At 44.5% G+C, this 57671-nt stretch carries 45 protein-coding genes, 1 tRNA gene, 1 pseudogene and 1 riboswitch (2 of these 48 cut by a window edge); of the genes and pseudogenes, 31 read left to right on the top strand and 16 right to left on the bottom strand.

What is annotated here, in order from left to right:
- From ISX59_RS06135 to ISX59_RS06115, 5 genes and pseudogenes are all read left to right on the top strand, one after another.
- Positions 1-2514, top strand: the 3' portion of a protein-coding gene (locus ISX59_RS06135) for a TonB-dependent receptor (protein ID WP_032540288.1). It extends 900 nt beyond the left edge of the window; only the last 2514 of its 3414 coding nucleotides appear in the window; the start codon falls outside the window, past its left edge; the stop codon is at positions 2512-2514.
- Positions 2515-2536: 22 nt separating this feature from the next.
- Positions 2537-4024 (top strand): RagB/SusD family nutrient uptake outer membrane protein, encoded by a 1488-nt coding sequence (locus tag ISX59_RS06130; RefSeq protein ID WP_032531734.1) that lies wholly within the window; start codon positions 2537-2539, stop codon positions 4022-4024.
- Between the two features lie 123 nt (positions 4025-4147).
- Complete coding sequence (locus ISX59_RS06125; RefSeq protein ID WP_032540287.1) at positions 4148-6541, top strand: hypothetical protein; 2394 nt, start codon at positions 4148-4150, stop codon at positions 6539-6541.
- A 156-nt stretch (positions 6542-6697) separates the two neighbouring features.
- Positions 6698-6778 (top strand): annotated as a pseudogene (locus ISX59_RS21365) (hypothetical protein); the annotation flags it as partial.
- Positions 6779-6882: 104 nt separating this feature from the next.
- Complete coding sequence (locus tag ISX59_RS06115; RefSeq protein ID WP_005810665.1) at positions 6883-7638, top strand: NigD-like protein; 756 nt, start codon at positions 6883-6885, stop codon at positions 7636-7638.
- An 894-nt stretch (positions 7639-8532) separates the two neighbouring features.
- Here ISX59_RS06115 and ISX59_RS06110 read toward each other — a convergent pair.
- Positions 8533-8898, bottom strand: a complete 366-nt coding sequence (locus ISX59_RS06110; protein WP_220575742.1) for a type II toxin-antitoxin system HigA family antitoxin — start codon at positions 8896-8898, stop codon at positions 8533-8535.
- Between the two features lie 4 nt (positions 8899-8902).
- On the bottom strand, positions 8903-9196 hold the full coding sequence (locus tag ISX59_RS06105) for a type II toxin-antitoxin system HigB family toxin (RefSeq protein WP_220575741.1): 294 nt from the start codon (positions 9194-9196) through the stop codon (positions 8903-8905).
- Positions 9197-9428: 232 nt separating this feature from the next.
- On the opposite strand from ISX59_RS06105, the gene ISX59_RS06100 reads away from it, so the two are divergent.
- The 4 genes from ISX59_RS06100 (at position 9429) to ISX59_RS06085 (ending at position 13719) form a co-directional block, all read left to right on the top strand.
- Entirely contained in the window at positions 9429-10649 is a 1221-nt protein-coding gene (locus ISX59_RS06100) for a site-specific integrase (RefSeq protein WP_220575740.1), read from the top strand.
- 228 nt (positions 10650-10877) lie between these two features.
- Positions 10878-11384 carry a hypothetical protein gene (locus tag ISX59_RS06095; RefSeq protein ID WP_220575739.1) on the top strand — a complete coding sequence of 169 codons (507 nt, stop codon included), beginning with the start codon at positions 10878-10880 and terminating at the stop codon, positions 11382-11384.
- A 355-nt stretch (positions 11385-11739) separates the two neighbouring features.
- The gene (locus tag ISX59_RS06090) at positions 11740-12993 is read left to right on the top strand and encodes a hypothetical protein (RefSeq protein WP_220575738.1); all 1254 of its coding nucleotides are present in this window, start codon (positions 11740-11742) and stop codon (positions 12991-12993) included.
- Positions 12994-13065: 72 nt separating this feature from the next.
- Positions 13066-13719, top strand: coding sequence for a hypothetical protein (locus ISX59_RS06085; RefSeq protein WP_220575737.1), 654 nt, complete (start codon positions 13066-13068; stop codon positions 13717-13719).
- Between the two features lie 277 nt (positions 13720-13996).
- Here the strand turns inward: ISX59_RS06085 and ISX59_RS06080 are convergent, their stop codons facing one another.
- Positions 13997-14743 carry a hypothetical protein gene (locus ISX59_RS06080; protein ID WP_220575736.1) on the bottom strand — a complete coding sequence of 249 codons (747 nt, stop codon included), beginning with the start codon at positions 14741-14743 and terminating at the stop codon, positions 13997-13999.
- A gap of 138 nt (positions 14744-14881) precedes the next feature.
- On the opposite strand from ISX59_RS06080, the gene ISX59_RS06075 reads away from it, so the two are divergent.
- Genes ISX59_RS06075 through ISX59_RS06060 form a run of 4 tightly spaced genes read left to right on the top strand, consistent with a single transcriptional unit; the run spans position 14882 to position 18430 of the window.
- The gene (locus ISX59_RS06075) at positions 14882-15241 is read left to right on the top strand and encodes a helix-turn-helix domain-containing protein (RefSeq protein WP_220575735.1); all 360 of its coding nucleotides are present in this window, start codon (positions 14882-14884) and stop codon (positions 15239-15241) included.
- Positions 15242-15261: 20 nt separating this feature from the next.
- A complete protein-coding gene (locus ISX59_RS06070; RefSeq protein WP_220575734.1) occupies positions 15262-16944 on the top strand; it encodes a phage/plasmid primase, P4 family in 1683 nt (560 codons plus the stop codon).
- A complete protein-coding gene (locus ISX59_RS06065; RefSeq protein WP_220575733.1) occupies positions 16937-17911 on the top strand; it encodes a BT4734/BF3469 family protein in 975 nt (324 codons plus the stop codon). The genes ISX59_RS06070 and ISX59_RS06065 overlap by 8 nt, the downstream gene beginning before the upstream one ends.
- Before the next feature lie 60 nt (positions 17912-17971).
- Positions 17972-18430, top strand: a complete 459-nt coding sequence (locus tag ISX59_RS06060) for a hypothetical protein (RefSeq protein WP_220575732.1) — start codon at positions 17972-17974, stop codon at positions 18428-18430.
- Between the two features lie 361 nt (positions 18431-18791).
- Here ISX59_RS06060 and ISX59_RS06055 read toward each other — a convergent pair.
- Positions 18792-18865, bottom strand: a tRNA-Met gene (locus ISX59_RS06055).
- Between the two features lie 220 nt (positions 18866-19085).
- On the opposite strand from ISX59_RS06055, the gene ISX59_RS06050 reads away from it, so the two are divergent.
- The 4 genes from ISX59_RS06050 (at position 19086) to ISX59_RS06035 (ending at position 23955) form a co-directional block, all read left to right on the top strand.
- Complete coding sequence (locus ISX59_RS06050; RefSeq protein ID WP_005778656.1) at positions 19086-19472, top strand: START-like domain-containing protein; 387 nt, start codon at positions 19086-19088, stop codon at positions 19470-19472.
- A gap of 76 nt (positions 19473-19548) precedes the next feature.
- On the top strand, positions 19549-21453 hold the full coding sequence (locus tag ISX59_RS06045) for an LptF/LptG family permease (RefSeq protein WP_032540286.1): 1905 nt from the start codon (positions 19549-19551) through the stop codon (positions 21451-21453).
- Between the two features lie 11 nt (positions 21454-21464).
- Positions 21465-22679: a bifunctional 3,4-dihydroxy-2-butanone-4-phosphate synthase/GTP cyclohydrolase II gene (locus tag ISX59_RS06040; RefSeq protein ID WP_005778652.1), complete on the top strand. Its 1215-nt coding sequence runs from the start codon at positions 21465-21467 to the stop codon at positions 22677-22679.
- An 82-nt stretch (positions 22680-22761) separates the two neighbouring features.
- Entirely contained in the window at positions 22762-23955 is a 1194-nt protein-coding gene (locus tag ISX59_RS06035) for a pyridoxal phosphate-dependent aminotransferase (protein WP_005823072.1), read from the top strand.
- A 160-nt stretch (positions 23956-24115) separates the two neighbouring features.
- Here ISX59_RS06035 and ISX59_RS06030 read toward each other — a convergent pair whose 3' ends face one another.
- On the bottom strand, positions 24116-24286 hold the full coding sequence (locus ISX59_RS06030; RefSeq protein ID WP_005810660.1) for a DUF362 domain-containing protein: 171 nt from the start codon (positions 24284-24286) through the stop codon (positions 24116-24118).
- Between the two features lie 159 nt (positions 24287-24445).
- On the opposite strand from ISX59_RS06030, the gene metA reads away from it, so the two are divergent.
- The 3 genes from metA to ISX59_RS06015 are packed head-to-tail and all read left to right on the top strand — an operon-like array spanning position 24446 to position 28157.
- On the top strand, positions 24446-25363 hold the full coding sequence (gene metA, locus ISX59_RS06025; protein ID WP_005778646.1) for a homoserine O-succinyltransferase: 918 nt from the start codon (positions 24446-24448) through the stop codon (positions 25361-25363).
- Positions 25360-27186 (top strand): U32 family peptidase, encoded by a 1827-nt coding sequence (locus tag ISX59_RS06020; RefSeq protein ID WP_032536845.1) that lies wholly within the window; start codon positions 25360-25362, stop codon positions 27184-27186. Before metA ends, ISX59_RS06020 begins: the two co-directional genes overlap by 4 nt.
- On the top strand, positions 27183-28157 hold the full coding sequence (locus tag ISX59_RS06015) for a zinc ribbon domain-containing protein (RefSeq protein ID WP_005810656.1): 975 nt from the start codon (positions 27183-27185) through the stop codon (positions 28155-28157). Before ISX59_RS06020 ends, ISX59_RS06015 begins: the two co-directional genes overlap by 4 nt.
- A 221-nt stretch (positions 28158-28378) precedes the next feature.
- Here the strand turns inward: ISX59_RS06015 and ISX59_RS06010 are convergent, their stop codons facing one another.
- From ISX59_RS06010 to radA, 5 genes are all read right to left on the bottom strand, one after another.
- Complete coding sequence (locus ISX59_RS06010; protein WP_220575731.1) at positions 28379-30781, bottom strand: TonB-dependent receptor; 2403 nt, start codon at positions 30779-30781, stop codon at positions 28379-28381.
- A 257-nt stretch (positions 30782-31038) separates the two neighbouring features.
- The gene (locus ISX59_RS06005; protein ID WP_032531771.1) at positions 31039-31638 is read right to left on the bottom strand and encodes a response regulator transcription factor; all 600 of its coding nucleotides are present in this window, start codon (positions 31636-31638) and stop codon (positions 31039-31041) included.
- A gap of 8 nt (positions 31639-31646) precedes the next feature.
- A complete protein-coding gene (locus tag ISX59_RS06000) occupies positions 31647-33236 on the bottom strand; it encodes an NAD(P)/FAD-dependent oxidoreductase (protein WP_032538157.1) in 1590 nt (529 codons plus the stop codon).
- 41 nt (positions 33237-33277) lie between these two features.
- The gene (locus ISX59_RS05995) at positions 33278-33652 is read right to left on the bottom strand and encodes a GxxExxY protein (RefSeq protein ID WP_032540283.1); all 375 of its coding nucleotides are present in this window, start codon (positions 33650-33652) and stop codon (positions 33278-33280) included.
- Between the two features lie 39 nt (positions 33653-33691).
- Positions 33692-35059: a DNA repair protein RadA gene (gene radA, locus ISX59_RS05990; RefSeq protein WP_005810649.1), complete on the bottom strand. Its 1368-nt coding sequence runs from the start codon at positions 35057-35059 to the stop codon at positions 33692-33694.
- A 468-nt stretch (positions 35060-35527) separates the two neighbouring features.
- Between radA and ISX59_RS05985 the strand changes: the two genes are divergently transcribed.
- Together ISX59_RS05985 and ISX59_RS05980 are read left to right on the top strand one after the other, a co-directional pair.
- Positions 35528-35665, top strand: coding sequence for a hypothetical protein (locus ISX59_RS05985; RefSeq protein WP_175413940.1), 138 nt, complete (start codon positions 35528-35530; stop codon positions 35663-35665).
- Between the two features lie 217 nt (positions 35666-35882).
- The gene (locus ISX59_RS05980; RefSeq protein WP_005778632.1) at positions 35883-36290 is read left to right on the top strand and encodes a BT0820 family HAD-type phosphatase; all 408 of its coding nucleotides are present in this window, start codon (positions 35883-35885) and stop codon (positions 36288-36290) included.
- Positions 36291-36384: 94 nt separating this feature from the next.
- Here ISX59_RS05980 and ISX59_RS05975 read toward each other — a convergent pair whose 3' ends face one another.
- Both ISX59_RS05975 and ISX59_RS05970 read right to left on the bottom strand, forming a co-directional pair.
- Positions 36385-38679, bottom strand: coding sequence for a tyrosine-protein kinase (locus tag ISX59_RS05975; RefSeq protein ID WP_220575730.1), 2295 nt, complete (start codon positions 38677-38679; stop codon positions 36385-36387).
- Positions 38680-38697: 18 nt separating this feature from the next.
- The gene (locus ISX59_RS05970; protein ID WP_220575729.1) at positions 38698-39651 is read right to left on the bottom strand and encodes a polysaccharide biosynthesis/export family protein; all 954 of its coding nucleotides are present in this window, start codon (positions 39649-39651) and stop codon (positions 38698-38700) included.
- 666 nt (positions 39652-40317) lie between these two features.
- On the opposite strand from ISX59_RS05970, the gene thrA reads away from it, so the two are divergent.
- The 4 genes from thrA (at position 40318) to ISX59_RS05950 (ending at position 46703) form a co-directional block, all read left to right on the top strand.
- A complete protein-coding gene (gene thrA / locus ISX59_RS05965) occupies positions 40318-42753 on the top strand; it encodes a bifunctional aspartate kinase/homoserine dehydrogenase I (protein WP_005823094.1) in 2436 nt (811 codons plus the stop codon).
- Between the two features lie 11 nt (positions 42754-42764).
- Positions 42765-43976 carry a cofactor-independent phosphoglycerate mutase gene (locus ISX59_RS05960; protein ID WP_032540281.1) on the top strand — a complete coding sequence of 404 codons (1212 nt, stop codon included), beginning with the start codon at positions 42765-42767 and terminating at the stop codon, positions 43974-43976.
- Between the two features lie 149 nt (positions 43977-44125).
- Positions 44126-45427, top strand: a complete 1302-nt coding sequence (thrC, locus tag ISX59_RS05955; protein WP_032540279.1) for a threonine synthase — start codon at positions 44126-44128, stop codon at positions 45425-45427.
- Positions 45428-45755: 328 nt separating this feature from the next.
- Positions 45756-46703 (top strand): DMT family transporter, encoded by a 948-nt coding sequence (locus ISX59_RS05950; RefSeq protein WP_032531769.1) that lies wholly within the window; start codon positions 45756-45758, stop codon positions 46701-46703.
- On the opposite strand, the gene ISX59_RS05945 is transcribed toward ISX59_RS05950, so the two are convergent.
- The 3 genes from ISX59_RS05945 to ISX59_RS05935 all read right to left on the bottom strand — a co-directional run bounded on the left by ISX59_RS05945 (position 46657) and on the right by ISX59_RS05935 (position 50062).
- Positions 46657-47280, bottom strand: a complete 624-nt coding sequence (locus ISX59_RS05945) for a thiamine diphosphokinase (protein ID WP_005810634.1) — start codon at positions 47278-47280, stop codon at positions 46657-46659. The two genes, ISX59_RS05950 and ISX59_RS05945, sit on opposite strands and share 47 nt — an antisense overlap.
- Positions 47267-47839: a nicotinamide riboside transporter PnuC gene (gene pnuC, locus ISX59_RS05940; RefSeq protein WP_005778616.1), complete on the bottom strand. Its 573-nt coding sequence runs from the start codon at positions 47837-47839 to the stop codon at positions 47267-47269. The genes ISX59_RS05945 and pnuC overlap by 14 nt, the downstream gene beginning before the upstream one ends.
- Before the next feature lie 3 nt (positions 47840-47842).
- On the bottom strand, positions 47843-50062 hold the full coding sequence (locus ISX59_RS05935; RefSeq protein WP_032536851.1) for a TonB-dependent receptor: 2220 nt from the start codon (positions 50060-50062) through the stop codon (positions 47843-47845).
- Positions 50061-50157, bottom strand: a riboswitch (TPP riboswitch). Its footprint overlaps the gene before it by 2 nt.
- A 117-nt stretch (positions 50158-50274) precedes the next feature.
- On the opposite strand from ISX59_RS05935, the gene ISX59_RS05930 reads away from it, so the two are divergent.
- The gene (locus tag ISX59_RS05930; RefSeq protein WP_032536852.1) at positions 50275-51183 is read left to right on the top strand and encodes a mechanosensitive ion channel family protein; all 909 of its coding nucleotides are present in this window, start codon (positions 50275-50277) and stop codon (positions 51181-51183) included.
- Positions 51184-51253: 70 nt separating this feature from the next.
- On the opposite strand, the gene ISX59_RS05925 is transcribed toward ISX59_RS05930, so the two are convergent.
- Entirely contained in the window at positions 51254-51493 is a 240-nt protein-coding gene (locus ISX59_RS05925; RefSeq protein ID WP_005778611.1) for a hypothetical protein, read from the bottom strand.
- Between the two features lie 125 nt (positions 51494-51618).
- Here ISX59_RS05925 and ISX59_RS05920 point away from each other — a divergent pair, with 125 nt between their 5' ends.
- From ISX59_RS05920 to ISX59_RS05905, 4 genes are all read left to right on the top strand, one after another.
- A complete protein-coding gene (locus ISX59_RS05920) occupies positions 51619-52206 on the top strand; it encodes an RNA polymerase sigma-70 factor (protein WP_005778610.1) in 588 nt (195 codons plus the stop codon).
- A 61-nt stretch (positions 52207-52267) separates the two neighbouring features.
- Positions 52268-53266, top strand: a complete 999-nt coding sequence (locus ISX59_RS05915) for a FecR family protein (RefSeq protein ID WP_005778608.1) — start codon at positions 52268-52270, stop codon at positions 53264-53266.
- Between the two features lie 208 nt (positions 53267-53474).
- Positions 53475-55877, top strand: coding sequence for a glycoside hydrolase N-terminal domain-containing protein (locus ISX59_RS05910; protein WP_032540276.1), 2403 nt, complete (start codon positions 53475-53477; stop codon positions 55875-55877).
- A 95-nt stretch (positions 55878-55972) separates the two neighbouring features.
- Positions 55973-57671 carry the 5' portion of a TonB-dependent receptor gene (locus ISX59_RS05905; protein ID WP_032540275.1) on the top strand. 1583 nt of this gene lie beyond the right edge of the window, so only the first 1699 of its 3282 coding nucleotides appear in the window; it begins with the start codon at positions 55973-55975; its stop codon lies beyond the right edge, outside the window.

Raw genomic sequence — 57671 nt, 5'->3', positions numbered from 1 at the left:
GATATAGAATCAATTGAAGTATTGAAAGATGCCAGTTCTACTGCCATCTATGGTGCGCGCGCAGGCAGTGGTGTTATCATTATTACGACTAAACGGGGAAAAGAGGGGAAACCCAAAGTTACCTATTCAGGATCGGCTACTGTACAGACCATGGCTACCCAATATGAAATGTTGGATGCACAGGATTTTATGATTCAGTCTAACCGCTGGTTCAAGGAAAAATGGATGTATGACAATAAAGTTGGTATTTATGGCGGTAAGAGTGAATCGGATGTCGCCAGTGCATATAGTCCAAAATATTCGGATGCGGAGATTGCGAATCCGGTGAACGATACGGATTGGTTTGATCACATTACGCGTACCGGTTTTCAGACACAGCATAATATTTCTATCAATGGAGGTACAGAATATACCAAATATCTGATTTCGGGTAACTTTTTTAATCAGAAGGGTATTGTGAAGAATAATGGTATGTCGCGTTATACCGGACGTGTTAATTTGGATCAGAAACTTAGTAAATATGCAAAAGTCGGTATCAACCTGACTGTGAGCCGTAATACATTGGACAATGTTCCGTTGGGAGCGGGGCAAAATGAATATGCCAGTATTTTAGTGTCGGCAGCTCAGTTTAGTCCTCTACTTTCGGTCAAAGATGAAAATGGTGATTACAGTTTGAATCAACAAGCTGCTTATATTCCAAACCCTGTTTCATTACTTGAGATTAGTGACCAAACGACTAAAGAACGTTTGTTGGCTACTCCGTTTGTTGAAATTAAACCTATTAATGAACTCACATTAAAAGCGAGCTTCGGCATTGACCGCAACTACCAGCGTCGTGAAGTCTATATGCCCAAAACAACTCTTTATGGAGAAAAGGCAGATGGACGTGCAGATATCGGGCAATATGACAGATCTGATTATTTGCTGGAACTGACAGCCAATTATGCAAAGCGTTTTGGTAACCATAATTTGAATGCTTTGGTCGGGTATTCTTTCCAGCGTTTCACCAGCAAATATCTGAATGCCGGTAACCAGGGGTTTTTGACGGATGCTTTTCTGTTTAATAATCTGGGTGCAGGTACTTATGAGAAACCATGGGTTGGTTCTTCCGCTTCTAAAAGCGAAATGGCTTCTTTCTTCGGTCGTGTAAATTATACCTATAAAGATCGTTATTTGCTGACTGCCACTCTTCGTGCTGATGGTGCCTCTAACTTTGCAAAAAATAACCGCTGGGGATATTTCCCTTCTGTCGCTTTGGGTTGGAGATTTACGGAGGAAAATTTTGCCCGGTCTTTGAATTTGGATAAAGTGCTATCTAACGGTAAGTTAAGGTTAAGTTACGGACAAACAGGTAACTCGAATATTGGAGATAAATCAGTCACTTATTATGGTACTGGATATAATAAAGTTTTCGGTAATAAAGAATATACAGGAGTTTATGTCAGTCAGATCGGTAATCCGGATTTAAAATGGGAGACGACGACCGAGTGGAATGTAGGATTGGATCTGGGCTTCTTAAACAACCGTTTTAATGTAACGGCAGAATACTTTCATAAGGTAGTTTCTGATTTGCTTAGTTCCCGCAGTGTGCTTTCATATAATGAAGTAGGTTCAATTGCGGCCAATATTGGTAAAACACAAAGCCAAGGATTTGAACTGACAGTCAATACAAAGAACTTTGATACAAAAGATTTTAGCTGGAATACCGATTTCACCTTCTCATTCTATCGTGATAAATGGAAAGAACGTGACGAGAGCTGGAGCCCGAACCCATACGATATGTATAATGCTCCGTTGAGGGGATACTATATGTATCTGTCTGACGGGTTGATTCAGCCGGGAGAGGAAGTATCCTGGATGCCGGGAGCCCTACCGGGACAGGTGAAATTAAAAGATATTGATGGATATGCATACAATGCAGACGGAACTTATAAAACCGATAAACATGGCATTCCATTGAGGACTGGAAAGCCGGATGGAAAGATCGATTATGCGGATGCTGTATTTAAAGGTTGCAGTGATCCGGGGTATTTGTTGGGATTGAATAATACTTTCCGTTATAAGAATTTCGATCTGAATGTTTACTTCTATGGGCAGCTGGATTTATTAAAGAGTGGTTCTTATAAAGATTATTGGATTGTTGGTTCAGGTACAATGACTGGAGTGAATAACTTATATCGTGGCTATAACATGCCGACTTCGGCTAAAGATGTGTGGTCACATGATAATACATCGGGTAAGATGCCGGGTTATTTTCAATATATGAGTAATTATGGATATGGAGACTATTTTCTGGAAAAGAGCTGGTTTATTCGCTGCCGTAATATTACATTGGGATATACATTGCCTGTTAAATCGGCAAAGAAGCTGATTTCCAATGTACGTATCTACGCTGATGTAAACAACTTGTTTACTATTACTCCGTATGATGGTTTGGATGTGGAAACGGATGATTCTTATTGGGCATATCCTAATGTGCGCAGTTTTAGTATTGGTCTGGATATTACTTTCTAAGCAATAAAAAATAAAGAATGATATGAAAAAGATAATTTATATATTTTCCCTGTTTATCGCAGTGATTGGTTTATTGGATTCTTGCATTAATCTGGAATCCGAATCATACGACTCTATTAATACAACTATATTTCCAACTAATGCAGATGATGCAGATGCACTGGTTATTGCAGCAGCTTATGGTCCGTTCCGTGCAGATGGATATGGCGGATTATTTCAATGCGCTAAAGGTGGTCTGGCCTCCAATACAGATATGTCTACCGACCTATTGGACTGTAAATGGGGAGATTCATGGTGGCCGGCTGTATTACAGTTGAATTTCACTGCTACCTCTGATATCCCTACTTCTTTTTATGGTACGTGGGCGAATCATATCGGAAAGATGACATTGACATTAGACCGTATTTCTGGTATTGATATGAAAGAAGAGGAAAAAACACGTTTAGTTGCCGAAACACGTTGTGGACGTGGCTGGTTAGCATATATTCTTTACGACTTGTATGGCCCTATTCAGATTCCTTCATTAGAAGTTTTACAGAATCCTACCCAGAAGGTCATTGTACCTCGTTCTTCAAAAGAGGAAACAGTGAAGCTGATTGAAGATGATTTGAAAGCGGCAGCTGAAGTACTTCCTGCTAAATATAGCAAGTCTGATGAGAACTTCGGACGATTTACCAAAGGACTGGCATATACAGTGTTGATGAAACTTTATATGCATGAAAAAGAATGGGGCAAAGCTGTGGAATGTGGAAGAGAAGTTATGAAATGTGGGTATTCGTTGGTTGCTAATTATAAGGACATCTTTACTTTAGATAATGAAGGCAATGATGAAATGATCTTTTCATGTATTGAAACCAGAGGGGTAAATGAGCAAATGTGGCATGCACATGTGTTGCCAAGTAATTATCCTACAACTAATCCCAATATCCAAAAATGGAATGGCTATCGTATGCCATGGCAGTTTTACCACAGTTTCGATCCTAAGGACAAGCGTCTGGAAGTTATTTGTAGTGAATATGTAGGAACAGATGGGGTGACATACAATGAAACTAATCCGGGCGAGTATCTGGATAAAGGTGCATTGCCCATCAAGTATGGAGAAGATCCGACACAAACCAGTGAAAGCAGTGAAGTAGATGTTGTTGTTTACCGTTATGCCGATGTATTGACTCTGATGGCTGAGGCATTGGCACGTAGTAATAATGCGGTTACTCAGGAAGCTGTGGACCGTCTGAATGATGTACATACACGTGCAGGATTGACTGCTTATCAGTTGAGTGATTTTACCTCACTGGACGATTTTCTTGGAGCTGTTCTTAAAGAACGTGGGCATGAATTATGGGGTGAGGGCTGCCGTCGTAGTGATCTGATTCGTTATGGATTGTATATTGATTATGCTATCAAGTATAAGGGATCTACTACTGCAAAAGAGTATATGAACCTGATGCCGTTGCCGCAGAGTGTCATTACCGAAAGTAGTGGACAGGTTATTCAGAATGAGGGGTACTAATGCTTATTAAGAGATTATTATAAATTTATTCAAAACGGATTCCGCAATTTGTCATGGGGCATCTTATGATTCTTTAAATTGCCGGGATCCGTTTTTTCACAATTAGAATAGAAAAAACAGATTATGCTTTTTAAAGGAATACGTTTAGCCGTTTTATTATCCGGAATGTTGATTTTCAGTCCAATGACTCCGGCACAAATTGTTTTGAAACACCCTGGTTGGGAATGGAGAATTTCTGAAACCGGATGTGCGGAACAACTAATATTTAAAAATAAACAACGAAATGATACAGTACCTTTTTTCCGTAAGGGCGATCATGCCGGCCCCTCTTTCTATGCTAAACGCGAGGGAAAAGAGATACGTGCGCTTTGGATTCCGGATGGATATGCTTCCTATCGCAGCGAAATAGACGGGGTGCTTTGCTGCATTTCCTATACAAAAGTTCATGGGCAACCTGCATTGAAGGTAAAGTTGACTAACGAGTCATCAGTTCCTTTTCAACCTCAGAAGGCAGGGCTTAAGTTAGGTATCGATACATATATGGATAAATATCCGGATTGGTTCGGTAAATATTTTCCAACTTTGATGAGAAATGAAAAGACTCATTTTTACGGGTATCTGCAGACTCCTTCCGGACATACATTGGGACTTGTGTCACAACAGCCTGTAGCATCTTGGAGTGTGGACTATAATTTGGGATATCAGGATCCGGCACCGTTTTGGTTCATGGGGCATCGCATTGAATCGCTAAATCTTGACTTGTTGAATGCTTTACCTTTACCGTCTCGTCATCCGCAAGATTTGTATGAGTTGAAACAAGGCGAAAGTAAAGAGTGGACCTTCCTGTTCATCAATGTGGGGAAGCTGGATAATTTGGAATATGCTATAACACAAGCTGCAGATATTCCTTTGATTGATATTCGTCAGACCTCTTATGCTGCGCATGAGGAAGCGTCATTCATGTTTACAGCGGATACTCCAGAGGTAAAAGTAACTAATGATGCGGGGGCAGAGTTACCTGTTGTGCTGACTAAAGCGGAGGGTAAACGTTGGATAGGAAAGGTTAAACTGGAAGATGCAGGACTTTATACTCTTTCCGTCCGTTCGGGCAATAAGGTTGCCGAAGCGGTATGGACGGTGCATCATCCTTGGCAGTGGGTGATGAAAAAGGCACGTGAGAATGTAGCCCGTTATCATCAGAAACCCACATCACATGCCGAAAGTTGGTATGGGTTCTATTCGGCCTTTCTGGCCGCCCGTTATTTTCCGGATAAAACATTGGATAAACAATTGAGTGATTATTTTGATCAGCTCTACAATAAATTGCATGATCCGGAAAAAGTGGAGCCATTGTATTTTAAAACTCGTATTCAAAATACTTCCACTACAATTGGGATGTTGGCAGATAAGTATGAGGCACAGGGAAATTTGGAGGATCTGAAGAAAGCATCGAAATTGGCTGACTGGATGATTCGGACTTCTCAGCGTGATGACGGAGCCTATTATAATCACGGAACAGTCTATACCAGTGTTATTTATATTGCTAAAAGTGTTTTAGAACTTGCCGTTCTTGAACGTAAACAGGGTGAGCAAGATCCGTTTTGGAAAGATTGTGCCGAACGTCATTTTTTATCTGCCAAAAAGGCAATCGACCAATTGGTTGCATCACAAGGTGATTTCCAGACAGAGGGAGAGTTGACATTTGAGGATGGAATGATTTCTTGTTCGGCTTTGCAGATCGGTATGATGGGGGTTCTTGAAAAAGATGCTGAAACACGTAAATATTATACTGATGCAATGCTGAAGATTCTTAATAGTCACGATTGTCTGACTCAGCTTCGTGTTCCTGATGGACGTCGCCGGCAAGGTACTATGCGTTATTGGGAAGCGCAATACGATGTGCAAATGTTACCGAATATGTTTAATTCGCCACATGGTTGGAGCGGATGGCGTGCATATGCTACCTATTATGCCTATTTGTTGACAGGTGACGAAAAATGGTTGGAACAGACATTTAATGCAATGGGGGCTTTTGCTAATTTGATTGATTATAAGACTGGACAGTTGCGTTGGGCTTTTGTTGTTGATCCACACCTTGAAGTAGAGCAGGCATGCAGTGCTGATACAAAATTGAACTTTTCAGATCTTAGTTTTGGCAATCCGCATCCCAAATTATATGATACCCGTAAGTTTGTTATTGGCGAACAATATGTAAACATGATCAGCGATTGGCAGACAGTCAATACTCAGGATAATGATGTGCACGAACTGTTTAAGTGTATTGGTGAGACGGTACTGACTAATGCTTTTGTGATAGAACGTCCAAATGGTGAGGTGGTTGGATATAATTGTCGTGTATCCGGAAAAGGTAATACACTGACAGTAAAGGCAGACGAAAAACAAATCGTGAATCTGCATTGTAACTTAAAACAACCGTTCTCTGTGACTTTTGGTGGCAAATCCCGCTCTTTACCCAAAGGATACTGTGATTGGGCCTTTGGGCAATCCGGTTATTAATTATTCGATAACTTTCATTGATCCCCTGTATTCATAAAACGAGATGTGTGATATGTTTCGTTTTATGAATATAGGGGATGTTTTTTGAAGAAACTGTTTTTATGAGAAACTTTGGCTTACCCATAGGAATACTTATCTTAATGATGTAAGTGATGAACTTGTCATCAAAAAATAGTAATTGATATGGGCGGTCTCAAAAGATCATATTTGGGACCTGAAAGTACTCTTTGCCGTTGATATTATTTTTAATTAACATTCTTGGATGCAGGCTTTTCGGAATTGTTTTATTTCTATAAATAGAGAGAACCTATTTTGAATGTCTAATGAAAATGAAATCTATTATGAAAGTCTGTTCATTCTTGAATAAAGGAGTTATAATTGCGATGGCGGTTGTTTGTTCTGCCGGTTTACAGTCTTGTCTGGATGACAATGATAAGTACTATTATGTAGGAGGATTTCCTAATGCTCTTGTAACAGTGAAAAACGCGACTGATGGTTCATGCTTTTTACAGTTGAATGATAGCACGACATTGTTGCCTACTAATATGACCTCTTCTCCTTTTGGCGAGAAAGAAGTAAGGGCATTGGTGAATTATGATGAATTGGATGAATCAGGTGGAAAATATGATAAGGCCATACAGGTGAACTGGATAGATAGTATTCTGACCAAATCGATTGCACCTGATCTGGGGACGGAAAATGATGTTGTATATGGCACGGATCCAGTCGAAATTGTGAATGATTGGGTGACTATTGCAGAAGATGGTTATTTGACTCTACGTTTCAGAACAACGTGGGGAGACTATCATAAAGCCCATTTCGTAAATTTATTGTTAAGCCAGAATCCGGAGAATCCTTATGAGGTAGAATTCCGTCATCATGCGTACGGAGACACATATGGTACGATGGGAGATGGTCTGGTCGCTTTTAAACTGGATGGTCTGCCGGATACAAATGGTAAAACAGTCAAATTAAAACTAAAATGGAAATCATTTACCGGCGACAAATCTGCAGAGTTTGATTATTGCACTCAAAAGTCCGTTACACCAGTTAATGCAGCAATCACATCGGTAAGGAGTAATTTGAACTTAAAATAACTTCTCAAGCCCCAAAAGGTTACGTTTCTGTGAATCTCGATTGGAGCATACGGCTTGCCGGGATCTGAAAATAGATAGGAGCGTAGCCCTTTTCTATTAACATTGTTAATGCCTTTTTCAGAACGTTTTTTTTCTATTTGCAGAGAAGAAGTCTTTTGTGCACAAAAGACTTCTTCTTTATTATCAAAAGGCTTGTTTTAACGTACTGTTAAAACAAGCCTTTTGCAGGAATGTAACTAATGCTTATAATTACTTGATTTTTAATCTTATGGAGTAGTGTCAGAACTTTTACTCCCCAATTTTCTCCTATAAGGTTTAGCGGGGATATTTGCTATTTTAATAAGTATATGTGCTTTGATAAAAAAAGTAGGTGGTTGAACCTTTCGATAAGATTGTTTGTTCAGACTTCCTGTATTTACCTCATTTCAGTAAATAGACTTACATAGTTGAAACATTATCATTTTCCCTTGTTGATAGCCTGTTTGAAGTAATGGTTAATAGAATGAATGTAAACTTGTAATCAATTGAAGCTTATTTTGTTATCCTGTTGATAACTTTAGTGGATACCTGTTAATAACCTTGTTGATAACTGAGTGGAATGTATGAGGGGAGCAGCGTGTCGTGCAATAAAAAAGCGCCCAAGAGTGGAAGCCTCCTAAACGCTAATTTTCTTTTGGTAGCGGGACCCGGGATTGAACCGGGGACCTCATGATTATGAAACCGGGCTGTACCGATGTCTTCCTATTTCTTTGCGTTTCACGCTCTTACTTAAGTGGCTCTTTTTCAAGGGCAAATATAATATTTCTTTTTCTTCCGTAATCACGTTATTTCTTCTGTTTTCCGGTGATTTGTGCAATTTTCGTGCAAATGGTCGTTTTTAGACCCAATTTCATATCAGATACCTAACACTATATTCGCATCAATATTGAGTTTCCGGCTCATTTCACGAGCTACTTTAAGGGTAGGCTCGCAACGTCCCGTAAGATAGTCGCTGATACGTGAAGGACTTACTCCAAGAAGTTCTGAAAGTTTCACCTGATTCAATCCCATTTCATACATACGAAGTTTTATCACATCCACTAAAGAAGGTGATTTTATCGGATAGTGTTCATCTTCATAATCCGCAACAAGTTCTGACAACAAATCCAATTCTATCAGATTCTTGTCATTCAAAGGCGTATTGTCATCAACCAATGGCAGAAGTTCTTCTATTCTCTCCATTGCTGCCTTATAAGCTGTTTCATTCTGAATCTTTGCCATACGTCTATATATTTTTAGCGTCAATTACATCATATTCGGCATGCGTACCGATAAAGCGAATCAAGACTGTTTTTATCGTAAACTTGATTACTACAATCAACCGATAATTGTTTCCTCTGATATTGAATACATAGTGTTGATTGCCTACATTATCCACACTGTTAAACATCTGCTTCATATCAGCAAAACAAGTCCATTCCGCTTTCTTCACTTTCTGATACCACTCTTCGAGTGCAGTTTCCGCATCAGGATGCTCGGTATAATACTCGATTATTTTGCTTCTCGCTATTATTCTCATGCTCTTTGTTGTTTATGCAAAAGTAATTATTTTGTTTTGAAATACAAAATATCCTACTGAATTTCAGAATATATATATTCGATGTTACCTTAAAATATTTCCAAAACAATACTGCAAACGTTATTAAAAAATGTCTGTAAATGCCTTTTGAAAGCCCCGTTTAACTTATAATTCCAAAAATTGGGGGATATATTACCGGTAAACAATTCCGTTTACAAGTAATTCAAACATCATGATTAAAATCATTAAAAACGGCGTTGTTGTGTCGGTTGTACTCGACACTCGCACCATTAATAAAGAAGGTACTTATCCGGTAAAAATCAAAGTGTATTATCAGGGCAAACCAAAGTATTATTCAGTCGGTATCTGCTTGACTTCAAAAAAAGAACTTGAAGAAGCGCTTGAAGGCAAGTCCAAAGAGTGCAGAGATATTCAGGAAGAAATCGGTAAGGAACTCAGCCGTATTCTAAAGAATGTGGAATATCTGGCCGAACGCGGAACTTTCTCTTTTGACCGTCTGAATACAAGACTTGGAAAAAACATCGGCGGTACTATCAATGAAATGCTTGAAGCCAAGATAAAAGAACTGGATGAAAACAACAAGTTTGGTTCCAAGACTTTTTATCAAAGTACGCTATCATTGATTAAGCGGTATAAAAGGAATAATGTACTAATTCGGGATATTACAGTTGAGTGGCTGCGTGATTTTGAGAAATTCTGCCTGAAAACAGTAAGTCAGACAACTTTGGCTATCAACATGAGAAATATTCGTGCTATCATGAATATTGCCAAATCTGCCGGAGTGATTAGAGAGGCTGATTATCCTTTCGGGAGAGGCAAATACCAGATAAAGGAAGGTGTAGGCAAGAAAAAAGCACTCAACAAGAAACAACTCAAAGCTATCGCCAATTATTCGGACGGTAACAAGTTCACAGAGTTTTATCGTGACTTATGGCTATTCATCTATTTCTGCAACGGTATCAACGTTGCCGATTTGATAAACCTAAAATTCTCTGACATTCAAAACGGAGAAATTTCGTTTATTCGTGAAAAGACAAAGGACCGTACTCGTGACACAAAACGGATTTATGCACCGATAACTCCTGAAATGCAGTCTATTATTGAAAAGTGGGGGAACAATCCAAGAAAGAGCATTTATATATTTCCTTTTATGAAGGCTGGTGATGATGCTTGGGAGCATGAGAAGAAAAAGAAGAATCTCACCAAGCATATAAATGACAGAATGAAGGTTATCGGTGAGAAATTAAATATAGGCAAGATAACGACATACGTTGCACGCCATACTTATGCTACCGTATTGAGAAACGAGGGTGTTCCGGTGTCTATAATATCACCTATGTTAGGTCATACAAGTATAACCACTACTGAGATATATCTTGCCGATTTGGAGTCTGAAAACAGAGCCAGAAATGCGAGTTTATTGAGCTTTTAATGTCCGTATTTCTCTTAATTTTGGTAGGTCAAGCATACAGTCCGATTCTCTTGTTTAGTGGAGAATCGGGCTTTCTTTATGCAAAATTACCGGTGCGAGAGCTTAATTCAGGTTAAAAATATAGTTAAAATACCTTTTTCTTTTATATTCCGGTAAAAAAGAGGATATATGTATTAACCGAAAATTCAACTATTCGGAATATTACTAATTGTCAAAATAAATAAAGTTATGACACGAAAGAAAAAAGTAAAAGAAGAACAAGCGGTGACTGCCGAAGTCGTAGAGACTAAAAAGAAATCTTCAAAGAAAGCACCAAAGACTAAAATGTCTGCTCAAAAAGAAAGCATACAGGAAACCGGTTTTCAAGAGCCGATTGTCAAAGAAGAAAATACGAAAGATTCTTTTAAAGACAAAGATTATACAATCGATGAGCTTATAGATATGTTAGGGCCGGATATTGATTGTGAGGATGATACAGAGTTTTCATTAACGGAAAATACTTCTTCACAAGAACAGGAATACACAATAGAGGATATGCTTTCCGCATTGGACGAGTCAATCGATGATGACGATGAAGAATGTGTTTCAGATGAAGTACTTGATAAATTCGACAAGACACTCGAAGAAAAAGGTTTGGGCGATGATTATTTTCGGAAGAAAGAAGAACGGCTTAAAGAAATGGAGCTGGAGCATGAACTTCACGAATTCGCCATTGATGAAATGCTGAATGAATAAGAATATCTAATTTTGTAACCTGCAACAGTCTCTTTATGAGATGTAACTTTGTGATGTGCCTTATTTTTTCTAATTTTGTATCGTCATGGCAACATGGCGGACATATTAGAAATTTAAGGTACACGAAAGTGTTTAACTGATTCTCCGGAATAAAGTCTGGTAAACTATTAACGAACGGGAATAAGTTAGCATCTCTCGCGTCATATCCATATATGGCGTGGGGAGACTGTTGCTTGTTTTAGTTCAAGGGTTTTACCAGAGCCTATTCCGTAAAATAAGTTAGCAGCCCTCACGCTTTCGCATTTTATAAACTTCTTCTGTGTGGGCGGGGAGAATGGAATAAATACTGGTAATTATGAAGAAAAATTATTGTTTTGTTTTAAGTTTGTTCCTGTTTGGAACAATGCTGTCAAGTTGCGAAAAAAGTGGGAACTATCAAGAATTTGACCGTAATGAAATCTACAAGCATCTTTCATCTGTAAATGTTCGTGATGCAAAGATGATTTATACGAAAGAAGGTACTAATACTCGTTCTGGAGAATCTGGAGCTTTTGGTGGAGTGTGGAAGATTGACCAAAACGGGAATGAATCCAAGCTAATAATCACAGGTTCTGATGGTAAAACAAATGTTTTGAATATCTATGAAATCAATAAATTATCAGACAATGTATTATTGATGTTTCCTGATTGGTATGATACAAATAGAATAGAGCAAGAATGGTATAACTCACATAGTGACGACCCAACACACATAGCTATCCCAAGTGAGCCGCATGGCGCAGCAACAGAATACGCAATGCTTTTGAATAAAAATACAGAAAAATTATATCGTTTTCCAGAAAACTTATCAAAACCTGATAAGAACGATAATATCTTCACTGACAAACAAGGTAATATCTATTACAAAGGTCATCTGAAAGGTGAACAGGTGTTAAAGTTGTCGCCTGAAACAATGACTATTGAGGCTTTGTTGCCGGATGATATAAGCTTTGATAATTTTTCGGTAACTGGCGATGGGTTCGTAGTATACAGAAAAGGGAATGGGCAGCAATTTAATTGTCGTGTCAAATGTCCGGGTGGTAAAATCTATCCGATTACAGATACTTATACTTTCATCTTTAGTGGTGATTTATATTCGGTTCGTGACAATACGATTATCAAATATGAAACTATCGGTAACAATGATTTGGAAGAAAAAATAATCTGTACAATACCGGAAGATAATAACTACTGGGCATTTACGCCAAATTATGTACGTAATACAGTCGTAATAAATAGGAATTTGGAGTTTGACGGAGAGCAATGTGTTAAACTGGACAAGTATGTGAATATCGGAGATATTCGTACAAGCAAAGCATGGTATATTCTAAACAATACCATGTTCTCAAAAACAGCAATGAAAGATTATCAGGAATCGCAATTTCAAGTTTCGGAATATGAAATACAAAGTCTTTCGGCAAATTCTGAAAGTTCTAATATCGCATTCACCGGTTTCAGATATTCGGACGGTGCCAATGTTGTAGGAACTATCACAGAATCAGATGAAGTTGTAATCAACAGTATTGCTGATAATGGAAACAGAATCATCAATCTTATTTCGTTGAACTAATATCAACTCAAAATAATATCCTCTTGTTGCTTATGCAATGAGAGGATTTTTTATACCCAAAATTTTAAAATTATGAATAACAGAATTACCCCTTATAACATTACGGAGCTGAAAACAAATGAAATATTCGTGTTCGGTTCAAACTCAAACGGTGTACATAATGGAAATGCCGCAGCAACAGCGATGAAATTCGGTGCTATTATGGGACAGGCTGTGGGAATACAGGGGCAGACCTATGCGCTACCTTCCAAACACATTGAGAATCTTAAAAAACATATTGATGATTTTCTACTGTATGCAGAACAACATTCGGAATATACTTTTTTAGTTACAGAGATAGGATGCGGAATATCCAAACATTCGCCATTTGAGATTGCACCGTTATTCAAAGAAGCGGTTCATATAAAGAACATCAATTTGTCTTTGTCCTTTTGGGATGTTCTGAATGGTGGCATACAAGCCAGAATCAGACAGGTTGCCGAAAAAGAATCTCCTTCCGTTTCTGATTTTTGTCAAAGAACGGGATTGTCTTTTACTATACTGATGAACATTTTATTCAGAAAAGAACTTCCTACCGTCTGGATTGTGCAAAAGATACTAATTGCCTTTCCGTCTATAAATGCAAGGTGGCTACTTTTGGGAGAAGGCGATATGAAGCTCACGAAACGCAACAGTTTTCTCACAAGAATAAACGATTTTCTGCATGTCCTTTTCGCTTCCAAATAGACATGAAATTATTATTTCCCCATACCAAAAATGAGGATGTTTTCGTCTCCTGTATCGAACTTTGCTCTTGCCTCTAATACTCGGTATAAAGAAGCAAGAGCATATCTCGAATATGAAGAATAATTTAAAAGTAGAAAATTCTTACATAGTGAATAAAGTGAATGAAATGAATCTATTTTTATATAAATTGTTTTTGTGGTTATATTATATAAAGTATAGAGTATAATAAAGGAAAATAGATTCATTTCATTCACTATTTTACTGTATGTAGTGTGGGCTATAATAATAGTTCAAGAGGACAAGTTTTTGTATCGAATTTTCCTGATTTCTTTATGTTGTCATAATATTCCCATAATTCAGTTTGGTATTCATATCGGGGTATGATTATAATTTCCGGAAAATTAGTATTGTCTGATACTGGAGCCAATTCAAATCCGGAAGTTGAAAACTTTCTTCCAATTGAACTTTTCGTTCCATAGGATTCAATAACTTCAAAAGAATCATCTTCAAAATCTTTTTCTTGAATTTTTTTCAATCTGCAAAATTTCCTTCCATACCAACCAATAAATATCACTTCACCTATAAGTAATGAAGAGAAATTAAAATAGTCTATCGTATTAAATGCGTTTTTAATTGTATCAGGTGTTGATTCAAAATCACCAGATGTTTCATATCCATTCTTTTCGCAGAACTCGTAAATGTCTTTGCACTTCAAAGCTTGCGCCATGAGAGTTAGTTTGCCGAGATTCGGCTTCATCTGTTCCTCGGGGTTGTTTATCTTGTTTGAACTCTTCTTACCCCAATAACGGCGTATTGTATCTGGACTTATGTGTTCTTTGTACTGAATAACTTTCCCATTTTCATTCGTGGGAGCAGGGTAATTTTCACGAGCTTTTTCATTGATGTAATCAGCTAAAGCATTATATCCTTTATTTATATTCAGGTCTATTTCTGATGTTTTTATTAATTGTTTTTTCAGCGCTTCAAAAGCTTCTTTGCTGATTGTTTTATTATTATTTCCCATAATATTTTTTTTAGATTGCAAAAATACAAAATATTGATAATAAGTCAAGTATATATTTGTGCCAAATGTGCCAAATATGCCATCTTGTGCCAGATGCAAGGTGTATTACCTTTGCGCCATCATTAAAACGAAAAAGAGATGGAAAGTACCACTTATGACACATTACCGGAACGGATAGATTATTTGATTTCGGAGATTAGAGAAGTAAAAGAGTTATTAACGCAAAGAATTGAGAAACCGGAAGAGATTCCCAAATATCTGTCTTTAGAACAAGCATTGCTCTACTTGGAAAAGAAAGGATTTTTGGTGAGCAAGTCAAAGCTATATAAGATGACTTCGGAAAGCAAGATACCTTTCCATAAGTCAGGAAACCGGAATTACTTCTTTCCTGACGAACTGGATAAGTGGATGAATGAACAAATTATTGGAAAGGATGAAATAAACAAGCTCTTTTCTATTCAGACTATTATTAATAAGAATCAGAAGAAAAAGAAATAACGCATTAAAATTTTATTATTATGATATACGATAATGACGAAAACGAAAATTCTGTTTCAGCAAGTGATTCGGTAGTGAAGAAATTGAATTTTCAATCGGACGCTTTGCAGAAAGTATACAAAAACACTAATCTGGCAACAGTGTTGGATAATATTCGAACACTTGATTTTCCTGCAATATATCATCAAGGAAATGACAAAGTTCTGTATCATTTAGAAAAGATACGAAGTGAATTAGACAAGAGTAGTGATGAAGACAGGAAAGATGAACTGCGGAGTAAATTAAGAAAATATGAGCCTAATATTAAGGTTAAATTTACTATTGCTATAACATATTTATTGCAAGTCGCTCAAGATTGCGGGCATGATTTGATGTTTAAAGACGGGTTAATCTATTGCTTTAATGGTCGCTACTGGGAGAATATTCAATCGGAAATATTCAAAGCCTTTTTAGCGGAAGTTATCACTAAGACAGGGATTAACGAATTTCAATCATTGAAAGCTGATGCACAAAAGGACTTGTATAAACAGTTTCTTGTAAGTGCGTTTTATTCAGATGATGCAGAAATTGAAGAAAATACTCCGGTTATTATAAATTTGAAAAGTAACGTTTTTGTTTGCCAGAACGGGAATTATGAATTTAGAGATTTTGATAAAAACGACAAACTGACATACTGTTTGGATTTTGACTATGAACCTGATGCGAAAATTGATAAATTTCAAAAATTCTTAGATAAAGTGTTGCCCGATGAGGGTATGCAAAATGTACTTGCTGAATATTGTGCGTACATATTAACTAAGAATCTTAAACTGGAAAAAGCTCTGATTCTGTTAGGTGCTGGCGCTAACGGCAAAAGTACGTTTGGCGATATTCTGACCGCTTTGTTAGGTGGAAAGAAAAATGTGTGCTTTAACTCGTTAAGTGATTTGTGTGACAGTAAAGGGTACTATCGAACCGAACTTTCAAAATATTTGCTCAATTTCTGTTCGGAATTCAGCACAAGTTACAATTCTGCTATACTTAAACAGTTGATTAGTACGGAAGAAGTGACAGCACGTTCAGTGTTCGAGAAACCAATAACTATTCAGAATTATTGTAAATTCATTTTTAATGCCAATATTATTGGTAAAAAAGATATTGAACGCTCTCAGGGGTTTTACCGAAGATTATTGATTTTGCCATTCAATGTTACAATTCCAGAAGCGGAACGCGACCCGGAACTTGCTACAAAGATAATCAACACAGAACTTAGCGGTATTTTTAATTGGATTTTGAAAGGACTAAATCGTATCCTGAAAAATAAGCGTTTTACAATCACTCCAGAAATTGAAGCGGTTAGAACAGAGTTTGAAAAGGAGAGTGATTCAGTTGCCTTGTTTATTGAAGAATGCGGATATGTGAAAGATGAAACTACCAAGCCGCTTAGAATGAAAGACCTTTATGATGAATACTGGGAATATACGAGGGAAAAATTGAAAATGACTCCTGTGTATAGGCCCGAATTTAAACGTCGATTAAGAGACAATTTGAATTTTAAAATCAAAGAAAAAGGTACTAATCATTATCCTTGTATTTATTGTACAAAAAAGCCGGAAGAGGTTGAAAACAAAGAGGAGAATGGTTTATGTTCTATTGAGGAAAATGGAGAGAAATTATATTATCGAGATGTGACAACAATAATTAATCAGGAAAATAATGAATAAGAAAAAACAAATCTTAGTATCAATGTTTGATAACATAAAGTCAAGCAGGTCTTATACGGTGGTAGATATTCGTCAATGGTTATTAAGTAATCATCTGCAAGATGTCATAACACAGATTCGTATTACTCAGGATAAAGATGTACGTAGGACGCTAAAATGTAAGTTGCCGGCTATTACGCCAAGTGGAATATTTCATCGGCGTAATAGTAACGGACTGGTTGAGCCTTCATCATTAATCTGTATTGATATTGACGGGAAAGATAACCCGTCAATATCTGACATGGAGAAATTGAAAAAACGGTTAGGTAAGTTATCCTATATAATGTATGTCGGTTTATCCGCAAGTGGTACGGGATTATTCTGTATTATACCGTATACTGATTACCGTAATCACAAGCTTTACTTCAATTCTCTGAAACTGGAATTTGAGAAAATGGGAATCATTATTGATAAAAGTTGTAGTGATATAACTCGGTTAAGGCTTGCTTCGTATGATGAACATCCGTATTTGAATTGGGATGCTGTACCTTATGAAAAAACCTTAGACGAAAACGATTGTGTAAAAGTGAGAGATTTGATTAAAACGGAAATCCTTCAGGATAATATTGCTGATAATAAAGTGAATGGCTTTGATTTTGTTGCAAATCAGCTACTTAAACCTACAAATTTAGATTTGGCGCATGTAATTCCTCAAAGTAAGAAAAACGAAGTTGTCAGACTGGTAAATGTCATAATTGAAAGTAAGGTGGACATAACTCGCAATTATCAAGATTGGTTTACCATCTGCTGTATTATTAAGAATTATTTTGGTGCAGGAGGTATAGTCCTATTCCATGACATCAGTAAATTATATCCTAATTACAGTCCGGAAGAGACAGAAAAGTTATATTCTTCAATCAAGCAATGGCAATACAGATACAGGTCTGACCGCTTATTTGAAATAGCTGCAAAATATGGAATACTATAATAAATAATATTATAATGGGAGGAGATACCCTTTATCTTCAATTATTAAAATTCATAAATTATGAATGAAAATTTTAAGATTGGTAACAACAGAGCCAATACAAAAAACACTGTTGGAGTTAAGAATCGTACTTTGTCTAAGTCTACTTTGGATGGGAAGCAAAGTTTTGAGCGATTCATGCATGATTGCAATGTACTTCAATCAGAAAAGGAATATGTATTACTTCGAGATTTATACTTGGAGTATAGTACATATTGCAAGGAAGTGGGTATTGTACCCAAAGTACAAAAGGAATTCTTGCGTTACATGGAGAAGCGTTGTTTGGTGAAACGTCATAGTACAAACTATCAGACACGTCTTTATCTGAAAAAGTCACCATGTTCTTGTGTGAGTGGACTGGCGGTAGATGAAATTCTGCAAAAGAATGATTTGGAGGCTATTAGTGAATCAGAACTTCTCAAACCTTTGGATGATAAAGGAACTGAGGAAATTTTGATTACTGATAAAGTTGATTGTTAAGAGTCCGCTGTAATGTAACGAAGTGAAATAATAAGGCTTTTGTCTTTTATTTGATTTTGTCGCGATTAAACGAGATAACTACCGGTGTGTAGCTTATCTCGTTTTTCGTATCTATTTGTGCAATTTCTTGTGCAAAAAGCCTCAACTCAGGCAGAAACCCCATGTATTACTAAATAAAACCAAGCAATGAAAAGAAAACAGAAGAAAGAGATTTTAAAGTAGATTTATCTTACGTTTTCATTGATTATCAGTGTTTTACATCGAAATCCGTGCAAAATCTGTGCAAATACCCCTATAAACAAAAAAGACAACCAAGAGTGGAAGCCTCCTAATTGCCTAATTTACAAGCCTTTCGGCTTAGTAGCGGGACCCGGGATTGAACCGGGGACCTCATGATTATGAATCATGCGCTCTAACCAGCTGAGCTATCCCGCCATTGTTTCTCGATTGCGGGTGCAAAGATAGAGCCTTTTTTTTAATCTCCAAAACATTTTCTATCTTTTTTGTGTTTAACTTAAAAAAAACATCTCTGAAAGTATGATGAACAGGCTATTTCTGACTCTGAAAGAAGAGATGTAATGAAGAAAGTGAATTAATTATGCCTTGTATTTAGAAAAAAGTATTTATCTTGGCACACACAATCAATAATAAAGCTATGAAAAAGGAGAAAATACATTTGGAATATCTTCTGAATGCGACTTCTAAAAATATTCTTTGGTCAGCAATAAGCACACCTACCGGTTTGGAGGACTGGTTTGCAGACAAAGTAGTATCAGATGATAAAACAGTGACTTTTTGTTGGGGTAAAACCGAACAGCGTCAGGCAACTATTGTTGCCATTCGGGCCTATTCGTTTATTCGTTTCCATTGGCTTGATGACGAAAATGAAAGGGAGTATTTTGAAATAAAAATGAGTAATAATGAATTGACGGGCGATTATGTGCTTGAAATTAGTGACTTTTCTGATCCGGAAGAGGTTGATGATTTGAAGGAATTGTGGGATTCCCAAGTGAGTAAGTTACGTAGAACATGCGGTTTTTAGTTAACTTTCAACCAAAAATTTTTTGCACTCCTTTTTTTGTGCTAATTTTGTATCTTAATTGCATGAAACTATTAAGATGCTACGCATAAAAAGATTAGATATTTTTATAATAAAGAGTTTCTTATTACTCTTTGTCGGTACATTTTTCATCTGCCTCTTCATCTTCATGATGCAGTTTTTGTGGAAGTATGTAGACGAATTGGTGGGAAAAGGGTTAGAAATGAGTGTACTGGCTCAATTCTTCTTTTATTCTGCGTTGAGTCTGGTACCGATGTCTCTGCCTTTGGCAGTGTTGTTGGCTTCTTTAATTACGTTTGGTAATTTTGGCGAGCGTTTTGAGTTGCTCGCCATGAAGGCAGCAGGCATTTCGCTGCTTAAAATTATGCGTCCGCTCATTGTCCTTGTCTTCGCCATTTGTTGTGTATCCTTCTATTTCCAAAATGTCATAGGGCCGCGGGCACAAGCCAAGTTGGGCACTTTGCTCATTTCGATGAAGCAGAAATCTCCTGAGGTAGATATTCCCGAAGGAGTTTTTTATGATGAAATTGATGGGTATAATTTGAAAGTGCAAAGAAAAGACCGTAAGACGGGCATGCTCTACGATGTGATTATTTATGATTTCTCCAATAACTTTGATAATGCACGTATTATTGTAGCCGATTCGGGACGTCTGGAGATGACAGCCGATAAGCAGCATCTTTATCTACATCTGTACAGCGGTGAGATGTTTGAGAATCTGAAGGCACAGAGCATGAGTTCGAAGAATGTTCCTTATCGCCGGGAATCTTTCCGGGAGAAACATACGATCATTCAGTTCGATTCGGACTTTAATATGGCTGATGCCAGTATTATGAGCAATCAGTCTACCACCAAAGATATGATAAAAATACAGGCTTCCATCGACTCGATGACTGTATTGGCCGATAGTATCGGCAGGCAGTATTACATTGAAGCAAGTAAGGGGCCGTATCGCACTGCGGCCGGACTGACCAAGGAAGATACCCTGAAGATGGAGGAAGCGCGCATTGGCGATTACAATGTGGATAGTCTGTTTAAAGTTGCTACCTTGATGAATAAGCAGAAGATCATAGCTTCAGCCGTTGGCCGTACGGAGAATCTGTCGAGTGACTGGGGGTTTAAGAGCTTTACAATGGCTCAGAATGATCTTAGCATACGAAGACATAAAATAGAATGGCATCGGAAAATCACAATTTCTCTTTCCTGTCTCTTATTTTTCTTTATTGGCGCACCTTTGGGAGGTATTATCCGCAAAGGTGGATTGGGTATGCCGGTTATTGTTTCCGTGTTTACCTTTATCATTTATTATATTATTGATAATACAGGCTATAAAATGGCTCGAGACGGGAAGTGGATTGTATGGATGGGGATGTGGATGAGTTCCGCCATTCTGGCTCCGCTGGGATATTTCCTGACTTATAAATCGAATAAAGATTCTGTGGTATTGAATACTGATGTTTATATTGCTTGGTTTAAGCGAGTATTCGGTGTGCGCAGTGTCCGCCATCTGTCAAAGAAGGAGGTGATTATTCATGATCCGGATTATCGGCGCCTTCCCTCTGATCTGGATGCACTTTCGGAGGAGTGTAAAAACTATATGGAAAAGAACCGGTTGTCTAAAGCTCCTAATTATTTTAGTTTGTGGATGACTGCCGGTCAGGATCAGGAGATCATTGCGATTAATAACCGTATGGAGTTATTGGTAGATGAGATGTCCAATACCCGTTCGTTGATATTGCTTCAGAAGCTGGAGAAATATCCGATTATCCCTGTAAACGCACATGTGCGTCCGTTCCATAATTATTGGCTTAATATGGCAATTGGAATTTTGATGCCTATCGGTTTATTTTTCTATTTCCGTATCTGGGCTTTCCGTATACGCCTGAATAAAGATATGGAACGGATAATTGCATTGAACCGGGATGTAGAACTTACAATAAAGGATATTAATAACAAAAATTAAGATATAAGAGTATGGAACCAATAAGACTGAATACCATCGAAGAGGCGATAGCCGACTTCAAAGAGGGTAATTTCGTAATTGTGGTAGATGATGAAGATCGTGAAAACGAAGGTGATTTCATTATTGCTGCCGAAAAGATTACTCCGGAAAAAGTGAATTTCATGCTGACTCATGGCCGTGGCGTACTTTGTGCTCCTATAACGGAAGAACGCTGTGCCGAGTTGGAACTGGATATGCAGGTGTCATCCAATACTTCAATTTACGAGACTCCCTTTACGGTTACTGTCGATTTACTTGAGGGATGCACGACGGGAGTTTCCATGCACGACCGTGCTATGACTATCCGTGCTTTGGCCGATCCGAAGACAAAACCTTCCGATTTGGGACGTCCGGGGCATGTCAATCCTCTGCGTGCCCGTTCGCGTGGAGTCCTTCGTCGCGCTGGACATACCGAGGCGAGTGTCGATTTGGCTAAACTTGCCGGTTTGTATCCTGCTGCCGCGTTGATTGAAATCATCAATGAAGACGGAACTATGGCTCGTCTGCCCCAATTGGTGGAAGTGGCCCGTCGTTTCGGATTGAAAATAATCTCCATCAAAGACCTGATCGCATACCGTCTTCAGATGGAGTCGATTGTTGATAGAGGAGTGGAAGTGGATATGCCTACGCAGTTTGGACATTTCCGTCTGATACCTTTCCGTCAGAAATCGAACGGGATGGAGCACATTGCATTAATAAAAGGAACGTGGGACAAAGACGAACCGATTCTGGTACGTGTGCACTCTTCGTGTATGACTGGTGATATTTTCGGTTCATGCCGTTGTGAATGTGGTGAGCAGCTTCATAAAGCTATGCAGATGATCGAAGCTGCCGGAAAAGGGGTAATTGTCTATATGAATCAAGAAGGTCGTGGTATTGGTTTGATGAACAAGATTGCCGCTTATAAACTCCAGGAAGAAGGATATGATACGGTAGATGCCAATCTCCATTTGGGTTTTGATGCCGACGAACGTGATTATGGGGTCGGTGCGCAGATTTTGCGTGAGATCGGAGTGAAAAAGATGAAGTTGATGACGAATAATCCGGTGAAACGTATCGGTCTGGAAGCCTATGGGTTAGAGATTACCGAGAACGTGGGAATAGAGGTTAAACCGAATCCTTATAATGTACGTTATCTGAAGACAAAGAAAGAGCGGATGGGGCATACGCTTCATTTTAATAAGTAAACTGTCTATTTGCTTTCATATATCAAATATTATAGTTTATTTTGCAATCAAATTCACTCAACAACAATAAAATAGATACGAAATGAACCAACTATCAGACCGTTTGAACAGCTTGTCGCCTTCGGCGACTCTTGCTATGTCGCAAAAAAGCGCTGAGCTGAAAGCTCAGGGTGTTGATGTAATTAACCTCAGTGTGGGAGAACCCGATTTCAATACTCCCGATCACATCAAAGAAGCTGCCAAGAAAGCGGTAGATGACAACTTCTCTCGCTACTCTCCGGTTCCGGGCTACCCGGCTTTGCGCAATGCAATCGTAGAGAAACTGAAGAAAGAAAACGGTCTGGAATATACAGCCGCTCAGATTTCTTGTGCAAATGGTGCAAAACAATCTGTATGTAACACCATCATGGTGCTGGTAAATCCGGGTGATGAGGTGATTGTGCCTGCTCCTTACTGGGTAAGCTATCCGGAAATGGTGAAACTGGCCGAAGGTACTCCGGTGATTGTAACTGCCGGTATCGAACAGGATTTCAAAATCACTCCTGCCCAACTGGAAGCTGCCATCACTCCGAAGACCAAAGCTTTGATTCTTTGCTCACCGTCTAATCCGACCGGTTCTGTCTACAGCAAAGAAGAGTTGGCCGGTCTGGCTGCCGTATTGGCTAAGTATCCGCAGGTTATCGTCATTGCCGACGAGATTTATGAGCACATCAATTATATCGGAAAACATCAGAGTATCGCTCAGTTCCCCGAGATGAAAGAACGTACGGTGATTGTAAACGGTGTGTCAAAAGCATATGCGATGACCGGATGGAGAATTGGTTTCATTGCCGGTCCGGAATGGATTGTGAAAGCCTGCAATAAACTTCAGGGACAGTATACTTCGGGTCCTTGCTCAGTTTCTCAGAAGGCTGCTGAGGCTGCTTATACAGGTTCTCAGGCTCCGGTGGAAGAGATGCGTAAGGCTTTCGAACGTCGTCGTAACCTGATTGTGAAGTTGGCGAAAGAAGTTCCGGGATTTGAGGTGAATGTGCCGGAAGGCGCTTTCTACCTGTTCCCTAAATGCAGTTCTTTCTTTGGCAAATCCGTTGGGGATCGTAAGATTGAGAATTCGGATGATCTGGCGATGTATCTGCTTGAGGATGCTCATGTAGCTTGCGTAGGCGGTACTTCGTTCGGTGCTCCGGAATGCATCCGTATGAGCTATGCCACCAGCGATGAAAATATAGTTGAAGCGATCCGTCGCATCAAAGAAGCATTGGCTAAGCTGAAATAAGACTCTGCCAATCAGATAAAGGAGAAGGATGTATCGGTGAAAAGATGCATCCTTCTTTATTTTTAAGAGTATCCGGTTTCAATAGCCGGGTAGGGGTAAAAATCAATAAAGGCCGCTTTCCATCAGGAAAGCAGCCTTTATCTTGTTTTGGGGGATTGTATTATTCAGCTGGGTGAATTGCTTCAGAAGGACATACATCTGCGCAAGTACCACAGTCTGTACACTGTTCAGGATCAATTGAATAAATATCACCTTCAGAGATAGCGCCAACCGGACACTCGTCAATACAAGTTCCGCAAGCAATACAATCATCACTAATTACGTAAGCCATTTTGTTTGATATTTTAATTATTAGTACTAATTTGTAGGTACAAAAATAGAGTTTTTAATCATTAGTTGGTATCGATTTTGATTAAAATGTTTTAATTTGTATATCTTCTAAATAAGGAAAACACTATTTTTGCATTGATTATTAAATACGTATGCAATTATGCCTTTAAATTTACCCGATAAGCTTCCTGCGATAGAACTATTGAAAGAGGAGAATATCTTTGTGATAGATAACTCCCGCGCAACACAACAGGACATCCGCCCGCTACGCATTGTCATCCTCAACCTGATGCCGTTGAAGATTACGACAGAAACAGACTTGGTGCGTCTGCTCTCGAATACTCCGCTTCAGGTGGAGATATCTTTTATGAAGATAAAGAGCCACACTTCGAAGAACACGCCGATAGAACACATGAAGACATTTTATACTGACTTCGACAAGATGAGGGACGATAAGTACGACGGTATGATCATTACCGGTGCGCCGGTAGAGCAGATGGATTTCGAGGAGGTGAATTATTGGAACGAAATAACGGAGATATTTGACTGGGCACGTACCCATGTCACCTCTACGCTCTATATATGCTGGGCCGCGCAGGCCGGTCTGTACCATCATTACGGTGTGCCCAAGTATGCACTGGGCAAGAAGATGTTCGGCATTTTCAAACATCGCACGTTGCTTCCGTTGCATCCCATCTTCCGCGGGTTCGATGATGAATTTTATGTTCCCCATAGCCGGCATACGGAAGTGCGGAAAGAAGATATACTAAAGGTGCCTGAACTGACATTGCTTTCGGAGTCGGACGATTCGGGAGTGTATATGGTGGTGGCTCGCGGTGGGCGTGAGTTCTTTGTGACAGGGCACTCGGAATATTCGCCGTTGACACTGGATACGGAATACCGCCGGGATGTGTCGAAAGGTCTGCCTATCGAGGTTCCTCGCAATTATTATGTAGATGATGATCCGGACAAGGGGCCGCTGGTACGTTGGCGCGGACATGCCAACTTGTTGTTCTCCAACTGGCTGAACTATTTCGTCTATCAGGAGACTCCTTATAATATTGAAGATATCAGATGATAAAACAACGTAAGATAGAATTGCTGGCTCCGGCCAAAAACCTGGAATGCGGCATGGCTGCCATCGATCATGGGGCGGATGCCGTATATATCGGTGCGCCGAAGTTCGGTGCCCGTGCGGCAGCGGTCAATTCATTGGAGGACATAGCCGCTTTGGTGGAGTATGCCCATTTGTATAATGTGCGGATTTATGTTACGGTCAATACGATCCTGAAAGATGAAGAACTGAAGGAGACGGAGGAGATGATCCGGGCCCTGTACCGTGTCGGAGTGGATGCGCTTATTGTGCAGGATATGGGAATCGCCGGTCTGGAGCTGCCGCCCATTCCGTTGCATGCGAGCACGCAGATGGATAACCGTACGGCAGAGAAAGTGAGATTTCTGGCCGATGCCGGCTTCCGCCAAGTGGTGTTGGCGCGTGAACTTTCGTTGCGGGAGATCGGCAAGATACACGAGGCTTGTCCCGACGTGCCTCTGGAAATCTTTGTGCACGGAGCGCTCTGTGTAAGTTATAGCGGGCAGTGCTACGTCAGCCAGGCTTGTTTCGGGCGTAGTGCCAACCGGGGTGAGTGTGCCCAGTTCTGCCGTTTGCCGTTCAGCCTGGTCGATTCGAACGACCGGGTGATTGCGAAGGACAAACATCTTCTTTCACTCAAAGATCTCAACCAAAGTGAGGAACTGGAGGCTCTGCTCGATGCCGGTGCCTCTTCTTTCAAGATAGAAGGCCGGTTGAAGGACGTTTCGTATGTAAAGAACGTGACGGCCGCCTACCGCCAGAAGCTGGATGCCATCCTTGCCCGCCGCAAGGAGTATGTGCGTGCTTCTTCCGGCAGCTGCCGTTATGCTTTCAATCCTCAGCTGGACAAGAGTTTCAGCCGTGGTTTTACGCATTATTTCCTGCACGGGCGCACCAGGGATGTTTTTTCGTTCGACACCCCCAAGTCGTTAGGAGAGGAGATGGGGACGATGAAAGAGGCCAGGGGGAATTATCTGACCGTGGCGGGATTGAAGTCGTTCAATAACGGTGACGGTGTTTGCTACATTGACGAGCAAGGCAAACTGCAAGGTTTCCGCATCAACCGTGTGGAGGGCAATAAGCTCTATCCGCAGGAGATGCCCCGCATCAAGCCCCGAACGGTGTTGTACCGTAACTTCGATCAGGAGTTTGAGAAGATACTCGCCCGCCGGTCGTCCGAACGCAAGATGGCCGTGGCCATCCGGCTGGCGGACACTGCCTTCGGATTCGCCCTGACGCTGACGGATGAGGATGATAACCGTGTGACCCTGTCGCTGCCGCGTGCGAAAGAGCCGGCGCGTACGCCACAGGAAGAGAACCTGAAGACGCAGCTGGCTAAGTTGGGGAATACTCCTTTCGAAGCGGAACGCGTCGACATCGACTTCACGGAGAACTGGTTTCTGCCTGCTTCGGTATTGGCCGATTTCCGCCGGCAGGCGATTGAGAAACTGATTGCCGCCCGCCGTATCAACTACCGGAGAGAGCTGGCGGTGCTTAGGCCTACGACTCATGCTTTTCCGCAGACGACGTTGACCTATCTGGGAAATGTGATGAATGCGCGGGCTGCCTCTTTTTATGCCGGGCATGGCGTGGCAAGCATTGCTCCTGCTTTTGAACAGACGCCTGTGGAGAAGGCGGTGCTGATGTTCTGCAAACATTGCCTGCGCTACAGCATGGGCTGGTGTCCGGTTCATCAACGGGAACGCTCTCCGTATCGTGAACCCTATTATCTGGTATCGACGGACGGTAAACGCTTCCGCTTGGAATTTGACTGCCGGAACTGCCAGATGAAAGTGAGTGCCTTATGAAAATGAAGGGGCTCTGCGCGCGTCTGTGTTATGCTGTGATAGGCTTTTTCCTGCTGGCGGCCTGCCATTATTCACCGCCCGATCTCACTGCCGAGGGGCTGGGGGAGAAAACAAAGGACTCTTTAGCTTATCTTTTCCGGTACCATTATACCTGGAACACGAATCTGGAGGTGCTGGACGACTCCGTCCGGTTGGAATATCTTCCGGTGAAGGATGCCTATGTCAGTCTGAACAAGGGTGACCGGGTGGTCGTGGCAGAGTTTTCCATTCATCCGCAGGACAGCGTGGACAGCGTATGGGTGAAGCTGGCCCACTCGCAGGACGTCCAGGGGTGGGTGCGCAACCGTGATCTGGTGCGCTCCTTCGTGCCCACCGATAGTATTTCGCAGTTTATCCACCTTTTCAGCAATACTCACGCTTCGTATTTCGTCATCATTTTCGCCCTCTTTGTCGGGGTCTACCTGCTCCGTGCTTTCATGAAGAAGCAGTTGCAGATGGTTTACTTCAATGATATCGACAGCGTCTATCCTCTTTTCCTCTGTCTGCTGATGGCGTTCAGTGCTACGGTTTACGAGACGATGCAGGTGTTTGTCCCCGATACCTGGGAGCATTTCTACTTTAATCCCACCCTTTCGCCGTTCAAGGTGCCTTTCATCCTTTCGGTTTTTCTGCTGAGCATCTGGTTGTTTATTGTCGTCACGCTGGCCGTGCTCGACGATTTGTTCCGCCAGCTCACTCCTGCCGCCGCCGTTTTCTATTTGCTGGGGCTGATGTCTTGCTGCATCTTCTGCTACTTCTTCTTCATCCTGACCACGCACATTTATATCGGTTACCTGTTTTTAGCTTGCTTCATCTGGCTTTTTGTGAAGAAGGTGCGTAGGAATTCCGGCTATAAATACCGCTGCGGAAACTGTGGGCAGAAACTCCGGGAGAAGGGGGTATGCCCGCATTGCGGGGCGATCAACGAATAAGATCTTCTCACCACAGAGGACACAGAGGGCACAGAGTTTTAATTCCGCTCGCCCTTGGAGGGTGGAGGACAGAGAAAAGAGAGAGAGAAAAAAACTACTCTGTGTCCTCTGTGTCCTCTGTGGTGAGAACAGCCAAAATTACGGTGCACCGCCGTCGGAACAACGGTGCACCGTTGTTTCCGCCCCCTTCGGGCGTCCTTCCGGAGGCGCAGGCTTCGGCGTCAGAACCGGCAGCGCACGTCTACCCCGAAGTGCACCGGACGGCCTTTTTGCATGAATCCGTTGCCCATTGATTCGAAATAGAACGCGGCATATTCCTTATCCAGTATGTTGCGTACCCAGAATCCGATCTGTCCGTTTCCCTTCTCCAGGCTGACACGTCCGTTCAGGGTTCCGTAGAACGACTGGCTGACGTTGTTCTGCTCCGTCCAGTAGATCCGTCCGACACCGTTGTAGTTCAAGTTCACCTGTACCCGGTCCAGCCAGTGGCGGGGAGCGATGCGGAAGATGTATTGCGCGCCCACGTTGAGCGTGTGTTTGGGGACGAAAGGCACGTAGTTGCCGTTATAGTTTTCTTTTTCTTGCAGGCTGCCGTCCTCCGTTTTCTGGCGGACGACGTAATCGGTGAACGTGGCATACGTATATCCGTAGTTAGCGTTCAGGCTGAGCGCGTCTGTCAGGCTGCTGCGCAGGGCGACTTCGGCGCCATAACTTCGGCTCTTGCCGGCATTGATGGTGATGCGTCCCAGTCCGCTTTCGGCAAACTGCGCTATCTGCTGGTCGCGCGTATCCATATAATAGGCGGCGAGGTCGGCCCAGAGACGGCCTTCCCACAGGGTGAGGTGCGCGCCTGCTTCGTAGTTCCACGAGTATTCGGGCTTATACGTGGTCGATGCCTTCACGTCGATCTTCTCTTCCGGCATCATCTGGCCGATCATCCCGGCGTATTTCTTGAACACGTCGCTTTCCATCATGGCGGTTTTCATCGAGTTCTTCAGTTCGCTCTGCACCAGGTCGGAGAACATCTGCACGTTGTATCCTCCCGAACGATAGCCGCGTGAAACCGTGGCATAGACGCTGTTCCCTTTCTGCCATTCATATTGCAGGGCGAATTTGGGGAGCAATTGCAGGTAATCGTTCTTCAGCTTGCCTTTGAAGGATGCCGGGGCCTTCATGTGCTGGTCCTTCAGGTTCAGCATGGGCGGCATGCTGATGCTGAAATCAAAGTCCATCGGGTCGCTGACGGAGTTGTACGTCATCGATATCTTTTCATAGTCCAGGCGCAGGCCGGCGGTAAAGGAGAGCCCTTCGGTGAAGAGGTTGTTGAATGTAGACTGGTGGTAGATCGCTCCGCTCAGTATCGGAGTGTCAAAGTTGCCGCTGACGCGGAGTGTCGGGTTGTTCACCGTCAGCGCCATCCGGGGGGCTTTGGGGCCTAAGTTGGCGAAGGCCTTGTTGGCGTTGCCCTCTATCACCTCTTTTACCCCGTCTTCTTTAAATATCACCGGTCCGTCTGTGTTCAGCCACTGATAGAAACCGAAGGCGCCCGTAGTCCATTGCCAGTTGCTTCCCGGTTTCGATTTCAGCATCACTTCCTCCGAGAGGGTGTTCAGCTTCTGCTTCTGAATCAGGTTGAACAGGTTCTTCTCCGTGAAGTCCTGGTCGAGAAACATGCGGTCGTTCAGGTTCTGGAATCCGGTTACGGCGCTCAGGATGAACTTCTGCGCCTGGTACTCTATGTTGACTCCCGCATTCAGCAGTCCGCGGCGGTAGGTGCTCTCGTCGTTGTACGAGATCTTGCCGATTCGTTCTTTTCGCGGATCGTCCTCTCTTTCCGCCGGGTCCACTCTTCCTGTGTAGAAGTACGGATATCCCCCTTCGTGGCTGTACTCGTAGCTGATGTTCAGGTCCAGCTTCAGGTTCTCGCCGGGCAGGTAAATGCCGCGGAACCGTCCGCCTGCTGCCTGACTCTTGTCTATTCTTTTGTTAAGGTAGGTATTCTTGAAAAATCCGCCGCCGTATTCGTAGAATCCGCCCGTTGAAAAAGCGAATTGATCCGATACACGATGGTAGTGGGTCACCGAAGCGTTGTAATTGTTGTAACTTCCGGCACCCAGACGGAGGTCGGTACCCTGATAGCTGAAAGGCGATTTGGTGTGCACCTTGATCAGTCCGCCCATGGTGTTGCGCCCGTAGAGGGTCCCCTGAGGACCGCGCAGCACGTCGATGCGTTCGATGTCGGCGTAGTTGAAGTCGAACGCCGATTTGTCGATATAAGGTACGTTGTCCACATACAACCCCACGGAAGGCGTGTTGATGCGTGAGCCGATTCCGCGGATATAGATGGCGGAAGTCAGCCTGGAACCATAGTCCGGTATGAAGATATTCGGCACAAGGGCAGTCAGGCTTTTGATGGAATTTACCTGGTTGGCCTGCATATCCTGCTGCGAGAGCATGGTGACTGCGGTCGGCAGCTCCCGTAGTTTGCGGTTTTCTTTCGGAGCGGCGATGACTACGATTTCTTCTACGTCTATCACCTTCAGTGTGTCCTTCGGCAGCTTCCCGGCCCATGTTCCGCTGGCCGAAAAGAGGGCAAGAGCAATAAGAATGCTGTTTTTCTTCATTTACTGTATCTTTTCATTGATTCGTTTGCAAAGATGCAGCAAAAAATGTTAAACGGCAATCCTCATTTATTAGGATATATCGGATTCACCACTGATTCACCACAGAGGACACAGAGGGCACAGAGTAAGGTATATAGTGAATATAGGGTAGTGTATATAGGGTACACAGAGCCGACAAGGCGGACAGCGCCCACAGCGCAATCGATAACTCAAAATATCCTCTGTGCCCTCTGTGTCCTCTGTGGTGAAAAGCAGGCTTATATCCTGTCCGCCTCCACGTATCCGTTCATCACCGCGTAGATGGTCAGCCCGGAGACCGACTTGATGCCCAACTTCTCGGTGATGTTCTTCCGGTGTGTGATCACCGTAGTCAGGCTGATATTCAGCTTGTCGGCGATTTCTTTGTTGATCAGCCCTTTGGTGATCAGCACCAGCACCTCGATCTCGCGTGCCGAAAGCTCGTGTCCGGTGGCGGCAGGCGGGGCAGGAGGCATGTCCTTCACCGGATAACCGTCGTGGTGCGCGTGCTGGTGGAGTTTCAGGATGTCCTTCACCAACCCCTCTTCCGTCTGGTAGATGTTGAGTATCGGGACGCCCGAAAGCTGGAATTGGTGACTGTCTCCCGCCAGTACGATGGTTTTCCGTTTCCGGGGGAGGAAGAAAGCATTATGCTCCACATATATCTGTGCGGAGATAAAGTAATGAGCGTACATGTCCGGCGTGTCGTCCATCAGTTCGCCGAAACCGGGAAACGTGCGGATGACTGCCATGGGGATCATCCTCTCCAGGATTGTTTTCAGTCCCAGGCTGGTGAGGGTGTTCGCCTCTACGATGGCTATTTCGGGTTGGTGATTCATCATAAGTCCTATTGATTCATAAATTGTGCTACTGCTTCTGCGCATCGTTCTCCATCGATTCCTGCCGAGACGATGCCCCCCGCATAACCGGCCCCCTCACCGCACGGGAAGAGTCCGCGCAGGGTGATGTGCTGCAATGTATCCTTGTCCCGCACGATGCGTACCGGCGATGAAGTCCGTGTCTCTACGCCTATCATCACCGCCTCGTTGGTGAGGAATCCGTGGCTGCTGCGTCCGAACTGCTGGAAACCCTGTGACAGCCGGCCGGTGATGAACTCCGGCATCCAGAAGTGCAGCGGAGAAGAGATAAGCCCCGGGCTGTACGACGATTCCGGTAAGTCGTAACTCAGCTTCCTGCGTGTGAAGTCTGCCATGCGCTGGGCGGGAGCCGTCTGTCGTCTGCCTCCTTGCAGCCAGCACTGGCGCTCCAGCTCTTCCTGAAAGCGCAGCACCGCCAGTTCGGGATGGCTCCCTTCTGCTTCATCGTTCATCGTTAACCGTTCGTCGTTCATGATGTCTTCCGGCTGTATCTCCACCACCATGCCCGAGTTGCTCCACCGGGAGCCACGGTTGGAGGGCGACATTCCATTGACCACCACCTGCTCCGGCCCGCTGGCGGCAGGTACGATAAATCCTCCCGGACACATGCAGAAGCTGTATACCCCCCGGCCTTCCACCTGTGTGACGAAACTGTATTCGGCTGCCGGCAGGTATTTCCCTCTCCCGTTCCGGTTGTGGTATTGGATCTGGTCTATCAGTCCTGCCGGATGTTCCAGGCGTACCCCGACGGCAATGCCTTTCGCCTCGATGGGCACCTTGTTGGCCGCCAGCCATCGGTATACATCCCGTGCCGAGTGCCCTGTCGCCAGAATGACAGGTCCGAGGAATGTCTTGCCCGTCTGGGTTTCAATGCCTTTCACCTCCCCCTTCTCGATGATCAGTGCGTCCATCCGGGTTTCGAAGTGCACCTCACCGCCACATTCGATAATCGTATGACGCATGTTCTCTATCACCCGTGGCAGTTTATCCGTACCGATGTGCGGATGGGCGTCCACCAGGATGGCGGTGGAAGCCCCGTGCTGGCAAAATACGTTCAGTATCTTGTCCACGTTTCCCCGCTTTTTGCTCCGGGTATATAGTTTCCCGTCCGAGTAAGCGCCTGCTCCCCCTTCACCGAAACTATAGTTCGACTCCGGGTCTACCCGGTGCTCCCGGCTGATTTGTGCCAGGTCCTTCTTGCGCTCGCGTACATCTTTGCCACGCTCTACGACGACGGGACGCAGCCCCAGTTCTATCAGTCGCAGTGCGGCAAACAATCCGCCGGGTCCGGCGCCCACAACAATTACCTGTGGCTTGTCTTCCACCTTATTATATATAGTACGTTCGTATTCATCATCCGTCGGCATTTCATTGAGGTATACCCGCACTTTCAGGTTGACGAAGATGGTGCGTTGCCGGGCGTCTATGCTCCGTTTCAGTATGCGGAGAGAGGTTACATCACGCAGGTTCAGCCCTTTCTCCTGAGAAAGGTATGTCTTGAGTTGCTGCTCGTTGGCGGCAATTTCAGGGAGGATTCGTAGTTGGTATTCTTGTATCATAGGTTCACCACAGATTACACGGATTAACACAGATTGTTATTTTAAATAACATACCGTTTAATTCCGTTTTGAAGGTTTGTTATATTGAAGTTGATTAATAGTCCTAAATGATGTTTGGACAATTTTAAATAGGTCATTATTTGAGCCGTATGAATGGGGAGTAAGGCTTCTACGGATTTAAGCTCAAGAACAATCTGCCTCTCTACCAGTATATCCATGCGATACCCGTTATCTAATTTCATTTCTTTGTAATAAACAGGTAGTTCTTTCTGTCTTTCATATTTTATACCTGCTTTATCGAACTCGTAGCATAGGCATGCTTCATAGGTACTTTCTAAAAGTCCCACTCCTAAAGTCCTGTGAACTTCATAGGCACATCCTATGATTTTATATGATAGTTCGTTTATATTCTCCATCTTGATAATCTGTGTTAATCCGTGTAATCTGTGGTGAACTCATCCGAAGAGTCCCCGGAACGCCTCTTCCACCTTTCTCACCGGCACCAGTTCTATCTTTAGCTTCTTCATGTCGATTCCCTGCATATTATACTTAGGCAGGATAAACCGTTTGAATCCAAGCTTCTCGGCTTCACCGATACGTTGTTCGATCCGGTTCACCGGACGGATTTCACCGGACAACCCGATTTCACCTGCCATACAGACTTCCGGCTCGATGGCGGCATCCATATTGGACGAAAGGATGGCACTGATAACAGCCAGGTCGATGGCAGGGTCGTTCACCTTCAGCCCCCCGGCAATATTTAGAAAGACATCTTTCTGTGCTAACTTGAAGCCGACACGTTTCTCAAGCACAGCCAGCAGCATGTTCATGCGGCGGATATCGAATCCGGTTGCCGAACGTTGCGGATTGCCGTAAACGGCAGAACTGACAAGTGCCTGTGTTTCTATCAGGAACGGCCTGACTCCTTCGATGGCAGATGCGATGGCTACCCCGCTCATGCCTTCGTGATCTTGCGACAGCAACAGCTCCGATGGGTTGCTGACCTGGCGAAGCCCGTCTTGCCGCATCTCGTAAATACCCAGTTCGGCCGTACTGCCAAAGCGGTTCTTGATGCTGCGCAGGATACGGTACATATAATGCTGGTCCCCCTCAAACTGGAGCACGGTGTCTACGATGTGTTCCAGTACCTTCGGACCGGCAATGCTGCCTTCTTTGTTGATATGCCCGATCAGTAATACCGGAGTATGCGTCTCTTTGGCAAAACGGAGAATGGAGGCCGAGCACTCCCGCACTTGCGCGATACTTCCCGGCGAAGACTCGATGCTTTCGGTGGATATGGTCTGTATGGAGTCGATGATTACCAGGTCCGGACGTGTATTCTTAATGTGCACATAGATCTGCTCCAACGACGTTTCGCACACAATCAGGCAGTCGCTCGACGTTTGTGTCAGTCGGTCCGCGCGGAGCTTCAGTTGCCTTGCACTCTCTTCTCCGGAGATGTAGAGTATCCTGCGTTCGGGCATGTGGAGCACGGTTTGAAGTACCAGAGTCGATTTTCCGATACCCGGTTCGCCACCGATCAGCACCAGTGATCCCGGCACCAGTCCGCCGCCCAGTACCCGGTTCAACTCCTCGTCGTGCATGTCGATGCGGGGTTCCTCGTCCGCTTCGATCTCGTTCAGGGTGACAGGTTTGGCTTTAGGCGATTCGATGCCCGATACCGGACGTTTATTCGGAACCTCCTTGCGTACGATTTCTTCTACATAAGTATTCCACTCGCCACACGAAGGACACTTGCCCACCCATTTGGGTGATTCCTGTCCGCAGTTACTGCATACATAAACGGTTTTCTCTTTTGCCATTGATCTCTTGATAAATAGGTCTCAAAGTTACGCATTTCGTCTTTTTCTGCCAAACAGAATATAGCTTTTGACTTTTGAATGCCGGGAAGCCGTTATTCTTTTGGATAAAGCATCTGGCCGATTGTCAGCGAAATGAACGGATTGCTGACTCAATGTCGCCTATTGGCCGGCTTCGCTGACAAGCTTTGTGCGATAAGATTGCATTCCGGAAATGGAACTTGAATAAATATTCCCAAATAACTGCATATTCCGCATTTCCGTCGTTAGTTTATTCGGTTTTAGGGCTTCAGGTTATTAACTTCGTTGCGGTAAGATGCTAACTTCATAGCGGCAGGATGTTAACTTCGTGACGGCACAATGTTAACTTCGTGCAAGTAGAGTGTCAACTTCCTGCCGGCAGAGGCTTCGTTTCCTGAAAAGAGAGCCTCTGCCGGGGAGAGATTGTACTTCTTGTAGCGCTGGTTGGTTATGGATCTTGATCGGGCTGAAGCTGTTGAAAAGATGGTATTTGGTAACTATATCCGTCTGAATCGGGCAGAAAAGGCTTCTTTACTTTCTTCTTGTTTGAGAAAAACGCGTTTCAGTATCAATCTGATTGTCTCTTAAACGAAATGACGGCGTTTTTTGAACCATTCTTTATCCTGTGCCCGGAATAATGGATTCTGAGCTCTTAGGAATATCGTTTTGACAAAAAGATAATTGCTTCTTTTATTGCCGGCGGATCTGTTTGGATACTGGGTGCTGTTATTTTATTCTGTAGGTTTTGAGTAAATTCGATTGGTAAATATTATCTTTGTTTGGATAATTATAAAAGCATGACACTATGACGATTGCAGTTGATTTTGACGGAACTATAGTGACGGACCGCTATCCCGGCATTGGTAATGAGATTCCTTTTGCGGTGGAAACCTTGAAGCTGTTGCAACAAGAGCACCACAGACTTATTTTATGGAGTGTGCGCGAAGGCAAACTACTGGACGAGGCCGTGGCATGGTGCAAAGAAAGAGGGGTGGAGTTTTATGCCGTTAACAAGGAGTACCCCGAACAAAAACTTCAGGATGACGGATTCTCCAGGAAACTGAAAGCCGATCTCTTTATTGACGACCGTAATGTGGGAGGACTGCTCGATTGGGGTATTGTATACCGGATGATAAAAGAACACAAAACGTACCGGGACATTTATGCTTCAGGAGATGATGTCCTGAAAAAGAAAAAGAGAGGGTGGTTTTAAGAGAATGCCGTTTGTGCAGAGTTTACGTCTGCCGTTATAACAGCATTCTCTTTTGAAAAGATGAAATGAAAAGTTGGTATTATTGATGATACGTTTAATGGGTATGTCCATATCCGTAACCGTATCCGTATTTCTTCTCTGACAGATTACCACCGTTTACAATCAGTGAAATGTGGTTTAACCGTCCTGTACGTTCCGTATTCACAATCTCAGGCAATACATTCTTGTAGGTATAATTTATGCGACAAACGTATAGTGTGAAATCCGTCACTTTGCTTAAGCTCAGCGTATCACTGGCTAAGCCGGTAGGTGCTGAGTCTACAATGATATAGTCGAAGTGCTTCCGGAAGTAAGTAAAGGCATCCTTCAGTCTTTCCCTTTCCAAGAGTTCTGCCGGATTGGGAGGGACAGGACCCGATGGGACCACGGATAACAGTTCGTGCACTCCCGATGGATAAATGATACTTTCCGGTTTTACCTCGTTTCCAGCAAGGAAATTCGTTATTCCTTGCCGGTTCTGAATATGAAAATGCTCTGCTAACCGGGGGCGTCTGATGTCTAAACCGACAATGAGTACCCGGCATCCGAGAAAAGCAAAGGAAAGGGCTAAGTTGATACTGATGAAGCTCTTGCCCTCTCCGCTGGTGGACGAGGTAATGAGTATGCACTTCTCGTCTCCTTTTTCCGTCAAGAAACGCAGGTTGCTTCGCAGTCGGCGGAAAGACTCTTCCATAAGCCCGTTCTTGCCTTCGGTCACACCGATTTGTTCTTTATCGAGGGGAATCGTCCCTACTATGGGAAGTTGTATGGCTTCTACCTCGGATATTGATGAAATCTTGGTACGGAACATGTCTTTGAACAGAATCAGTGCTATGGTCATGATGCAAGCTATAAACAAACTTCCTGCATAAATCATCGGACTCTTGGGGGCAATGGGAGCATCGGCGGTTAACGGTGCGTCGATCACCCTTGCTTTATTTATGGTTGCCGCCAAAGAGATGGTGGCCTGTTCGCGCCGTTCCAATAGCATCAGATACAGGTTAGCCTTGATCTGCTGTTGGCGGTCTATGTTATTGAACTCTCTCTCCTGTTTGGGCATGTTGCCAATACGTGAATTGAAATAGTTCGTCTTGCGTATGATATCCTTGCGGGCAATCTCGAGTCCCTCTTTGACTCCCGTGACAGATGACAAGATGTTTTTTCGCAAAGCCGTGATGTTTATATTTTGGTTTACAATGGTAGGATTGTCCGGCTTCATGGTATTCAACAGGCGTTCACGTTCCAGTAGTTCCTTATTGTATTCGTTAATCAGACGCATCAATTCCATGTCCGAAATCCCGGTATTTACCGGCAATAGGGAGAAGTGATACTGTTCATCTTTCAGATAATCGTAGATGTAGGTGGTCATGTTCAATTGGGTTTCCACTTCCAGCAGTTTCTTTTCGTATTCGTTGTTGGTGTTCAAGTCGAGATCCATGTTCGTTTTAAGATCGATCAGTCTTTCCTTTTCTTTATACTGTTCCAGATGTTTTTCTACAAATCCCAATTCACGGCTGATGCTGTCCAGCCTTTCCTCCAGAAAGATCAATGTATTTCCTGTTACCTTATTCTTGTCGTTCATGGCATCGCGGTTGTAGACTTCTATTAGTTTGATAAGAAATGCTTCTGCCCGCTTCTTATCTGTATCCTTGAAAGTGAGGCTGATGATGGATGTCTTTTTCGAAGTTGTGGCAACGGTCAGCTTTTGCAAGTAATGGTTTACTGCGTCTGTCGGCCGGCAGATATTTACCTTGACGGTCCGGTCGAAAGTTCTATTGGGAAGTAACTCCAAGGTACATAATCCTGCCAGAGTCTTTATGGTTGCGGGAAAGGTGGTGAAAGATTCTGTCAGGCAAATGTCATGCAGGGCACTCCGCGCTTCATAATGATCGCCCATTTTCTCTATTTGTATCAGCAGTGCCTCCTGTAAAGTATCCATTGCGGCTTTCTCCAACGTCACGCTGATGGGAGGGGTGGTGGTCTCCGTATATCCGAGTCCTTCCTTTATTCTATAGCTCGTGTGCATATTCAGTTCGTTGATGACTTGCAATAATATGGATCTTGAACGCAATATTTCCAGTTCGTCTTCTATCTGAGTATTTGTTGCCGCCATATTGGACGGAGATACTTGATTAAACAGATCGTTGATTGCTTTGTCGCTTCCTTCAGAATCTTTGATCACTACCGAGGCTGAAGCCTGGTATACCGGTGTGGTGATGTGTACATAGATATATGCGCCTGTCAGTGCGACAGCGATTGCTATCAGGAACCACCTCCAGTGTACTATGACTTTATAGAATAGTTCGATTAAGTCTATTTCCTGTTCTTGTTGTTTCTGTTCGTTTTCCATGGGGCGTAATTTGTTTTGTTATCTTAATATGGTCACAATCAGTCCGGCCATTGATATTAATATAGATGTAATAGAAATCAGCAGATTGGTGGAAGAACCGATATTGGCTCCCTGTGTTTTGGCTTTATTGGGTTCCACATACACAATGTCGTTCTGATGCAGATAAAAATCGGAAGAGTGGATGACGTTTACATCATTGAGGTTGATGGTGATTAATCGTTGCCGGTTGTTTTCTTTGCGGATGATGCGTACGTTGTTCCGTTTGCCATAGATGGTAAGGTCACCTGCCATTGCTATTGCTTCAAGAAGATTCACCTGTTCATTGTTTACCGTATATATGCCGGGATGGTTTACTTCTCCGATTACGGAGATTTTATAATTCACCAGGCGCACCGTAACAATGGGCTGTTCTTTCAGATAGCGTTTCAGCTTCTCGGCGATCATATCCGAAATCTCCTGGGTTGTCATTCTCTCTACCTTTAACTCTCCAAGTACGGGTAAGGTAATCCTTCCCTCACTGTTCACCAGATAGTTTTGCAGGATCGGTTGGCTCGTCGAGTTGGTGGTATTAAGCTCGTTTTGTGATGTGGGTACTATTAAATTGAAAGGGAGGGCCGCTTCCGGTTCGGAGCAGTTAATGGAAATCGTAAGCAAATCTTTCGGCATGATACGGGCATTGAACTCTACAGGAGCATTGTTCTGCTCCGTACCTAACTGCTGTAAATAAGCTACTCGTTTGCTTGAGGAACATGATGTGCAGAGAATGCACCAAAATAACGCTGTCCATACGGTTTCTTTCATCATTGTATATCGCTGCCTGTCATTCCCCGAACCGGCGTTTGAGTAAATAAAAAAAGCGTGGGAACTGTTGCTGTTATCTGTCAAAGAGGCATCGCCAAACGCCTGAGTATAGATAATAAAGACAACAGCCCACGCCCAATTATATACTATTGAAGGATATACATTGAGCATGAGCGTTTTGTTGCCTATTATTCTTATACTCCTCTGAAATTGGCGATTTCCTTTGACAAGAATAATATGGTAAACGCTTCTAACTACTTAAATATGTTTAGTTTAAAAGATACATCAACGCTCTCTAAACTGAGTGCAAAAATAATCAATAATTTATAAAAGGCAATAATATTGATTCTTTATTTCATCATAAGTCTGGTTTAACTTTTTTCTTTTATGGAATTTGCCATAAACAGGAGGCGATAGAAAGAAGGAAGCGGTTCCCGGTAAGATGGAAAGAGGACGGCATGGAGCTTGCTATTCTACATTTTTTATCCTCTTTCGGAGCTTATCTGTATTTTTATCGCAAAATAATCGCAAAAAGTGATAGATTGAATGAAATTATTCTTATTTTTGCAACATCTTATCAAAATCAAAAGTAGAAACAGAGACAATGATGCATTACTATCCACATACAGTCACATCGATGTGTATCCTGATGATCGGGACACAGGGGACAATGGGGATGACCCTTAGGGGTTAATATATAGTATGATGTGTATCTACGTGATTCACGCTTACAGGAAGTAAGCAAAACTCAATTTTATATTTTATTATTTGTATCAACAAAAGTGGTTTTGTATGCCTTAAGGAGCGTACAAAGCATTCCATTAAATAAGTATCTGCATGAAAGTAATGAAATTCGGCGGAACGTCCGTAGGTTCCGTGAACAGCATTTTAAGCGTAAAGAAAATCGTAGAGTCTGCCGGTGAGCCGGTAATCGTTGTAGTGTCCGCATTGGGCGGGATCACTGACCAGTTGATTAGTACTTCCCGAATGGCCGCCACCGGCGATGCAGCTTACGAAGGGGCATATCGGGAAATAGTACGCCGTCACGAAGAAATGGTAAAGGGAGTGATTCCTGCCGGAGAAACTCAAACTTTGTTGCACTATCAAGTGAATGAACTGCTTGATGAACTGAAAGATATTTTTCAGGGCATTTATCTGATTAAAGACCTTTCCCCGAAAACATCCGATACCATTGTCAGCTATGGTGAACGCCTGTCTTCACTGATTGCGTCACGGCTGATTCAGGGGGCTGTGTGGTTCGATTCACGCACTTTTATCAAGACAGAAAAGAAACACAATAAGCATACACTGGATACGGAACTGACCAATCGGTTGGTGCGGGAGGCTTTCAAAGAGATTCCACAGGTATCACTCGTACCGGGATTTATTTCTTCTGATAAGGTTTCGGGAGACGTGACCAATCTGGGACGCGGTGGCTCCGACTATACTGCCGCCGTTATTGCCGCAGCCCTCGGTGCCGATAGCCTGGAGATATGGACAGATGTGGATGGCTTTATGACTGCCGATCCGCGGGTGATCAGTACGGCCTATACCATCAGTGAGCTGACCTATGTTGAAGCGACGGAGCTCTGTAACTTCGGTGCAAAAGTGGTTTATCCGCCTACCATCTATCCGGTGTGTCACAAGAATATACCGATTCTGATTAAAAACACATTCAATCCGGATGGGCAGGGAACGGTGATCAAGCAGAATGTAGACCATACGAAGAGCAAGGCCATCAAAGGTATTTCGTCTATCAACGACACGAGCCTGATTACGGTGCAAGGTTTAGGTATGGTGGGGGTGATCGGTGTAAACTACCGCATCTTTAAGGCGTTGGCAAAGAACGGCATCAGTGTGTTCCTCGTTTCGCAGGCTTCCTCAGAGAACAGTACCTCTATCGGTGTGCGTAATGCCGATGCCGATCTGGCTTGTGAGGTGCTGAACGAAGAGTTTGCCAAAGAGATCGAGATGGGTGAGATCTCGCCTATCCAGGCAGAAAAGAACCTGGCTACTGTGGCTATCGTAGGTGAGAATATGAAACATACACCAGGTATTGCCGGAAAGCTGTTCGGCACGCTGGGACGGAATGGCATCAATGTGATTGCCTGTGCGCAGGGAGCGTCCGAAACCAATATATCGTTTGTGGTCGATTCAAAATCACTGCGTAAATCGCTGAACGTGATCCACGACTCTTTCTTCCTCTCGGAATACCAGGTGCTCAACCTCTTTATCTGCGGTGTGGGTACGGTGGGTGGAAGCCTTGTCGAACAGATACGCCAGCAACAGAAGAAACTGATGATGGAGAATGGGCTGAAACTGCATGTGGTGGGTATCATCGATGCGACGAAAGCGATGTTCAGCCGTGCCGGATTCGACTTGGGCAACTATCGTGAGGAGTTGAAAGAGAAAGGAACCGACAGTTCGCTGGACACTATCCGCGAAGAGATTATCGGCATGAACATATTCAACTCGGTATTTGTGGATTGTACGGCCAGTCCGGACATCGCCTCTTTGTATAAGGATTTCCTGCAACACAACATCTCTGTGGTGGCGGCCAATAAGATCGCTGCTTCGTCGGCTTACGAGAATTACCGCGAACTGAAGCTGATAGCCCGTCAGCGTGGTGTGAAATATCTGTTTGAAACCAACGTGGGTGCCGGACTTCCGATTATCAATACCATCAATGACTTGATACATAGCGGTGACAAGATCCTGAAAATCGAAGCCGTCCTTTCGGGCACACTGAACTATATCTTCAATAAGATCAGTGCCGATGTGCCTTTCAGCCGTACCATCAAGATGGCGCAGGAGGAACGCTACTCCGAACCTGATCCGCGTATCGACCTTAGTGGCAAGGATGTGATCCGTAAGCTGGTGATCCTGGCCCGCGAAGCCGGATATAAGCTGGAGCAGGAAGAGGTTGAAAAGAACCTGTTTGTGCCGAACGACTTTTTCGAAGGTTCGCTGGAAGACTTCTGGAAGAAGGTACCCAGTCTGGATGCTGACTTCGAAGCCCGTCGCAAGGTGCTCGAAAGCGAGAATAAACATTGGCGTTTCGTTGCCAAGCTGGAAAACGGTAAGGCATCCGTAGGCTTGCAGGAAGTGGACCGCAACCATCCTTTCTACGGACTGGAGGGCAGCAACAACATCATCCTGCTGACTACCGAGCGCTATAAGGAATACCCGATGATGATTCAGGGATACGGTGCGGGTGCCGGAGTGACAGCCGCCGGTGTGTTTGCCGACATCATGAGTATTGCAAACGTATAAAAAAGAAGCTTATGAAACACATCATCCTGTTAGGCGATGGAATGGCCGACTGGCCTGTGAAATCGTTGGGAGGCAAGACGCTCCTGCAATATGCAAAAACGCCTTATATGGATAAACTGGCCCGCATGGGACGGGTCGGACGGTTGGTGACCGTAGCCGACGGGTTTCATCCGGGAAGTGAAGTAGCCAACATGTCGGTTCTGGGATACAATCTTCCGCAGGTGTACGAAGGGCGCGGGCCGCTCGAGGCCGCCAGTATCGGTGTAGATCTGCAGCCGGGCGAGATGGCGATGCGTTGCAACCTGATTTGTACGGAAGGGGATATCCTGAAGAACCATTCGGCCGGGCATATCACCACGGAAGAGGCGGATGTGTTGATTCAATATCTTCAGGAGAAGTTAGGTGACGACCGGGTACGGCTTCATACCGGTGTGCAATACCGTCATTTGCTGGTGGTGAAAGGGGGGAACAAGCAGCTGGACTGCACTCCGCCGCACGATGTGCCTTTAAAGCCTTTCCGTCCGCTGATGGTGAAACCGCTGGTGCCGGAGGCCGAAGAGACAGCCGGCTTGCTCAACGAACTGATCCTGAAGTCGCAGGAACTGCTGAAGGATCATCCGCTGAACCTGAAGCGGATGGCCGAAGGCAAGGACCCTGCCAACAGTATCTGGCCGTGGAGTCCGGGTTATCGTCCGCAGATGGAACGTCTATCCGATACATTTCCGCAAGTGAAGAGGGGAGCCGTAATCTCGGCTGTCGATCTGATCAACGGTATCGGATATTATGCCGGACTGCGCCGCATCGCGGTGGAAGGGGCGACGGGACTGTACGACACCAACTATGAGAATAAGGTGGCCGCCGCATTGGAAGCCTTGAGGACGGATGACTTTGTCTATCTGCACATCGAAGCCAGTGACGAAGCCGGGCACGAAGGTGACGTGGCACTGAAGTTGCGGACCATCGAGAACCTGGACAGCCGTGCCGTAGGCCCTGTCTACGAGGCGGTGAAGGATTGGGACGAACCGGTGGCCATCGCCGTATTGCCCGACCATCCCACTCCTTGCGAGCTGCGCACGCATACCAATGAACCGGTACCGTTCTTCATCTGGTATCCGGGCATCGAACCGGACAGCGTACAGACCTTCGACGAGATAGCAGCCGTGGAGGGCAGCTACGGACTGATGAAGGAGGATGAGTTTATTAAAGAGTTTATGAATCATTAGCGAATACGGTTCACCACAGATTACACGGATTAACACAGAACTTTTAATCTTAAATATCAACGATCTATATTATTAATCTGCGAAAATCTGTGTAATCTGTGGTGAAACGGAAATGAAACATTTAGCGCATAATCATTATAAAAGTATCTATGAAATATTATAGCACAAACAAGCAGGCACCGCTTGCTTCACTTGAAGAAGCAGTGGTAAAAGGGCTTGCTTCCGATAAGGGCTTATTTATGCCCATGACCATCCGGCGTTTGCCGCAGGAGTTTTACGACGAGATAGACAGCCTTTCTTTTCAGGAGATCGCATATCGGGTGGCGGATGCCTTTTTTGGCGAAGATGTCCCGGCGGAAATATTGAAAGAGATCGTTTATGACACATTGAACTTTGATGTTCCGCTGGTACAGGTTAAGGACAATATCTACTCACTGGAGCTTTTCCACGGTCCCACGCTTGCCTTTAAGGATGTGGGCGGACGGTTTATGGCCCGTTTGCTGAGCTACTTTATCCGCAAGGAAGGCAGGAAGCAGGTGAATGTGCTGGTGGCTACCTCCGGAGATACGGGCAGTGCCGTGGCCAATGGCTTTCTGGGAGTGGAAGGCATCCATGTGTATGTGCTCTATCCGAAGGGAAAGGTGAGTGAGATACAAGAAAAACAGTTCACTACGCTGGGGCAGAACATCACGGCACTCGAAGTGGACGGCACTTTCGACGACTGTCAGGCGCTGGTGAAAGCGGCCTTTATGGATAGTGAACTGAACGAGCGGTTGTTGCTGACTTCGGCCAACTCCATCAATGTGGCCCGTTTCCTGCCGCAGGCTTTCTATTACTTCTACGCTTACGCACAGTTGAAACGGGCGGGACGGGCAGCGAATGCCGTCATCTGCGTGCCGAGCGGAAACTTCGGAAACATTACGGCAGGCTTGTTCGGTAAGAAGATGGGGTTGCCCATCCGGCGTTTTATCGCTGCCAATAACAGGAATGACATTTTCTATCAATACTTGCAGACGGGGCAGTACAATCCTCGTCCGTCGGTTGCTACCATTGCCAATGCGATGGATGTGGGCGATCCGAGTAACTTTGCCCGTGTACTCGATCTGTATGGTGACTCGCATGCGGCTGTCGCAGCCGAGATTTCCGGTGCGACGTATACCGACGGGCAGATCCGTGAGACTGTGAAAACCGTATGGCAGGAGACCGGCTATCTGCTCGATCCCCACGGTGCATGCGGCTTCCGTGCCTTGGAAGAGGGCTTGCAGCCGGGTGAGACAGGTGTTTTCCTGGAGACGGCCCATCCGGCAAAATTCTTGCAGACGGTTGAGGCCATCATCGGTACTGAGGTCGAGATACCTGCCAAACTCCGGGCATTTATGAAAGGTGAGAAGCAAAGCTTGCCGATGACGAAGGAGTTTGCCGATTTCAAGAGCTACCTGCTGGGCAGGTAGAAACTCACCCCTGAGGGTACAGGGAGACACATGAGGGCACAGGGTGACGCAGACGATTTAGGTCATGGATTATTGACGTGAATACTCTGTGCCGCTCTGTGCCCTCGGTGGTGAAATATGCTTTTTCCCCCGCCGCCGGCTTTTCCCCCGGATTCGCTTCCGCGCGCATGCGGTTTTTTTTCGTTCCACATGCGGGTGAAAGCCGGTTCTTGTGTAAAACTAAATAACTGGAATCCGCTTCCCGCTCCGGGCTTTATCGCCCTCCTTTTCCCGAACTTTCCGCCGCCTCTTTTGTTGTACCCCAATAAAACCTAACCCCTCGTGTATGATGAAGAATAAAAAAGTGGAGGCCAATCTGAGCATGGTGGTGTCCAAAACCTTTAGCGGATTGAATATGAATGCGTTGAAATACCTGCTTCCCGTGTGGGTCAGCCCTCTTTCGGGAGTGGCCCTCCGGTGCGTGTTTGCCGCCGTTGCTTTCTGGATCATCGGAATGTTTGTCAAGCCCGAGACTTCTACCCGCAAAGAAAAGATCTACCTTTTCCTCCTTGGTGCGTTGGGCATTTACGGTTTTATGTTTCTCTATCTGGTGGGGCTGAGTAAGACGACCCCCGTCTCCAGTTCCATTTTCACCAGTCTCCAGCCCATTTGGGTGTTTGTCATCGCCGTTGTCTTTTTCAAAGAGAAAATCAGTGTCCTGAAGGTTGCCGGCATCTCCCTCGGACTCGGCGGGGCCATCCTCTGTATCCTGGCACAAAAGAGTGACGACTTGGCTTCGGACGCCCTGACGGGGAACGTGCTGTGCCTGTTGAGTTCGATTGCCTATGCCATCTATCTGGTGGCGAGCAACCGTATCCTGAAATCGGTCGGAATGTTTACGGTGCTGAAGTATACCTTTGCCGGAGCAGCCTTTTCGAGCATTCTGGTCTCTGCCATCACTGGTTTTCACGCACCGGTATTTTCCGGACCGGTGCATTGGTTTCCGTTGTCCGTTCTCCTGTTCGTCCTGATTTTCCCTACGGTCGTCAGTTATCTGCTGGTGCCCATAGGACTGAAATATCTGAAGACTACCGTGGTCGCCATTTATGGTTATCTGATTCTGATGGTGGCCACCATCGTTTCCCTGTTGGTCGGGCAGGACCGCTTCAGCTGGGCGCAGACCATTGCCATCGGCATGATATGCATCAGTGTCTATCTGGTCGAGGTGGCGGAAACGAAGGAGAAACCTCTCAGTAATTCAGATAAACCAGGTAGTCTCCCTCCGCATGGATCGTGAATTCGTCACCTGTCGCCTCGTTCAGTGTCCCTTGCCACCAGTTGTCGAAGTCGCTGAGCGGGTATACCAATCCCTCTCCTCTGAGTCCGGTGGCACCGAAGTTAAAGACAGAGACCTGTTGTCCGGGGCGTGATTTGAAAGTGTTCCGTCCCGATGCGGGAACGAACATGCCATGATCGGTCAGCATCGTCACCTGTGCTCCCACCTTCATATAATCCACCAGCAGGCTGATGTTTCCCAATGTATGGTCTTCCCGTTTGCCGGTTGCGCCTACAAGGATGATCACCTTCTTGCCTTGGTCCAGCAGGAAATGGACCGCTTTGGTCTGATCGTTCGTCTCCTGGTCGTCTATCTGATGGAATATTTCCCTGAAACGGTCTTTATTCTCCGCCGAGAGGGAGTCCCCGTCACCGATGATGGCATTCGGGATGAATCCCCGGCGGATGTGTTCATCGGCCGATCCGTCACAGCATACCACATAGGGAGCCATGATCAGCATGGTTTCGGGCATGGAGTGGGTTGGATATTCGCCGTTGCCCAGTATCACGGCATCCATATCGATATCATTTACTTTCATAGTGCATCATTTGTTTCCATTTAAAGTAGCCAAAGATAGCAATTATTGAGTAAAGTCCGTAAAGGGCGGATGTGAAATAAAGCTCTTTGTAGATGTAGAGTCCGCAGCATACCACGTCGACCAGTATCCATGCCCACCATTGTTCTACGTATTTGCGCGCCAGCATCCACATGCCGATGATGCTCAGTGCCGTGGTAAACGAATCGAGCCAGGGTACGTTGCTGTCCGTGAACCGGATCAGTATCCAGGCTATGCCGAGGAAGGCTGCTAAGAATACCGCGGTCAGCGGAAGATACCTTTCCGGCGGAGTATGTGTGATGGGGAGTTCGGCTTTCGACTCCCGGCCGGCACCCCGCATCCAGACAATCCATCCGTAAACGGCCGCCAGCAGATAGTAGATGTTGATTCCGAAGTCGGCATACAGTCCCGCCCGGTAGTAGACGAAGATGTAGATGGCAGGCATGATGATGCCCGCAATCCAGAGGTAAATGCTGGCACGGTATTCCAGCCAAAGATAAATCAGCCCGATCAGGGTACCTGTGATTTCGAGGTAGTTCATGGCTTAAAAGCGGATGGAAATGTTACCCATTACATTCGTTCCGGCCTGTGCGGCGTAGCCGGCATAGTTGTAGCGCTCTACCTCTCCTTTTACTATCTTATAACCGCTGCCTGCATATCCGTTGTTTTCGTACTCGGCATTGAAGAGGTTGTAGATGGTGAATCCTGCCGTAACCGACTTTACGTGAGGGAGCTTGAAGGTATAAGCCAGGTTGAGGTTGCTCACGAAATAGGCGTCCAGCGTCTGGTCAGCCTGTCTGGCATTGCTCATGTACTGCTTGCTGACGTATTGTGATTGCAAGGCGGCCTCGAATCCCCGATAGCTGAACGAGAAGCGGTTGTTCAGGATCAGGTCCGGCGAGAAGGCAATCGGTGTATTTCCGTGGCTGACCTCGATCGGATTCTTCCATTCGTCTTCATACAGCTTTTCGGTGAAGTTTTTCACCCGGTTTTTGCTCAGTGTACCATTGATGTCCCACTGGAACCATTGGCAGGGCTTCACACCCAGCATCAGTTCCACTCCCATCCGGTAACTGTCGGGCACGTTGCGCGCCATAGCCTCGCCTATCTCGTTCAGCTCTCCGGTCAGTACCAACTGGTCTTTGTAGTCCATATAGTAGAAGTTGGCCCCGGCGCTCAGCCAAGTGTTCCGGTAGGTATATCCCAACTCATAGTCGAGCAGTTTTTCCGCCTTTGGATACTCGTCCGCGTTGCCGTCGGTATAGTTGTTCCGTGTCGGTTCCTTCTGGGCGATGGAGAACGATGCGTAAACCCGGTTGTTGGCGTCTATGTCCCAGTTCAGCCCGGCTTTCGGGTTGAAAAAGTTGAAGTGATCGTTTACCGCCAGTTTTTGCAGGGCATCCGCGTTGTAGTCAAACTTATCGTTGTCGCCGTTTATCTTATAGTTGATGTAGCGGTATTGCAGGTCGGCGTACGCATTGAGCCCCGCCACCAGGTTATAGTTGGCTTTCAGATAGAGGTTGCCGTCCGTCTTCTTCGCTTTATTCCGGTAGTATTCGTGGTCGGGGAGCAGTTCGCCGATGTAGTTTTTCACCCAGATCACCCGTCCGAAGTGCCATCCGTCATAATGGTTCAGCGCACCTCCCAGTGAAGCGTTCAGCTTTCCGTTCTGGTAATTTACCGAGAACACGCCGCCACCGAAGTGGTTGTCCATCTTCTTCTGACGGATCAGGTCGCTCTTGTCCACCTCTTTGCCATCGTGCATGAAAGGTGGCAGGCGATACTCCTTCAGTGTCCGGTCCTCCTTATACTCCTGATAATATCCGTCTCCTTTCGTATAATGGAGTGCTGCGTTCAGGTTCCATTCCGGCGAGAAAGTGTGGTTCAGTAAGAGCTGGTAGTTCATTTGCAGATAGTTGTCTGTCTGGTCTTTGTAGAAACGGATGTTGCCGTCATCATCCGTGTACATGCCGCACGAGTTGAAACGTCGTCCGTACTTCTCCATTTCTTCCTTGCTGGCATAATTCCAGGCATGATACGTTTTCTCTTTTCCGCCGAAAGTGATGAACTTCACCGAAGTGTTGTCGGCGAAATATCCCCCCTGTGCATAAAAAGAATAAAGGTCTACCGAAGCCCGGTCGATGTATCCGTCCGTACTGATGTTGGACAGGCGGGCATCGAAGGCCCAATGGTCGTTCAACAGTCCGGTACCGAATTTTACCGTTTCTTTGTGCGCATTGAAGGTTCCGTACGAAGCATTCAGTTCGGCATACGGCTTCATCGAAATCCCCTCCGTCTGCATATTCACGCTGGCACCGAAAGCACCGGCACCGTTGGTCGAAGTTCCCGCACCGCGTTGCACCTGTATATCCTTCACCGATGAGGCAAAGTCGGGCATGTTCACCCAGAAAAGCGTATGGCTTTCGGCATCGTTCATCGGAATGCCGTTGGCGGTGATGTTGATACGTGTCCCGTCCGTTCCGCGCACACGCAGGGTGGTATAGCCGATGCCTGCTCCGGCATCACTGGTGGTCAGTGCCGAAGGTGTCATACTGAGCAGATACGGGATATCTTGCCCGAAGTTCTGCTTTTTGAGTTCCTCTTTCGACACGTTGGTAAATGCTACGGGAGTCTTCGAAGTGGCACGTGTGGATACTACCTGCACCTCTTGCAGGTTTACTACTTTCAAGCTGTCTGTCTCGCCCGCTTGCGCGAAGACGCTTGCTCCGGCTATCAGGCAGCCGGCAAAAATCATCTTTTTCATGTTGCTAATTTATTTTTCTCTACGCCGGCATTACCCGGATCAGGTCAAAGGGTATGTTCTCAGCCCGTCATGTTAAGGCACCCCTACTCAGTGAATCGGTGGCAAATTTACGCTTTTTGGGCGTGTTAAGCAAGAAACACTTCGCTATTTGATAAAAACATTGTAGCTTTGTCTGCTGTTATTAAATGAAAAACTTTTAAAATTGTACTATTATGCTACTATTCTTTCAAGCCACGCAACAAGTGGCAGACTCTCTGCAGGTAGCGGCCGATAAGCTCGATCAGGCCATTGCACAGGCCGATGGGCTGGATAAACTGGCTCTGGTTACCCAGCAGTTGATCGATTCGGGTATACAGGCCGGAGGTCACATCCTGAAGGCTGTGATTGTCTTTCTGGTCGGACGTTTTCTGATCCGGATGCTGAACCGACTTGTAAGGCGTCTTATGGATAAGAGAAATGTCGATATCAGTATCAAAACTTTTGTAAGGAGCCTCGTTAATATCCTTCTCACCGTATTGCTGATTGTTTCCGTGGTAGGTGCATTAGGAGTGGAAACCACTTCGTTCGCCGCTCTGCTGGCTTCTGCCGGTGTGGCTGTCGGTATGGCTCTTTCGGGTAATCTGCAGAACTTTGCCGGCGGACTGGTCATCCTGCTGTTCAAGCCTTATAAGGTGGGCGACTGGATAGATGCACAGAACGTTTCCGGTACTGTCAAGGAAATCCAGATCTTCCACACCATCCTGACCACTGCCGACAATAAATTGATTTATGTTCCGAACGGTGCACTGAGCAGTGGGGTCGTGACTAATTACAGCAATCAGACAACCCGGCGGGTAGAGTGGATTGTTGGTGTGGATTATGGTGAAGATTATAATAAGGTTGAGAAGGTGGTACGTGAGGTGCTGGCTGCCGATAAGCGTATCCTGGATGATCCTGCTCCCTTTATAGCTCTTCATGCCCTGGATGCGAGCAGTGTGAACGTGGTGGCCCGTGTCTGGGTGAACAGTGCCGATTATTGGGGAGTATATTTCGATATTAACAAGGCGATTTATGCTACATTCAACGAACAAGGCATTAACTTCCCCTTCCCTCAACTCACAGTTCATCAGGCACCCAACTGATAACTCATACAAAAAGGGTGGCTACTTCGTCGGAGGTAACCACCCTTTTTCAAGATTTATATTTAACCGATTAACACACTCCAAAATCTTCTGTCGGATCATATGTGTTGTCTGTGATGCCTAACAGATGGTTTATCTCTCTCCGCTTATCCAAATCCTTGAAATAGGTTTCCACCACTTTGTAAAGATCGAAACTGAATGTAGATCCGGCTGCCATATCCAATGACTCTACCATCTGTTCTACTGCCTGGTGGATTCTTTCTTGATCGATCAGGTGAAGCTCATTACTGTGAATAAGATATTTTTCCATAACCGTTGTTGTTTTAAATTTCTACAGATAAAACATTCTGAAAGAGGATAAGGTTCAATCTGTTTTTTCTTATCTTTGCGGTCTCTGTATTTTGCCTTAAATCTTTAAGTGGGGAATATTCGATAATGAATCAGTTCTTAGACTTTGACCAGAAACTGTATGCAGAACTCCGTAAAGGTAGCGAGCATGCTTTCGTTACTGTTTTCCGGCAGTACAATCGCTTGTTGTATGCATTGGCCTATCGGTATTTCAAATCCGGTGAAGAAGCCGAAGATGCCGTACAATATACCTTTATGAAACTGTGGGAACAGCGGGAAAGGTTTGACTTTCAGTCCGGAATCCGGAGTTTATTATTTACTATTTTAAAGAACTACATACTGAATGAATTACGACATCGTAATCTTGTTTTCGAGAAACACTATGAAATGGCCCAGAAAGACGAAGAAGCCGATGATGGTTTCCTGAAAGATTTTGAGGATAAAGACTTCAGGGAGCATCTCCGGGCCGCTATCGGCAAACTCCCCCCTCAAAAGCAAAGAATATGCCGTTTGAAAATAGAGAAAGGGCTTTCCAATCAGGAAATAGCGGACGAGATGCACATTACGGTTCCTACCGTAAAATCACATTATACCCAGGCCATTAAGATACTTCGTGCGGAAATAGAATCGTTGATTGTACTACTTCATGTATTGTGGATTCATTTTTTAGGGTGAGTGTCAACTCATACTTTTAAGTTGGTGAAGTGTTTTTATTAGTAGATAAAGAAAAGTAGAAATGAAAATAGATGATGCGATTATAGATAAGGTGCTCAATAATGAAGCTTCTGCAGAGGAGGCCGGAAAGGTGGCGGAATGGTTTGCTACAGAGGAAGGTAGCCGCTATCTGTCGGAACGGCTGGAAAATGAATCTTTGCGGTTGACGGAAGAGCAGGCCTTGGATTGGCTGGACCATCCGGTGCCGGAAGAACGGATGCGGCAACGCTTTATGGGAGAGATCAAACCACAGAAAAAAACAATATCTTATCGTCGCGGACTGATAGCGGCGGCTGTGTTGATCCCTTTTCTTTTTCTCAGTTTGTCGCTTTGGTTTCTGGCCGACAGGACCGGTGTATTCTCTGCTACGGAGTATGCTGAACTGAAGGTTCCTTGCGGTGAACAGATGCAGGTTGTTTTGCAGGATGGCACGGTCGTACAGTTGAACTCGGATACTCGTTTGCGATATCCCAAACAATTTGGGCTGTTCAATCGTAGTGTTGAGCTGTGGGGAGAAGGTTATTTTGTGGTAGCCAAAGAAAAGAACCGTCCGTTTATTGTTGATCTGAAGGGAATCGAGGTGAAGGTGACCGGAACCAAATTTAATGTGAAGGCATATCCTGCAGAGCAGAATGTATGGGTGACACTGGAAGAGGGCGGAGTTCTGCTAAAGGATTCGAAGCATAAGGAGTACCCTCTTGTACCCGGTCAAAGTGCGGAATATAACAGAAAGTCCGGACGTTGCCAGATATCCGAACCGGAAGATATGAACCAGATCTCTTCCTGGCGTTCCAATAGCCTGAACTTTTATCTCACTCCACTGAAAGAGATCATAAAAGTGATGGAACGGCAGTATGATGTTCATTTCATAGTGCGTGATTCTACTTTATTGAATAACAGGTTTACTCTGTCTACCAGCAAAGTGAACGTTGATGATGTATTGCGTGATTTGGAGGCGGTTTCATGGATACGTTTCTCACAAACAGAAGACGGGGTGTTCGAAGTCTTGAAGAAAGAATAGATGGATTTCATCATTCCCATATAGATAGATGCAGACCAGACAAAAGGGACTGCATCTATTTTTTTAGATGTACTCTGAAACAGAAGACTCATACTTTCTTTCGGGTGAGGTGTTAGCTTATGTGTACTAAAAAGGCCTTTCGGAATATTTATTTTGAGTATGAACCAGATGTCTGTACATAAAGATATCACAATGATTATGTGTTTATATGAAGTATTTGTTTACTTTGTTGATGGCCTGTCTCCCGTTTTCCTTTACTCATGGGATTAAGAGCCATTCATCTTTTCTAAATTCGTCCGGACGATGGGTAGTTTGGTCCGAAAAACCTGCTGCATCCTGGCAGGATGCATTCGTTACCGGTAATGGAAGTCATGGAACAATGGTGATGGGACAGCCGGGAGAAGAAAGGATTATCTGTGTCCACGAAGAATTATTTATAAGGGGATGGGACCGCAATAAAGTGGCGGTTCCTTGCACCGCTTTTTTGCTCCCGCAAGTACGAAGTCTGATGGAATCAGGAAAAAGTGATGCCGCGGATGCGTTGATGACGAGTGAAGCGGACCGTCAGTTGGTTGCCATGGGAGCCCGCCAACGTTGGCCTTTGATTCCTCATCCGGCTTTCGACCTGTGTATCCGGCATACGGGTATACCTTTACAAACCGAAAAACAGTATAGAAGGCAGCTCGACCTGGAGACTGGAGAAGTGCTCACTTCCTGGTACGAAAACGGGAAGGTGACGGAATCTGTGTTCTCGTCCAGGGAGCATAATGTGAATGTGGTCCGCTTGAAAGCCGATGAGGGTAATAAGATGAATCTGGTGCTGAGTCTGAAAGAGACTCCTGGGCGTGAAGGTATGCACTTTGATCATAACTTGGACAGTGCTTTTTCATCGGTGAAAGCAGAAGCCGTGTCGGGTTGGTTATCCTATCGTGCCGGCTATAAATATGATGTCGGTGGCTATGAAGGGTTAGCCCGTGTGACGGTTAAGGGAGGAAGTATGACGGCTGAAGGAGATTCTTTACGGATAACGGACGCTGAAGAGGTGTTGGTGCTCATTAGGATCACTCCTCTGAAGGAGGCCCGTTTATCCGTGCGTTCGTCCGTACAAAAAGAACTGTCGGGTTTGCCGCTTGATTATGGTAAGTTGCTGAAACCTCATAGCCGGATACATGGGGAAATGTTCCGCCGTATGCAGTTGGATCTGGGATGTTCGTCCGACTGGAAGACCGTTCCGACTGAGAAAATGCTTTCGACGATTCACGAATGTGGGGTTACTCCTTTGTTTTTAGAGCAGATCCACGCAATGGGCCGTTATCTCTTGATTTCTTCGTCCGGCAAATATCCGCCTCCCTTACAAGGAATTTGGGGAGGAGGCTGGAAACCCGGATGGATTGGCGGATTTGTTTGGGATTCAAATATTAATTTAGCTATTTCGGCAGCATCTATGGGCAACTTGCATGAATGTGCGGAGTCTTATATTGGATATGTCGAAAATCTATTGCCGGGTTGGAGACTGAATGCGAAAAACTACTTGGGATGTCGGGGCTTTCTTGTAGCCCATTACAATGATCCGGAAAACGGATATCTGACTCATTTCGGAAGATCTTTTCCCTGGATGTTCTGGGCGGGTGGGGCTGGCTGGAATATACGGCCATTCTACGAGTATGCTATGCTGACCGGTAACGAGACCTTCCTAAAAGAACACGTATTCCCCCTCTATCGGGAGATGGCCGGTTTTTATGAAGATTATCTTATTATGGGCTGTGACAGCCTTTATCATATCTGTCCGAGTGTTTCACCGGAAAACGCATCTCCCGGAACTGATACCTGGCTGAGCAAAGATGCTACGATGGATGTTGCCATTGCCAGAGAAGTGTTTGGCCTGCTTCTGGAGATGGGGCATAAGTTCCGTGTGGATAAGAAAGAACTGGAACGGTGGAGTCATTATCTGCAACGCTTGCCGGCTTATCGGATAAATAACGATGGGGCATTGGCCGAATGGATTGATCCCCATTATCCGGATGTGTATAACCACAGACATCTTTCACACTTATATCCGGTGTTTCCCGGTTCCCGGTTGGGTAAGTCAAAAGGAGATTCCCGTCTTATTAAAGCGGCAAGTGTAGCTTTGGACAAGCGTTTTGCCTTCGATACCGGTTCGGCTCATGGACTAATCCATGTGGCACTACAGGCTGTACGGTTGGGAGATATAGAGAAAGTGAAGACCAATCTGGACCGCTTTTGCCGCCGCCATTATTTATATGACGGACTGGTTACCTCGCATGATCCCGAGCATCAGGTTTACAATCTGGATGCGGTTTTGAGTTTTCCGCGTCTTTTGATGGAAATGCTGGTTTATACGGAAAAGGGGAAAATAGAACTACTGCCGGCTTGGCCCCATGAATATGCCGATGGCTGCATAAAAGGGATACAGGTGTATGGTGGACACACATTGGATATTACGTGGAAATCCGGACAGCTGGTGGAAGCCGTCCTGCATGCACGGCAAAACGAGTCCTATGAAGTAGTTTATGGGGATCGGAGAACACGATTACAACTACGTGAAGGCAAGACTTATCATTTCTCTGCACAATTTTTTGCAGAAAAATGAAAATGACACTCATACCTTCTTTGGGATGGTGTGTTAGCCTATATAGAAAGGCCTTTTTATAAATCATAAAAATAACTAATTTAATACTGTATGAAATGAAAACAAGAACCAGAACGAAAATGCTGTTGCTCTTAGGAGTTCTTTTATTTGGCTTCACTGTTTCGGCATGGTCACAAAAAGTTTCTTTAAATTTTAATAATGAGAGGGTAGAGAAGGTACTGTCTTCTATAAAAAGCCAGACAGGGCTAGGGCTGGTGTTCAGCGATCAATTGATCAACGTAAACCGTAAAGTATCCATTCAGTTGAAAGATGCCACTCTGGAGGATGCGTTGACAAAACTATTGGCAGGAACGAAAGTTACTTTTGAGGTCAGAAATAATAAGATTTATTTTATTGAAAAGAAAACGGACCAACAACCCGGTTCCCGGAAGAAGAAGGTATCCGGAGTGGTGAAGGACGCTATGGGGGAACCTGTCATCGGAGCCAATGTTGTTGAAAAAGGAGCAGGTACCAATGGGGTGATAACAAATCTGGATGGGGAGTTTACGCTGGAGGTTCCGGAGAATGCTTCTTTGACTGTCAGTTACATCGGCTATCTGCAACAAGATGTTTCAACAAAGGGGAAGGATGCGTTTAACATCATTCTGAAGGAGGATACCAAAACCCTGGAAGAGGTGGTAGTTGTGGGATACGGTGTTCAGAAGAAAGTGAATCTGACGGGAGCAGTTGCTGCAGTCGATTCCAAATCATTGCAAAACCGTCCGGTGACTAACGTATCGAATGCCATCCAAGGGTTATTGCCCGGTGTGACTGTTATTTCCGGAACCGGACAGCCGGGAAGTGACAATACAACCATTCGTGTGCGTGGTGTCGGGACTTTAAATAACTCTAATCCGATGTATGTTGTGGATGGTTTACCCGTATCGAGTATCAATGAGGTAGATCCCAGCGATATCGAGAATATCTCAGTACTGAAAGATGCTTCTTCAGCAGCTATTTACGGTTCACGTGCGGCAAATGGAGTTATCCTGATTACTACTAAAAAGGGAGGTGATAAAGCACCTACTCTACGTTATGACGGCTATGTGGGCTGGCAGAAACCTACAGCTCTTCCCGAATATCTTCATTCATGGGAATACGCAAAGCTGTACAATAAAGCCATGGTTAATGAAGGTAAGAAACCTATTTATACGGACGAAGAGATTGAAAAGTTCAGAAACGGTTCAGATCCTGACAACTATCCCGATACGGATTGGCAGGGGCTATTCTACAAAACCGGTTTGCAACACAGCCACCGTGCCGAGATTTCGGGAGGTACGGATAAGATGACTTATATGTTCTCTGCCGGTTATCTGGGACAGGACGGTATTATCGATATTGCTAAATACGATCGCTATTCGGTACGGGGTAATATGAATGCCAAGATGGGAAAGTTTACAGCAGGGATGAACCTTTCTTTCACGTATGGTGAGGCACAGGAACCTGTGAGTGGTTTTACCGGTGAGATGTCTAATATTTTTTCACAAATCAACCAGATCGCTCCTTTTATTCCTTATAAATATTCAAACGGATATTATGGATATGCCAATGACGGTAACCCGTTGGCTTTTATCGAGGAAGGCAACTTGCGTACCACCAAGCAACACATCACCAGAGCCATCGGAAATGTGAGCTATGAACCGGTCAAGGGATTGAAGATTCAGGAAATCGTGGGTTATGAATATAAATCGATCTCCGACGAGAAGTTTATTAAGGATATCCAGTATTATAACTGGAAAACAGGAGAGCCTACAA

The sequence above is a fragment of the Bacteroides sp. FSHCM14E1 genome (assembly GCF_019633785.1).
In the GTDB taxonomy this organism is placed as follows: domain Bacteria; phylum Bacteroidota; class Bacteroidia; order Bacteroidales; family Bacteroidaceae; genus Bacteroides; species Bacteroides hominis.
Note: the sequence above shows the minus strand (reverse complement) of the source record. Positions and strands in the feature narration are given on the sequence as shown.

Excerpts from the sequence above, each read along its gene's own strand:
- ISX59_RS06130 (WP_032531734.1), top strand. The coding sequence starts at position 2,537 with ATGAAAAAGATAATTTATATATTTTCCCTGTTTATCGCAGTGATTGGT.
- ISX59_RS06125 (WP_032540287.1), top strand. The coding sequence starts at position 4,148 with ATGCTTTTTAAAGGAATACGTTTAGCCGTTTTATTATCCGGAATGTTG.
- ISX59_RS06115 (WP_005810665.1), top strand. The coding sequence starts at position 6,883 with ATGAAAGTCTGTTCATTCTTGAATAAAGGAGTTATAATTGCGATGGCG.
- ISX59_RS06110 (WP_220575742.1), bottom strand. The coding sequence starts at position 8,898 with ATGGCAAAGATTCAGAATGAAACAGCTTATAAGGCAGCAATGGAGAGA.
- ISX59_RS06105 (WP_220575741.1), bottom strand. The coding sequence starts at position 9,196 with ATGAGAATAATAGCGAGAAGCAAAATAATCGAGTATTATACCGAGCAT.
- ISX59_RS06100 (WP_220575740.1), top strand. The coding sequence starts at position 9,429 with ATGATTAAAATCATTAAAAACGGCGTTGTTGTGTCGGTTGTACTCGAC.
- ISX59_RS06095 (WP_220575739.1), top strand. The coding sequence starts at position 10,878 with ATGACACGAAAGAAAAAAGTAAAAGAAGAACAAGCGGTGACTGCCGAA.
- ISX59_RS06090 (WP_220575738.1), top strand. The coding sequence starts at position 11,740 with ATGAAGAAAAATTATTGTTTTGTTTTAAGTTTGTTCCTGTTTGGAACA.
- ISX59_RS06085 (WP_220575737.1), top strand. The coding sequence starts at position 13,066 with ATGAATAACAGAATTACCCCTTATAACATTACGGAGCTGAAAACAAAT.
- ISX59_RS06080 (WP_220575736.1), bottom strand. The coding sequence starts at position 14,743 with ATGGGAAATAATAATAAAACAATCAGCAAAGAAGCTTTTGAAGCGCTG.
- ISX59_RS06075 (WP_220575735.1), top strand. The coding sequence starts at position 14,882 with ATGGAAAGTACCACTTATGACACATTACCGGAACGGATAGATTATTTG.
- ISX59_RS06070 (WP_220575734.1), top strand. The coding sequence starts at position 15,262 with ATGATATACGATAATGACGAAAACGAAAATTCTGTTTCAGCAAGTGAT.
- ISX59_RS06065 (WP_220575733.1), top strand. The coding sequence starts at position 16,937 with ATGAATAAGAAAAAACAAATCTTAGTATCAATGTTTGATAACATAAAG.
- ISX59_RS06060 (WP_220575732.1), top strand. The coding sequence starts at position 17,972 with ATGAATGAAAATTTTAAGATTGGTAACAACAGAGCCAATACAAAAAAC.
- ISX59_RS06050 (WP_005778656.1), top strand. The coding sequence starts at position 19,086 with ATGAAAAAGGAGAAAATACATTTGGAATATCTTCTGAATGCGACTTCT.
- ISX59_RS06045 (WP_032540286.1), top strand. The coding sequence starts at position 19,549 with ATGCTACGCATAAAAAGATTAGATATTTTTATAATAAAGAGTTTCTTA.
- ISX59_RS06040 (WP_005778652.1), top strand. The coding sequence starts at position 21,465 with ATGGAACCAATAAGACTGAATACCATCGAAGAGGCGATAGCCGACTTC.
- ISX59_RS06035 (WP_005823072.1), top strand. The coding sequence starts at position 22,762 with ATGAACCAACTATCAGACCGTTTGAACAGCTTGTCGCCTTCGGCGACT.
- ISX59_RS06030 (WP_005810660.1), bottom strand. The coding sequence starts at position 24,286 with ATGGCTTACGTAATTAGTGATGATTGTATTGCTTGCGGAACTTGTATT.
- metA (WP_005778646.1), top strand. The coding sequence starts at position 24,446 with ATGCCTTTAAATTTACCCGATAAGCTTCCTGCGATAGAACTATTGAAA.
- ISX59_RS06020 (WP_032536845.1), top strand. The coding sequence starts at position 25,360 with ATGATAAAACAACGTAAGATAGAATTGCTGGCTCCGGCCAAAAACCTG.
- ISX59_RS06015 (WP_005810656.1), top strand. The coding sequence starts at position 27,183 with ATGAAAATGAAGGGGCTCTGCGCGCGTCTGTGTTATGCTGTGATAGGC.
- ISX59_RS06010 (WP_220575731.1), bottom strand. The coding sequence starts at position 30,781 with ATGAAGAAAAACAGCATTCTTATTGCTCTTGCCCTCTTTTCGGCCAGC.
- ISX59_RS06005 (WP_032531771.1), bottom strand. The coding sequence starts at position 31,638 with ATGAATCACCAACCCGAAATAGCCATCGTAGAGGCGAACACCCTCACC.
- ISX59_RS06000 (WP_032538157.1), bottom strand. The coding sequence starts at position 33,236 with ATGATACAAGAATACCAACTACGAATCCTCCCTGAAATTGCCGCCAAC.
- ISX59_RS05995 (WP_032540283.1), bottom strand. The coding sequence starts at position 33,652 with ATGGAGAATATAAACGAACTATCATATAAAATCATAGGATGTGCCTAT.
- radA (WP_005810649.1), bottom strand. The coding sequence starts at position 35,059 with ATGGCAAAAGAGAAAACCGTTTATGTATGCAGTAACTGCGGACAGGAA.
- ISX59_RS05985 (WP_175413940.1), top strand. The coding sequence starts at position 35,528 with ATGGATCTTGATCGGGCTGAAGCTGTTGAAAAGATGGTATTTGGTAAC.
- ISX59_RS05980 (WP_005778632.1), top strand. The coding sequence starts at position 35,883 with ATGACGATTGCAGTTGATTTTGACGGAACTATAGTGACGGACCGCTAT.
- ISX59_RS05975 (WP_220575730.1), bottom strand. The coding sequence starts at position 38,679 with ATGGAAAACGAACAGAAACAACAAGAACAGGAAATAGACTTAATCGAA.
- ISX59_RS05970 (WP_220575729.1), bottom strand. The coding sequence starts at position 39,651 with ATGCTCAATGTATATCCTTCAATAGTATATAATTGGGCGTGGGCTGTT.
- thrA (WP_005823094.1), top strand. The coding sequence starts at position 40,318 with ATGAAAGTAATGAAATTCGGCGGAACGTCCGTAGGTTCCGTGAACAGC.
- ISX59_RS05960 (WP_032540281.1), top strand. The coding sequence starts at position 42,765 with ATGAAACACATCATCCTGTTAGGCGATGGAATGGCCGACTGGCCTGTG.
- thrC (WP_032540279.1), top strand. The coding sequence starts at position 44,126 with ATGAAATATTATAGCACAAACAAGCAGGCACCGCTTGCTTCACTTGAA.
- ISX59_RS05950 (WP_032531769.1), top strand. The coding sequence starts at position 45,756 with ATGAAGAATAAAAAAGTGGAGGCCAATCTGAGCATGGTGGTGTCCAAA.
- ISX59_RS05945 (WP_005810634.1), bottom strand. The coding sequence starts at position 47,280 with ATGAAAGTAAATGATATCGATATGGATGCCGTGATACTGGGCAACGGC.
- pnuC (WP_005778616.1), bottom strand. The coding sequence starts at position 47,839 with ATGAACTACCTCGAAATCACAGGTACCCTGATCGGGCTGATTTATCTT.
- ISX59_RS05935 (WP_032536851.1), bottom strand. The coding sequence starts at position 50,062 with ATGAAAAAGATGATTTTTGCCGGCTGCCTGATAGCCGGAGCAAGCGTC.
- ISX59_RS05930 (WP_032536852.1), top strand. The coding sequence starts at position 50,275 with ATGCTACTATTCTTTCAAGCCACGCAACAAGTGGCAGACTCTCTGCAG.
- ISX59_RS05925 (WP_005778611.1), bottom strand. The coding sequence starts at position 51,493 with ATGGAAAAATATCTTATTCACAGTAATGAGCTTCACCTGATCGATCAA.
- ISX59_RS05920 (WP_005778610.1), top strand. The coding sequence starts at position 51,619 with ATGAATCAGTTCTTAGACTTTGACCAGAAACTGTATGCAGAACTCCGT.
- ISX59_RS05915 (WP_005778608.1), top strand. The coding sequence starts at position 52,268 with ATGAAAATAGATGATGCGATTATAGATAAGGTGCTCAATAATGAAGCT.
- ISX59_RS05910 (WP_032540276.1), top strand. The coding sequence starts at position 53,475 with ATGAAGTATTTGTTTACTTTGTTGATGGCCTGTCTCCCGTTTTCCTTT.